This is a genomic window from Mycolicibacterium setense, from assembly GCF_000805385.1.
Taxonomy (GTDB): Bacteria; Actinomycetota; Actinomycetes; order Mycobacteriales; family Mycobacteriaceae; genus Mycobacterium; species Mycobacterium setense.
Window position 1 is genome coordinate 115343 of the sequence record NZ_JTJW01000008.1, and the last position, 55543, is coordinate 170885.

Consider the following 55543-nt stretch of genomic DNA (forward strand, 5'->3'; position numbering starts at 1 on the left):
CACAGCACCACGGCATGGCCTTCGACATCGATGCCGCGGCGCCCGGCCCGGCCGGTCAGCTGGGTGTACTCCCCCGGCGTCAACGGAACATGCTGCTCGCCGTTGAACTTCACCAGCCGTTCGAGGACCACGGTGCGGGCCGGCATGTTGATGCCGAGGGCCAGCGTCTCGGTGGCGAACACCGCCTTGACCAACCCGGCGGTGAACAGTTCCTCCACGGTGTGCCGGAAGACCGGCAGCATGCCGGCGTGGTGAGCGGCCAGGCCGCGCAGCAGGCCTTCGCGCCACTGGTGGTAATCGAGCACGATGAGGTCGGATTCGGCCAGGTCGGCGCAGCGGCGGTCCACGATCGCCGCGATCCGGCCGCGTTCCTCGTCGGTGGTCAGCCGCAGCGGTGCGCGTAGGCACTGCTGGACTGCCGCGTCGCATCCGGCGCGGGAGAACACGAACGTGATCGCGGGTAGCAGTCCCGCGCCGTCCAGCGTGGCGATCACGTCGGGCCGGCTGGGCGGCCGGTACAGCTGGGGACGGCCGCCGCCGCGGCCACGCCCGCGTGGCTGCCAGTCCGCCAGCCGGTCGGCCTCACGCCGATGGTTGATGTGGCGCAACAGATCCGGGTCCACCAAGGCCGAGGTCGATGCGGGGGCGGCTCCGCCCGCGCTTCCGCTGTGCTCGAACAGGTCGAACAGCCGCCTGCCGACAAGCATGTGCTGCGACAGCGGGACCGGCCGGTGTTCGTCGACGACGACGGTGGTGTCGCCCCGGACGGTCTGGATCCAGCCACCGAACTCCTCGGCGTTGCTGACCGTCGCGGACAGGCTGACCAGCAGCACCTCCTCGGGCAGGTGCAGGATCACCTCCTCCCACACCGCACCGCGCATCCGGTCGGCCAGGAAATGCACCTCGTCCATGACGACGTAGGAAAGCCCTTGCAGTGCAGGCGAATTCGCATACAGCATGTTGCGCAGCACTTCAGTGGTCATCACCACGATGTCGGCGTCACCGTTGATGGACTGATCACCGGTGAGCAATCCGATCTTGTCCGCGCCGTAGCGGGCCACCAGATCGTTGTGTTTCTGGTTGCTCAGGGCCTTGATCGGCGTGGTGTAGAAGCATTTGCCGCCCACCGCCAGCGCCAGGTGCACGGCGAACTCGCCGACCACCGTCTTGCCGGCCCCCGTTGGTGCGCACACCAGCACGCCGTGCCCGCGTTCGAGGGCGCGGCAGCCGCGGAGCTGAAAATCGTCGAGAGCGAACGGATATTCGGTGGTGAACTTGGTCAGCTCACCACCGTTTGGGGAATCGATGTCAGGTGGCATCTTCGTCGATGCCGATTCCCGCCGACCCCGAATGCCGCTCTGCCACCGGTTCCGGTCTCGGAACCGGTTCCACTGTCGGTATCGGCGCGGCCTCGTCCTCGGGCACCTCAAGCGCTTCCCGACGGGCCTTGCGTCTGTCGTTGAGTCTGGCGATCTGGATGGCGAATTCCAGCAGCACGGTCAGCGCGCAGGCCAGTGCCAGCATCGTGAACGGATCCGAGCCGGGTGTGGCGAACGCCGCGAACACGAACAACCCGAAGATCAATCCGCGCCGCCACGCCTTGAGCCGCTCGTAGGTGAGCATGCCGATCAGGTTGAGCATGATGATCAGCAGCGGGAATTCGAAACTGATGCCGAACACCAGCAGCAGGTTGATCAGGAAGCCGAAGTACTTGTCACCGGACAGCGCTGTCACCTGGACATCGCTGCCCACGGTCAGCAGGAAACCGAGCGCGGTCGCCAGCACCACATAGGCCAGCACCGCACCGGCGATGAACAGCACCGCACCGATGCCCACGAACGCCATCGCGAACCGGCGTTCCTTCTTGTACAGGCCGGGCGTGATGAACGCCCACAGCTGATACAGCCACACCGGGCAGGCCAGCACGATGCCGGCGGCCAGCGCCACCTTCAGTCGCAACATGAACTGATCGAAGGGCGCCGTCGCGAGCAGACGGCAACCACCGTCGGGGGTGATCTCGGCGCGCGCGGACGCGGGCAGCGCGCAGTACGGACCGCGCAGCCATTCACCGAGGCTGTGGAAGCCGAATATGCCGTGGGTGTACCAGAGGAACCCGAAGATCGTCGTAACCACAACTGCGGCGACGGCAATCAGCAGCCGGGTGCGAAGTTCGTGGAGGTGGTCGACGAGCGACATCGTCCCGTCGGGGTTGACCCGCGAACGACGACGGCGAGGATCGAGCTTTTTGATGAATCCGGAGGTCACTGGCGTGTTCTACAGGCCTGGTCGTAGACGCGAAGCGGCACCGCGGGGCGATGGCCGCGATCGTTGCCGGACCGGTCAGGCCGTGTGGCGGTCCGGGGACTGCTCGGGCGCCGGAGCGTCGACCCGTTCGGAGGCAATCGGCTTGGCCGGCGGGGTGTCAGCCGCCGGGGAGGCCCCGGAATCCGACTGCATCTCCTTGATCTCCGACTTGAAGATGCGCATCGACTTGCCGAGCGACCGCGCCGCATCCGGCAGCTTCTTGGCGCCGAAAAGCAGCACGAACACCGCGATGACAATGATCCAGTGCCAGGGTTGTAGACCACCCAATTTGGTTACCTCCAGACGTCCGTGCCGAGTCTACCCGCGTGCGTCGTCGGCGTCGTAGACACGCAGTGCCTCGGCAGCCGCATCCCGCACCCGCTGCGCCAACGACTCCGGGGCCAGCACAGTGACGGCCGAGCCGAAACCGAGCACGAACCGCGCCATCCACTCGTCGGAGGCGTAGGTCATCGCGGCCTCGCAGGCACCCCCGGGCAGTTCGTTGACCACCCGCAACGGGTAGTAGTCGAACACCCACGACGCGGTCGCGTCGACCAGCAGGGTGGCCGACGGTAAGGCCGGATCCGCATCGAACAGCGACGTGTCCGGGCCGGCCTGCACCGCCGGCGGCGGCGGCGAAGATGCCTCGTCGAGCACCTGCGCGTCGACGATGCGATCGAAGCGAAACAGCCGGACCGCCTCGGCGGTGCGGCACCACGCCTCCAGGTAACTGTTGTCTCCGACCAGTGCCACCCGGATCGGGTCGACGGTGCGACGGCTCAACGAATCCCGCGACGCCGAGTAGTACTCCAACGTCACCGCCCGGCCGTCGCGCACCGCCGCCCGCACGGCCGCGGCGGCGACACTCTCGGTCTGCGCGGGCTCGTCGACGGCCGCCAGCTTGCTGCCTGCGGCGGATTCGATCTTGGCGATCGCGCTGCGCGCGGCTTCCGGATCGACCATGCCGGGCACGTCGACCAATGCCCGCAGCGCCACCAGGATGCCGGTCGCTTCGGTCGAGGTGAGTCGCAGCGGCCGGTCGACGCCGGCGCTGAACGTGACTTCAACCGTGTCACCTTCGAAATCGAAGTCGATGAGATCGCCGGGGCTGTACCCGGGCAGACCGCACATCCACAGCTGCCGAAGGTCGTCATCGAGCTGCTTACGGGTGACTCCCAGCACGCTGGCCGCCTCGGCCCGGGTGACCTTGGGGTTGGCCTGGAAGTACGGCACCATGTTCAGCATCCGGACCAGCCGGTTGGAAACGTGGCTCATGAGCGCACCGCCTGCGCCCGCAACCGCACCAACACATCGTCGCGCAGCGCTTGCGGCGACAGTGCCACCGCGTCGGCCCCGTAACTCGCGATCTCCCTGGCCAATCTGTCGTACCCGCCGATGTCGACGGTGATCTCCTCACCGGCGCGGCCTGCCAGCGTGCGCGGCACGGTCGCGATGGCCTGCCGGCGCAAGGCGGTCGCCCGGCCGTCTGCCACCCACACTTGTGCCTGTTCCCCGGTCGGGGATTCGGCGACGACGCGCTGCACCACCTCACGAAGGTTGACGCCATCGGGCTTGTGCACGGCGCCGGGATCTCCGATCGCGGTGACCGTGTCACCGAGGCGGGACAGCCGGAAGGTCCGGGTGTCATCGCGCAGACGGTCATGGCCGACGAGGTACCAACGGCCCCGGTGCGTCACCACACCCCACGGCTCGACCGTGCGGGTGGTGTACGGGTCGCTGCGCGAATACCGGTGTTCGAACTGCACCACCCGGCCGCTGTCGATGGCCGACAACAGCGTTCCCAGAACCTTCTCCGAACCCCGGATGCCGGGCAGCGCGGCCGTGGAGGTGATCGCGACGGACGGATCGCCGCCTTCGACGTCGACACCGGCTGCCCGCAACTTGAGCAACGCGCCCTGGGTCGCGGTGATCAACTCCGGCGACTGCCACAGCTGGGTGGCCACCGCGACGGCAGCGGCCTCGTCGGTGGTCAACTCGACGGCCGGCAGTGCATAGGCCTCACGGTTGATCCGATAGCCCTCGGCGGGATCGAACTTCGACACCCGGCCGGTCTCCAGCGGGATTCCCAGATCGCGCAACTCGTTCTTGTCGCGCTCGAACATGCGCGAGAACGCCTCGTCGCTGGCGCTGTCCTCGTAGCCCTGAACGATTTTGCGGATCTTCTCCGCCGGCAGAAAACGATCGGTCGAGAGCAGGGCGATGACAAGGTTCATCAACCGCTCGACTTTGGATACCGCCACGAGATGAGAGCTTAGAGCTCACATGCTGGCGATCAGGCGCTTGACCCGCTCATCGACCGACCGGAATGGATCCTTGCAGAGCACGGTGCGCTGCGCCTGGTCGTTGAGCTTGAGGTGCACCCAGTCGACGGTGAAGTCGCGACCCGCCTCCTGTGCAGCGCTGATGAACTCGCCGCGCAGCTTGGCCCGGGTGGTTTGTGGCGGGGTGTTGACCGCGGCGTCGATCTCCTCGTCGGTGGTGATCCGGGCCGCGAGCCCTTTGCGCTGCAACAGGTCGAACACTCCACGGCCACGCTTGATGTCGTGGTAGGCGAGATCGAGCTGGCTGATCTTGGGGTCGGACAGCTCCATGCTGTAGCGGTCCTGGTAGCGCTGGAACAGCTTGCGCTTGATCACCCAGTCGATCTCGGTGTCGACCTTCGCGAAATCCTGGGACTCGACCGCGTCGAGTTGGCGGCCCCACAGATCGACCACCTGCTCGATCTGCGTGCTCGGTTCGCGGGTCTGCAGATACTCCACGGCCCGCGCGTAGTACTCGCGCTGGATGTCCAGAGCGCTGGCCTGCCGCCCACCGGCCAGCCGCACCGGGCGCCGCCCGGTCAGGTCGTGGCTGACCTCGCGGATGGCCCGGATCGGGTTGTCCAGGGAGAAGTCGCGGAACGGGACGCCGGCTTCGATCATCTCCAGCACCAGCGAGGCGGTGCCCACCTTGAGCATCGTGGTGGACTCGCACATGTTGGAGTCACCGACGATGACGTGCAGCCTGCGGTACTTCTCGGCATCGGCGTGCGGCTCGTCGCGGGTGTTGATGATCGGGCGCGACCGCGTCGTCGCGCTGGAGACGCCCTCCCAGATGTGCTCGGCGCGCTGGCTCAGGCAGAAGGTCGCCGCCTTCGGCGTCTGCAGCACCTTGCCCGCACCGCAGATGAGCTGGCGGGTCACCAGGAACGGCAGGAGCACGTCGGAGATCCGGGAGAATTCCCCGGCCCGCACGATCAGGTAGTTCTCGTGGCAGCCGTAAGAGTTGCCCGCCGAGTCGGTGTTGTTCTTGAACAGGTAGATGTCGCCGCCGATGCCCTCGTCGGCGAGCCGCTGCTCGGCATCGATCAACAGATCTTCCAGGACGCGCTCGCCGGCGCGGTCGTGGGTGACCAGCTGGGTCAGGTTGTCGCATTCGGCAGTCGCGTATTCGGGGTGACTGCCCACGTCAAGATACAACCGGGCGCCATTGCGTAGGAACACGTTGGAACTGCGTCCCCACGACACCACCCGCCGGAACAGGTAGCGCGCCACCTCATCGGGTGACAACCTGCGATGCCCGTGAAAGGTGCAGGTCACACCGAATTCTGTCTCGATGCCCATGATTCGCCGCTGCACGAGATCGAGCTTACGGGTTCGGGCAGAACATGGGCGGCAACCACCCCGATCCGTTTGCGGCCGTGGTCATCCACGGCCGCCGGTCGTCGCTGTCCGGCGGGGCCGAGGTGAGCTGCGGTTCGGTCGGCATGATCACTGCCGGCACGGCGCGGGCTGCTGCTGGGTGATGCAGTGAATGCCTCCGCCGCGCGCGAACAACGGGCGGGCGTCGACGCTGACGACACGGCGGCCCGGATACTGTTCGGCCAGGATCGCCGCCGCGTCGGCGTCGCGTGGGTCGCCGAAAGCGCAAGCGATCACTCCGCCGTTGACCACCAGGTGATTGATGTAGCTGTAGTCCACGAAACCATCGGCGTCGGTCAACTGGCCGGGCGCCGGAAGGTCGACGATCTCCCACGGCCGTCCCGCGACGTCGCCGGTCTGCTCGATCGCTGCACGAATTTCCTTGCACACCAAGTGATCTGGGTGATTTTCGGCCGGCTGCGCATGCAGCATCAGCCGTCCGGGCGACGGTATCGCCGCGACGATGTCGACGTGACCGCGCGTGCCGAAGCGCTGCGAGTCACGGGTCAGCCCACGCGGCAACCAGACCGCGTGATCGGCACCGATGGTGCGAGCCAGCTCGGCTTCGACGTCAGCCTTGGTGGCGCCGGGGTTGCGGCCGGGGTCCAGTTGCACGGTCTCGGTGACCAGCGCGGTCCCCAGCCCGTCGACCTGGATACCGCCGCCCTCGTTCACCAGCTTCGAATCGACCACCGGAACACCGGACCAATCAGCAACAGCAGCAGCGATTTTCGAGTCGAGGTCCCACTGCGCCCAGTCTTGCGCGCCCCAACCGTTGAACACCCAGTCCACCGCGGCCACCGAACCGTCCTCGGCATGGACGAAGGTGGGGCCGATGTCGCGCATCCAGGCGTCGTCGAGCGGCGCCTCGACGATGTCGACGGCGCCGGACAGATAGCGCCGCGCCGCAGGCATTTCGGCGGGGTCCACCACCATCGTCACCGGTTCGAACTCCAACACCGCGTGCGCCACCGCCGCCCAGGTGGTACGTGCTTCGTGGTGTTCTTCCGCGGTGTCTCCCAGCGAATAACCGGCGGACGGGAATGCCATCCAGACGCGATCCTGCGGTGCGCCCTCGGCCGGCATTCGGTAGGCGGTCATTTCACCACTGCGGTGGCTTGGTGGCCGACCCCGTACGGGTGCGCCACATCGACCGGCGCGGTCAGGGCGGCGTAGGTGTCGGGCCGCCGGGTCAGCAGGAACGGGAAGAGCTCCAGCCAGTCCCGGCGCTGATCCAGGTCGAGGTCCGCGACCAGCACGGCTTCTTCGTCCCGAGGTGCCTGCACCAGTACCCGGCCGAACGGGTCGGAGATGAACGACGAACCGTAGAAGGTGACCTTGCCCTCGTCACCGATCCGGTTCGGCACCACCATGAACAGCCCACTGTTGATGCCGTTGGCGACGATCACCTGCTGCCACAGCGGTTGAGTGTCGAAGGCCGGGAACACCGGCTCAGAGCCGATCGCCGTCGGATAGACCAGGATCTCGGCGCCACCGAGTGCGTAGCTGCGCGACACTTCGGGGAACCATTCGTCCCAGCAGGTCGGCAGGCCGACGCGGGCGCCCAGGCCCTCGGGGTTGTACACCGGATACGGATCGCTTTCGGCCGACGGCCCCGGGCCGGGCCGGAAATAGGTGTCCTCGTAGTAACCCGCCGAAATCGGGATGTGCAGCTTGCGAGTGTAGCCGGCCAACTCCCCGGACGGGGCCACCAGGATTGCCGTATTGAAGCCCAATCCATCTGCGGCCGGAGCTTTTTCGTACAGCGAGGCGTGCACGAAGATGCCGTTGGCCCGGGCCGCGCTCGCGGCCAGGGCGAAGGTCGGTCCCCCGGTGAGATCCTCTGCCGACGCGCCAGGGTTGGGCCCGGCCGGGGTGTCCGCGGGGTAGCGCAGCAACGTGATCTCGGGCAGGCAGACCAGGGTGGCCCCGGCACCGGCGGCCCGGTCCACACCGTCCCGCAACACCGTGGCCAGTTCGGCCGCGTCGGGCCGCCAACGATGCTGGACCAACCCGACCCGCAGCCGCAGGCGCGTCGACTCGACGCTGCGGGACAACGACTCTGGCGCGCTGGCGGTCAGGGTGATCATCGGCCGTCTCCTAAAACGAATCAAATTCGTTTTATTGTGAACCCGTCGACACCCGTTGTAAAGAGCCGGTACGGGCACCGCGGCAAAACTACGATTCGCCCTGAGTCGACCGCAGCGAGTCCGGGGGTGCACCCAGGATGCGTTCGAACGCCTGCAGATAGGCGCCAACGACCTTCTGCGCATGGGGCCCGCTGATGTCGCTGCCCACTGCCCCGTCGGCCTCGATGGCGTCGATGAAGGCGTCGGCCAGGTGCAGCCCCATCCCGGTGATGATCCCTGCGGCCTCATGCGGGTAGTCGGTGTCGAAGACCCCCTCGGCGCACCCCTGCCGGATGATCGCTTCGAGCATGGGCGCCGTCGTGCGCATCGAACCCTGGGTCATCTTCTGTCGCAACAGCGCGTTGTTCTCGTCGTGCCACAGCCGGATCAGCGTCGCCACCTCGGTCGGGCTGTCCGATTTCCAGGCCCTGGACGCATCCAGGTAGGCGTTCAGTTTGTCCAGCGCACCGCGGTCGGGGTCGTCGACGATGCCGGCCAAATGCGCGCTCGCGCTTTCGCCCATCTGCTCGATGACGCCTTCCAGCAGGGCCTTCTTCGAGCGAAAATAGTGGTACAGAGCCCCTTTTGAGACCTGCAACTCGGCCAGCAGATCGTCGATCGTCATGGCTTCATAGCCCTTGTCATGCATCAGCCGGAGCGCTGCGGCCAGGATCTCGCGCCGCCGGGCGGCGTGTTCGGACGAGTTCACCTGCCGGGCCACGAATCCTCCATTGACGTTCGACGCTTGCCGAGCTTAGCCTAAAAATAGACCGACGGTCGGTTTATTAATCAGGAGGGTTCCATGCCCCAGCCAACGCCACTGGCCCAGCAACGCACCCGCGCGTTCGCCCGGGTCCTCGGCCCCTTCGTCGCCGTCGCCACCGTGATCATCGCGGTCCGGCTGCCCGGCCTGGGCGACCTGCTGAGCGACCTGTTCACCAGCGGAACCCTGCCCTGGATCCTCGGTGCGGCGATGCTCATGATGGGCCTGGTGGTGATCGCGTTCCACCAGTACTGGTACAGCGTCACCGCGGTACTGATCTCTGTGTTCGGCTGGTTCGTCGCGCTACGCGGGGCAGCCATGATGGCCTTCCCATCGGCCATCCAGACCGGCGCCGACGCCACGGTGACCAGCCCCGCGTTGCTGATCGCCGCGCGCGGCTTCTTCCTGCTACTGACCGCGATGGGGCTGTGGTTGACCTACGTCGGCTGGCGCCCCGAGCACACCGACGCGCGCTGATGCGGCGGGACCCTTGAGCCCGTCCAACACGAAAGCCAGGTGACGTCGCCATACGGCATCGTCACCGTCGGCCATCGCGATCACCTTCGACATCGCCCACATCAACGTTGCGAGGTCGTCGGCACCGAAGTCGGCTCGTAGCGCTCCGGCGCTACGAGCCTGTTCGACGACGACCTCCAGCAGCCCGCCGGCACGGCCACACTCCCCCGCAACATCGACGGCACCGACCGGATTGCGCGCCACCGCGTCGTTGATGCTGCGGTCGGAGGCCTGCATCGCGAACAGGCTGTCCAGGAATTCCGTGAACCCCCGCCATGGGTCGGCATCGGCGAGCGCCTGCTGCGCCAACCGGTCGATGACGGCCAACCGGTCCGACAGCACCACATCCAGGAGTGCGCCACGGTTCGGAAAGTGGTTGTAGAGCGTGCCGATACTCACGCCCGCCTTTCGGGCGACCTCCTCGAGAGGTACGTCGACCCCGCGTTCGGTGAAGAGTTCGGCGGCCGCTGCCACCAGGCGGTCCCGGTTACGGACAGCATCCGCGCGCATCGCCGACATGGCGTTCATCCTAGCGAAGTTGAGGGACCACTCAACTTGTGATACTAAGTTGAGCATGACCTCAACTTCTGCTCCCGTCCTGGTGGTTCTCGGCGTCGGCCCCGGTCTCGGCCTGTCGGTCGCACACAGATTCGGCACCGCGGGATACCGCGTGGCCCTGATTTCACGTTCACCACAACGACATTCGAGTTATCTGGCGTCATTGGGCGACAAGGGCATCGAGGCGGCCGCGTTTGTCGCCGACGCGTCCCGGCCCGATCAGCTGCGGACGGCCATCGACGCGGTGCGCGCCCGGTTCGGCCGCATCGACGTCGGCTACTACGGTCCGGCCGCCTTCGAAACGGCGCCGACGGACGACATCGCCGATCTCGACGCCGCAGGCGCGAAGTCGGCGCTCGACACCGTCGTGCCCGCGGTCGACTTCGCCTCCCAGCTGCTACCCGAGATGCGGCAGCGCGGCAGCGGAGGACTGCTGTTCGCCGGCGGGCTGAGCAGTGTGGTGCCGATGCCCGCGCTCGGTGGGCTGGCACTGGCCGCCGCCGCTCTGCGCAACTATGCACTCACCCTGCATGCCGCACTCGCCCCCGCCGGGATCTACGCCGGCACCCTCACGATCGGCGGCCTGATCGAGCGCGGCGACATCCATCGCGCGATGGCCGATTCGGAGCAGTTCGCCGGCATCGCGATCCACACGCTGAATCCAGACGACCTGGCCGAGCGGGTCTGGCAGCTCTACACCGACCGCACGGACGCGGAGGCAGTCGTCAACGTCATCGCCTAGCTGTGCCTGCCCGCCACGGAATTCCGAATCTGGCCGGCACGCCGTCGCTGAACATGACATGAACCGGCTGCCCGGCGCACACGTCGCCGAGTCCGACCGACCCGAACAGTCCCGACTCCTCGAAGCCGATCAGTTCCGCGGACCGCAACGACCAGGCCGGATGCTCGTTGGGCACATACCAGGTGCGCCCGCCATGAGCGACGTGCAGGCCCCACCGCGCAGAAAGGAAATGCTCGAGCGGCCCGGGCACCAGAATGTCGCCGGCTCGGACCTCGATCCGGCTGGACGCCCGGGTTCGAGGCCAGCGCACGGCGGTCGTGTAGGTATGCCGATCCCCCGTCCGGCCGTACGACATCCTGGCCCACCGGTACCGGATTCCCAGCGCCGCGCGGGCGGCGAGCACGACATCGAGCCGCGGAGTGTCCAAGCTCAGAAACACCACTCCACGACGCCCGGTGCGGTCGGCCGAATACAAGCGGACATTGGTCTCCAGGAAACTGCCGAGCACGCCAGGGCCGTATCCGAACCCGGTGCCGGTCATCCGGAAGGCGACCAGGCCCACGTAGGTGAGACCGTCGAACGTATCGGGCTCAGTGCCGTCGGGAAACAGGTGTGCGATGCGTCCGGGATCGACCGGCCAATGCAAAAAGGCCAGATCGACCCAGTTCTGACGCAGGATCCGAGCACCGGTCAGTCCTGGCGCTTCGGGACTGACCGGCTCGGACACAGCGGCTACTCAGACGCTTTGGCATCCGAATCTGAAGCCGAATCCGCTTCGGGCAGAAGCGCTTCCAGCGCCGTGCCGGTGATCCGTCGGAAGCAGCGGCGCGGCCGCGTGGCATCGAGGACCGCCACCTCGAGGGTGGCGGGGCCCAATGCGCGCGGCTCGGAGCCGTTGGCGCTCGCGCTCAGCGCCTCCACCGCGATCTTGACCGCGGCGGCGAGGTCCGCATTCTCGGCATACGACTCGTTCAGCGCGGCGATGATCGGCTCGGTGGTGCCGCCCATCACCACGAAGTGCGGCTCATCGGCGATCGAACCGTCATAGGTGATCCGGTACAGCTCAGGCGGTTTGGTCTCGCCGTGATGCGCCACCTCCGCCACGCACAGCTCAACCTCGAACGGTTTGGCCTGCTCGGTGAAGATGGTCCCCAGGGCCTGCGCGTAGACGTTTGCCAGCTGGCGGCCGGTGACGTCGCGACGGTCGTAGGCATAGCCACGGGTGTCCGCGTACTGGATTCCGGCCACCCGCAGCTTGTCGAACTCGTTGAACCGGCCGACGGCGGCGAAACCGACCCGGTCGTAGAGCTCACTGACCTTCTGCAGGGACCGCGACGGGTTCTCGGCGACGAACAGCACGCCGCCGTCGTAGGCAAGTGCCACCACGCTGCGCCCGCGGGCGATGCCCTTGCGCGCCAGCTCGGAGCGCTCCCGCATCGCCTGTTCAGGCGAGATGAAGTACGGGAAGCTCATCAGCCTTCACCGCCTGTCCGGGTGCGGCGCGCGATGACTTCGCGAGCGAGTTCGGCGATGCGCTCCTCGGCGATCTCCACGGCCCCCTCGGCACCGATGGTGACCGCGGTCGGGTAGATGCCGCGCACCAAGTCCGGGCCGCCGGTGGCGGAGTCGTCGTCGGCGGCATCGTAGAGCGCCTCGATGGCCACCTTCAAAGCCGAATCCGCATCAACCGCTTGCGAATACAGCTTCTTGATCGAGGACTTGGCGAAGATCGAGCCCGAGCCCACCGACTGGTAACCCTCTTCCTCGATGTTCCACCCGCCTGCGGCGTCGAACGAGACGATGCGGCCCGCGTGTTGCGGATCTCCGGCATCAACATCAAAACCCACCAGCAGGGGCAGCGCCACAAAGCCCTGCAGTGCCGCGCCCAGATTGCCGCGCACCATGATGGCCAGCCGGTTCACCTTGCCGCGGAACGTCAGCGGCACGCCTTCGACCTTCTCGTAGTGCTCCAGTTCGACGGCGTAGAGCCGGGCGAACTCGACCGCGATGGCGGCCGTGCCCGCGATGCCCGTCGCCGTGTAGTCGTCGGTGATGTACACCTTCTGCACGTCGCGACCGGCGATCATGTTGCCCTGGGTGGAGCGGCGGTCACCGGCGATCAGCACCCCGCCCGGGTACTTGATCGCGACGATGGTCGTACCGTGCGGCACCGCGTTGGTCGGGTTGATCGCTCCGCCGTCGATACGGTTGACCGGCAACAGTTCGGGGGCCTGTCGACGCAGAAGATCAGAGAACGACGACAGATCCATGGCAACAGACGGTGTACCGGAGAGTGGTTGGGAAGAGGACAGGTTATCGCGCCAGATCACTGGCCGCCCTTTTGGACGTACGCACGCACGAAGTCTTCCGCGTTCTCTTCCAGCACGTCGTCGATCTCATCGAGCAGATCGTCAGTCTCCTCGGCCAGTTTCTCGCGACGCTCCTGGCCGGCGGCAGATGCACCCGGGAGGTCGTCATCCTCGCCGCCGCCACCGCCACGCTTGGTCTGCTCTTGAGCCATCGCTGCCTCCTGCAATTGTCATCGGCCGGGCTAACCGCCCAACCGGTCCTTCCACAGTACCGGTCGGCACCCGGATTGCCCGGGATAGCTCACCGCCGGAGATGGTCAGTTGGTGAGTTGCTCGACGAGTTCGGCGGCGCTGTCCACAGAGTCCAGCAGGGCGCCCACATGCGCCTTACTGCCACGTAGCGGCTCCAACGTCGGAATCCGGACGAGCGAATCGCCGCCGAGATCGAAGATGACCGAGTCCCAGCTGGCCGCGGCGATGTCGGAACCGAATCGGCGCAGGCATTCACCGCGGAAATAGGCCCGGGTGTCGGTCGGCGGGTTGTCGACCGCGTCGATCACCTGCTGCTCGGTGACCAGCCGCTTCATCGAACCGCGCGCCACCAGTCGGTTGTACAGGCCCTTGTCCAGCCGGACATCGGAGTACTGCAGATCGACCAGGTGGAGCCGGGGCGCCTGCCAGCTGAGGTTCTCGCGCTGACGGAACCCCTCCAGCAACCGCAACTTCGCCGGCCAGTCCAGGATGTCGGCGCATTCCATGGGATCGCGTTCCAGCAGGTCCAGAACATGGGCCCAGGTCTCGACGACGTGGGAGGCCCGCGGGTCGGCGTCCTTGATGTCGACCAGTTTGGCCACCCGCTCCAGATACACCCGTTGCAGCGCCAGCGCGGTCATCTCACGGCCGTCGGCGAGCGCGACCGTGGCCCGCAGCGACGGATCGCGGCTGATCACGTGCACCGCGTGCACCGGCCGGGCCAACGCGAGATCGGACAGATCCAGCCCGAACTGCGGGCCCTCCTCGATCAGGTCGAGCACCAGCGAGCTGGTGCCGACCTTGAGGTAGGTCGACGTCTCGGCCAGGTTGGCGTCGCCGATGATGACGTGCAGCCTGCGGTACTTGTCGGCGTCGGCGTGCGGCTCGTCCCGGGTGTTGATGATGCCGCGCTTGAGGGTGGTCTCCAGACCCACCTCGACCTCGATGTAGTCGGCGCGTTGCGAGAGCTGGAAGCCGGGATCGTCGCCTGACGGTCCGATGCCGACCCGGCCGGAACCCGTCACCACCTGCCGGGACACCAGGAACGGCGTGAACCCGGCGATCACCGCGGAGAACGGGGTCTGACGGCTCATCAGGTAGTTCTCGTGCGAACCGTAGGACGCACCCTTGTTGTCGATGTTGTTCTTGTAGAGCTGGAGCTTGGCGGCGCCGGGCACGCTGGCGACGTGCCGGGCCGCGGCCTCCATCACGCGCTCACCAGCCTTGTCCCAGATCACCGCATCCATCGGATCGGTGCACTCGGGCGCCGAGTACTCCGGGTGGGCATGGTCCACATACAGCCGGGCGCCGTTGGTGAGGATCATGTTGGCCGCACCCACCTCGTCGGCATCGACGATCGGAGCCGGCCCCGAAGCCCGCGACAGGTCGAATCCGCGAGCGTCGCGCAGCGGGCTCTCGACCTCGTAATCCCACCGCGTGCGCTTTCCACGCTGGATGCCGGCGGCAGCCGCGTACGCCAGCACCGCCTGAGTCGAGGTCAAGATCGGATTGGCGGTCGGATCGGACGGCGATGAGATGCCGTATTCGACCTCTGTTCCGATAATCCGTTGCATGGGGCCAGCCTAGGCGACGGCCTGCGCACCCCGAGCCGCAAGGTATTCGGGCCGTGGCCGCGGGGCGGCGAACGGCTCGGTCAGTGCGTTCTCGACCGAGTTGAACACCAGGAAGACATTCGACCTCGGCAGCGGCGTGATGTTGGACCCCGACCCGTGCAGCAGGTTCGCGTCGAACCACAGCGCGGTCCCGGGCGGACCGGTGAACTGGTGGATGTCGTGCTCGTCGACGGCCTTGGTCAGTGTCGTCTGATCGGGCACACCCACGCTCTGGGCGACCAGGGAGGTGTCGTGGTTGTCCTCGGGCGTGGCGCCGACGCACGGATAGAACGTCTGGTGCGAGCCGGGGATCACCATCAGCGACCCGTTGTAGGGGTAGTTCTCGGTCAGGGCGATCGAGCACGAGACGGCGCGGATGGCCGGCATGCCGTCCTCGGCATGCCAGGTCTCGAAGTCCGAATGCCAGTAGAACCCCGTCCCGGTGAAACCGGGCATGAGGTTGATCCGGGCCTGGTGGATGTAGACGTCGCCGCCGAGCAACTGCCGCGCGACCGGCAGCACCGTGTCCAGCCGGACCACCTGAGCCACCAGATCGCTCAGCAGATGAGGCTCGAAGATCGACCGGATCGTGCCGCCCGGCTCACGGATCACACGCGGATCGTCCTTCTCCAGATCCACTGCCACCCGGTCGATTTCGTGCCGCAACAACGGCAGCCAATCATCGGACACCGTCTCGGGCGCAACCAGGTAGCCGTACTCGGAGAAGCCGTCGAGGTGGTGCTGGCTCAGCGGCCCGTCGGCCACACCGCCCCACACCACGGGCTCCTGGCGCGGTATCGGATCGATCGCGTGGTCGAGTCGGGTCGGGTAACGATCCTCGACAGCGGCCGACTCCGCGCGCGGTCCGCCCACGGGTTCTCGCTGGACTGCCGTCATGCGACCGACTGCGGCGCCGGGTAGACACCGTTCTCGTCGTGGACCTCCCGCCCGGTCACCGGCGGATTGAACACGCACAACATCCGGAGTTGCTCGTCGCACGTAACCCGGTGGCGGTCATGGTTGTTGAGGACATACATGGTCCCGTCGGCGAGCGGGTACTGCTGACCGGTCTGCAGATCCGTCAGCGTGCCCGTGCCCTCGATGACCCAGACCGCCTCGATGTGGTGCTGGTAGTGGAACTCGTTGACCGACCCGGCCTCGATGGTGGTCTCGTGGAACGAGAAGCCGACACCGTCGCCGGCCAGGAGGATGCGCTTGGATCGCCAGGTTCCGTCGGCCACATCGCGGTCTGTTCCGGTGATCTCAGCTGTGGTGCGAACGATCATGTGTCAAGCCTCCTCAGGCCAACGTGACTGCGACGGACTCGGCGAGAATGTCGAGCCCCTCGGACAATTCGGTCGGAAGGGTGGTCAACGGCGGCAGCAGTTTGACCACCTCGTCGGACGGACCGCTGGTTTCCATCAGCGCACCGCGGTCGAAGGCGGCCCGGCAGACCTTTCCGGCCATGTCCGCCTCGTCGAATTTGAGTCCCTGGGCCATTCCGCGACCACGGGCCGTCACGCCTTCATGGGCAGCGGCGATCTCCTCCAGCCGGTTCCGGATCAACTCACCCTTGGCCACCGTCTCGGCGCTGAATTGGTCATTCTGCCAATAATTCTCGATGGCCGCGGTGGCGGTGATGAAGGCGGGGTTGTGCCCACGGAAGGTGCCGTTGTGCTCGCCGGGCGTCCACATGTCGAGCTCACGACGGAAGAGGGTGAGCGCCATCGGCAGGCCGTAGCCGCTGACCGACTTGGATATCGTGACGATATCGGGCACGATGCCGGCGGCCTCGAAGCTGAAGAACGGCCCGGTCCGGCCGCACCCCATCTGGACGTCGTCGACGATCAGGAGGATGTCACGCTCGCTGCACAAGTCGGCCAGCGCGCGCAGCCATTCGATCCGCGCGACGTTGAGACCGCCCTCACCCTGGACGGTTTCGACGATCACTGCGGCGGGGCGGTTGAGTCCGCTGCCCGAATCATCGAGCACGCGAGCGAACCACTGGAAGTCTTCGGTGACTCCGCCGAAGTAGTTGTCGTAAGGCATCGGGGTGGCGTGCACCAACGGGATACCCGCCCCGGCCCGCTTCATAGAGTTGCCGGTGACCGACAGCGCACCCAGCGTCATGCCGTGGAATGCATTGGTGAAGCTGATAACCGACTCGCGCCCGGTCACCTTCCTGGCCAGCTTGAGTGCCGACTCCACCGAGTTGGCGCCCGTCGGCCCGGGAAACTGCACCTTGTAGTCCAGCCCGCGCGGCTTCAGGATGAGCCGCTCGAAGCTCTCCAGGAACCGCTGCTTGGCCGCGGTGGCCATGTCGAGCGAGTGCACGATCCCATCGGAGGCAAGGTATTCGAGCAACGGCTCCTTCAAGGCGGCGTTGTTGTGGCCGTAGTTCAGCGCCCCTGCCCCGGCGAAGAAGTCGATGTAGGTACGCCCCGCGGTGTCGGTCACCCAGGAGCCTGCGGCACTGTTCATGACAGTGGGCCAGCCGCGGCAATAACTGCGCACCTCGGACTCGACCGTGCTGAACACGTCGGGAAGGTCAGATTCGGACAACGGCGCTGTCGTAGCGAGCAGCAAGGGACAATCCTTCCAAATTAATCAAACTGGTTATCAGATAACTGATTTCAGCGAGAGAGCGGTGTGGCGATGGGCCCCATCCGCAGAATCGGCTCGTCTTCGTGTCCCCCGTCGGCGTCGAGGAGGTGGCACTCGAAGTGCGGGTCCTCGACGAGTGGGACGCCGTGACGGCGCGCGAAGGCGCCGAAGAATGCGCGTGAGGCGGCATTGCCGGGCGAGACCGTGGCTTCCACGGTCACCGGGCGCCCGTCGCGCTGCGCCCGCACCCGGTGCACGAGCGCGTCGAGCATGGTGCTGGCCAGTCCCCCGCCCTGCGCCGACGGCGCCACGGCGACCTGCCAGACGAACAGGACATCCGGTCGCGGCGGCGGGTGGTAACCCGTGATGAATCCGTGCAGGTCACCGTTGCGTTCCGCCACTATTGACGTGGCAGCAAAATCGGTCGCCAGCAACAGATAGGCGTACGTGGAATTCACATCGAGCACGCCGGTGGCTTCCGCAAGGTCGCGGATGCCAATCGCGTCGGTACTTCGTGGAGGACGCAGGAATTCTTCCCGGGAATGGCGTCCCGGGACGCTTTCTAAAACACGCATATCGAGTTAAAAGTCACCACCGAACTTCTCAGCGATCATCATCAGTTTCAAGCCATCGGTGCCCTCGACGTAAGCACACCGCCCTGCCGTGATCAAGCCGCGCCACCGCCCGGGAAGGTGCGATACGTCGGCCGTCACCGCCTTTGACCTGCAACAACTCCGCGAATCGTCAATCTCAGAAAAGTGTTAGCGTCGTTATCGAATCGTTACATTGGCGCGCGGGTACCAACCTCGGGATCGTTTCCCCTCCGCCGGCGTCCGATCTGTCACGGCGCGACGGAGCCCGGCCCGCCCGGATGGCCCACTCAGACACCACCGCGGAAATTCCAATCAAAATCTAATAATCACCGGTGCGTTCAATCCTCAAATGGCGTTCGAATAGGCTCGGTTCTCCGAATGTCGTCACCGTCGCAGACCCACCGGGGCACATGCGGGCAACTCCACTGCATCCGTAGCCACGGGTGGCCTGCACCCCGCGGGCCGTACGTCACCGCCGGCACGAGGGGGTGTCAGCAACGCCCGACCCCAGCCGGTTCCGGCGATCACCAGTGCGGCTCCGGCGACGCCGGCGACGGTGACCGGATCGCCCGCCACGGCGACACCGAAGATGGCTGCCCACAGCGGTTCGGTCCCCACCAGCAGGCTGACCCGGGCCGGACTGGTGGTACCCAGTGCCCGCAACTGCACCCAGAACGCGAACACCGTGCAGGCCACCGCGAGATACGCGATGAGCAGCCAGTCAGTGAGCCCGTAGGCCGCCGCCACCGCCGGTGCGGACTGGCCCGATATCCCACACAGCGCGAGCGCCGCTACGGCGACCGTCAGCAATTGCACCAAAGTGGTTCGCGCGGAGTCGATCCCGTGCGTCTCTGACATCCGCGCCACAACGGTGACATGGACGGCGCGCACCAGAGCGGCGATCACCATCACGATGTCCCCATACCGCGGGGCGGTCAGTCCGCCGGATTGGGTCAACAACACGCAACCGATCACCGCCAGCGCGGCCGTGAGGTAGAAGCGACGACCGACCCGGTGACGTTGGATCATGGGTGTGACCACGATGGTCAGCGCCATGATCAGGCCGGCATTGGAGGCCGATGTCATTGTCACACCGTAGGTTTCGGCAATGCAGACCGCGGCCAGGAGAATCCCCCCGACCACCCCGGCAGCCGCCTCTGCGCGGGTCAATCCCGTCAACCGCCGAAGCATGACGGCAGCGAGCACCGCCGCCGCCACGGCGAACCGCACCACCAGTAGGGCGAAGACCGTGCCGGACGCGGCGATCTCCTTAGTGGCCAGGTAGCTCGAACCCCAGACCACGGCGACGGCGAGCAGACAGAGATCGGCGGAGCGTCGGGGCATACGACCAGCGTGTGGCCCCGCCGATAATTCAGTCAAGCTAATGTTATTTCACATTATATGTAGCATTACTTCATGGATGCCGGGCGCCTGCGGATGCTGCGCGAGCTCGCCGACCACGGCACGGTCGCCGCGGTGGCTCAAGTGCTGTCGATGACACCTTCGGCCGTCTCCCAGCAGTTGAAGATCCTGCAACGCGAGGCCGGCGTGCCATTGATCGAACCGGACGGCAGACGGGTGCGGCTGACCGATGCCGGCCAGGTGCTGGTCGGCCACGCCGACGCCGTATTGGCGGCATTGGACCGCGCCCGCACCGAGATGGACGCCTACCGCAACACACCCCGCGGCACGGTCAGTGTGTCGTTCTTCCCCTCCGGCGCGGCAATGCTGTTGGCCCCGTTGATTATTCGTGCTGCAGAACACGGAGTACAGGTTCTCGGCCGCGATATCGACGTTCCGGCATCCCGGGCACCGGCGCAGCTCGCCGACTTCGATGTCGTCGTGGTACATCGCGACGAACGCGACCCGCTCTCTCGGGGCCCACGCTTCGAATCCACCGAACTGTTGCGGGAACCTCTGGATGTCGTCCTCCCGCCCGAGCATCGACTCGCCGGCCGCGACCGGGTGCGGCTGACGGACCTGGCCGACGAACCCTGGATCGGTGTCGAAGGCGGCTTGATGGTTGACGACGTGCTGAACTCGATCGCGATCCTGTCCGGCATCCAACCGCGAATCACCCAACGGATCAACGACTTCCGCGTGGTCGAGGAGCTGGTCCACGCGGGCACCGGCATCGCCCTGATGCCCCGCCATGTGCGGCTCGCGCGGGAGCTGGTGCGGTTGCCGATCATCGATATCTCGATGGCCCGGCGGGTAGAGGCAGTCACCCGCGCGGGCGCGAGCACCCGGCCCGCTGTGGCTGCCGTCCTGGAGCACTTGCGCACGATCGCGGCGGGTATCAGCTCAGCAACCGCCGAACGTGCTCCCGGGCGATCCGCTCGGCCAGCAGTGGACTGACCCGGTCCGGCTCGACGGCCACCGAGCAGGCCAGTCCGTCCAACAGAGCCAGCAACTCGACGGCGGCCGAATCGGCGTCCACACCAGGGGCAGCAGCGGTGATCAGATCCGCCAGCCACCGTGACATCCGGCTCCAGTCCTGCCGATGCCGAATCGCGGTCTGCTCGTCGACCGCGGCGCGGGCCAGCCGCAGGAGCCAGGCCACACTGATGTCGCGATCGCCGGGTTCCGGGCACACCAGGGCCACCGCCAATGTCTCCAACCGCTGCGCGGCGGACATCTCCGCGGTCAGGCACTCCCCCAACCGGGCCAGGAACCGAGCCGAGGCGCGGTCCATCGCACCGGCCAGCATCGCATCCTTGGTCGGAAAGTGATGTTGCACCGCACCGATCGAAACCTCGGCCAGGGCGGCGACCTTGCGCACCGAGACGCCTTCGAAACCTTCGGCCACCAACACGCGCAGCACCGCGTCGGCCGTCCGGTCATAGGGCGTGTCCACGGCTTCAGCATAGGCGACCAATACGTCCGTATGGTAGCGTCCGCGAGCATGTCCTCGACACGGCTGCAGTCCCTGGACGTCCTGCGCGGCATCGCCATCCTCGGCACGTTGGGCACCAACGTCTGGATCTTCACCAATCCGGCGGGGCTGATCGGCTACTTCAACGGCCCACCGGACTCGCCTTGGCGGCCCGTCGAGATCGCGCTGCAGGTACTCGCCCAGGGCAAGTTCCTGGGCCTACTCACCGTGATGTTCGGGATCGGTCTTGCCCTGCAACAACGTTCAGCACTGCGCGCCGGTCTCCGGTGGCCCGGCAGCTACCCGTGGCGGGCATTGTTGCTGCTCGTCGACGGCATCGTGCATTTCGTATTGTTCACCGAGTTCGACGTTCTGACGGGCTATGCCATCACCGGCTGGATCGTGTCCTACCTGCTGGTCACCAGCCCGCGCGCGCAACGCCGGATCATCGGGTGCGCCGCGGTCGTGCACATCGCGATGCTGAGCGCCATCACGGTCGCCCTGCTCGGCGCGGCCGGTGACACCGGTTCGTCGCGGCCGCTCGACCCCAATCCCTATGCGGACGGTTCGTTCTGGGATCTGGTGCTGTTCCGCCTCGACCATGTTCTGCTGTTCCGGCTGGAGACCCTGCTGATCTTCCCGATGTCGATCGCCTTGTTCCTGTTGGGCGCCAGGCTGTTTCATGCCGGCGTGCTGGAGGCACGTGGCACCATGTTGCGGCGGCGATTGATCTGGCTGGGGTTCGCGGTGGCCGCGCCCCTCGACATCGCGCTGGAGGTCGCCGGTGGCGGCCCCGGATTGATCCTCGCCCGCTACGGCGTCGCACCGTTCGTATCGATGGGCATCCTGGCGTTGGTGGCCGAGTTCTATACCCGACGCCCGGCGCCCGGATGGACCGGACGCCGGCTGGCCGAGGTCGGCCGGATGGCGTTGTCCAGCTATGTGTTACAGAATGTTCTGGCATCGGCGATCTGTTACGGCTGGGGCTTCGGATTGGCCGCAGCAACGCCGGCGGCGCAGCGAGTACCGGCCACCGTGGCGGTCTACCTGTTAGTCGTCGCAGTCGTGATGTGCTTCGCCAACCTGTGGCTGCGCCGGTTCCGTCGGGGCCCGGTCGAGTGGCTGTGGAACAGCAGCTACCGCGCCTTGGCGGACCGCACGCGTGGCCCGCGACCGGTCCCACACCCACAAAACGGAACCTTGACCGGTCAGAGCTTGTAGCCGATCGCCCGCAACAGCTCCCGCCGTGCCGTCTCATCCTCATCCGATTCGACGCCCAGCGGCGGCTGCCCGTCGATCACTCCGGCGATGCCACGCCCCAGTGGGGTGACGGCAACGACGACGTCGACCCGATTGGCGGTGGCGCAGTAGATCGAACAGACCTCCGGAACACCTTTGACCGGGTTGAGGACGTTCACCGGAAATCCCTCGCGCAGGAAGATCACGAACACATGCCCTGCGCCGATCGCCAGCGCGTTGCGCACCGCCAACTCGACCAGGTCGGGGTCGTTACCGCTGCGGCGCACCAGCCGAGGACCGGACGCCTCGCAGAATGCCAACCCGAAGCGCAGCGACGGGCTGACGCCGATCATCGCCTCGTGCAGGTCGTCGGCGGTCTTGATGAAGTGTGCCTGCCCGATGACGACGTTGAGCTCGTCGGGATTGTCGACGGGCACCACGTCCCACGACAGCGCCGGTGTGGTCACAGCTCCATGCTGCCACCGGCGCCGCCGTCACGGGTGCCGATTGAGCCGAGGGCTTACAGGTACTGCCCCAGGTTGGATTCGGTATCGATAGCTCGGCTGGCCGACGAACTCTTGCCGGTGACGAGCGTGCGGATGTAGACGATCCGCTCGCCCTTCTTGCCCGAGATCCGCGCCCAGTCATCGGGATTGGTGGTGTTGGGCAGGTCCTCGTTCTCGGCGAACTCGTCGACGATCGAATCCAGCAGATGCTGGATGCGCAGACCGGGCTGACCGGTCTCCAGCACGCTCTTGATGGCGTTCTTCTTCGCCCGGTCGACGACGTTCTGGATCATGGCGCCGGAGTTGAAGTCCTTGAAGTACATGACTTCCTTGTCACCGTTGGCGTAGGTGACCTCCAGGAACCGGTTGTCGTCGATCTCGGCGTACATCCGGTCCACGACCTTCTCGATCATCGTCTTGATCGTGAGCGAACGGTCTCCGCCGAACTCGGCCAGATCGTCGGCGTGCACCGGCAGCGCTTCGGTCAGGTACTTGGAGAAGATGTCCTGTGCCGATTCGGCGTCGGGCCGCTCGATCTTGATCTTGACGTCGAGGCGGCCGGGCCGCAGGATCGCCGGGTCGATCATGTCCTCGCGGTTGGAGGCGCCGATGACGATGACGTTCTCCAGGCCCTCCACGCCGTCGATCTCCGAAAGGAGCTGCGGCACAACGGTTGTCTCAACATCAGAGCTGACACCGGTGCCGCGGGTGCGGAAGATCGAGTCCATCTCGTCGAAGAACACGATCACCGGCGTGCCCTCGGAAGCCTTCTCACGGGCCCGCTGGAAGATCAGCCGGATGTGGCGCTCGGTCTCACCGACGAACTTGTTGAGCAGCTCGGGGCCCTTGATGTTGAGGAAGTAGCTCTTCGCCTCACGGGCATCGTCGCCACGAACCTCGGCCATCTTCTTGGCCAGCGAGTTCGCCACGGCCTTGGCGATGAGCGTCTTACCGCAACCGGGCGGACCGTAGAGCAGCACGCCCTTGGGCGGGCGAAGCGAATACTCGCGATAGAGCTCCTTGTGCAGGAAGGGCAGCTCCACCGCGTCCCGGATCTGCTCGATCTGGCGACCGAGGCCACCGATGTCGCTGTAGCTGACGTCGGGCACCTCTTCGAGGACGAGATCCTCGACCTCGGCCTTGGGGATGCGCTCGAAGGCATAGCCGGCCTTGGTGTCGACCAGCAGCGAGTCACCCGGCCGCAATCTGCGGGGCCGGTCGTCGTCCTGCCTGGCGTCGGGAAGATCGGGCAGATCCTCGGCCGCGATCAGGGGTTCGGCCAGCCAGACGATGCGTTCCTCGTCGGCGTGCCCGACCACCAGGGCCCGGTGCCCGTCGGACAGGATCTCGCGCAGGGTGCTGATCTCGCCGACTGATTCGAAGTTACCGGCCTCGACCACGGTGAGCGCCTCGTTGAGCCGGACCGTCTGGCCCTGCTTCAGCGATGCGGTCTCGATGTTCGGCGAGCAGGTGAGGCGCATCTTGCGGCCCGAGGTGAACACGTCGACGGTGTCGTCCTCGTGGGTACCCAGCAGCACGCCGTAGCCGCTCGGTGGCTGTCCCAGCCGGTCGACCTCCTCGCGCAGGGCGAGCAGTTGCTGGCGTGCCTCTTTGAGGGTGTCCATGAGCTTGGCGTTGCGCGAGGCGAGCGAGTCGATCCGCGCCTCGAGCTGGTGGACGTCGCGAGCGCTGCGCAGCCCGCTCTGGGGGCCTACCGCATTCTCCAGTTGCTCCCGCAGAACCGCGGCCTCACGACGCAGCGATTCCAGCTCGGCGGCCTCATCGCTGGACATGGGCTGCGAGTGGCCGGCCGATAAGCTCTCGGCAGAGCCGTCCGAACGCTCTGACTCACTCATATTGCGCTCCCTCCCGCACCGCAAGTTGGTGCAGTAACAACTTCAACGCTACCGGCGATTCAGCCATTGTGTGCGCTCTAGGAACTAGACACACCAGCACCACTGTTAGCCTCTAAGTTCAGTTGGTCCGATCGAAAGGACAGTCGTGACCCCGAAAACCCTCGTTACCGGCTTTATCACCGCAGCTGCAGCCGCCGCCGTGGTGGGCGGAGCAGCGGCGGGTGTGACTTCTATTGCATCCAACGGCATGTCGACAACCCCGGCAATCCAGCCGGTCGTGTTCGGCGCGCCGCTGCCGGCTACGCCCGCACCCGACCTGGCGTCGCCACTGGTGCAGACCCTGCAGGCGCTCGCCAGCGGTGGCTCGTTCAGCGGCAAGGCCCCCTACATCCAGGGCGGCATCGGCCGTATCGAGAGCATCGCCGCGGACCGCGCCTACAACAGGGCCGCGGCTGAGGGGAAGTTCCCGCTGACCTTCAACATCGCCAACATCGACGACCAGGGCGGCGTGGCATATGCCGATGTCACCGCCACCTCGGCCACCGGCGGCACCGCGACCCAGAACATCCAGTTCGTTGCGGGCCCGAGCCCGACCGGCTGGCAGATCTCCAAGGGATCGGCCATGGCGTTGCTGTCCTCCGTCGGCTGAGTAGGTCATTGAACCGCACCCGCATCACAGTCCTGAGTGCCGCCACGATCGTGGCGGCACTTGGGCTCTGTGGGTGCGGCAGCGGAGATCACCCGGCGAAGAGCTCACACCCGACCACGAGCCTCCAGGCCACCACACCGCAGGCACCGCCTGCCGCGCCGCTGCCCGCCCCGGAAGCACTGACCGGCGTGCTGGACCGGCTGGCCGATGTCAATGTGCCCGGCGCCGACAAGGTCGGCCTGGTCGAACAGGGCACGGCCGATGACGCCGCCGCGCTGGACAAGTTCGGCCGAGCTCTGGCCGACAACGGATTCACCCCGCTGAGCTTCGAGGCCACCGATCTCGCGTGGTCTCAGACCGAGCCGGCCAACGTGGTGGCGACCGTCAAGGTCACCGCGGGCGGCGATGGTTCGGCACAGGACTTCAGTTTTCCGATGGAATTCACCCCGCACGGCGACGGTTGGCAGCTGACCCGGCACACCGCCGATCTGCTGCTGGTGATGGGCGCCGGTGCCGGAACGTCTGCTCCGCCTCCGACACCGCCCCGCTGAGCTGCCATGTGGATCGGATGGTTGGAATTCGACCTGCTGCTCGGTGATGTCCACTCGCTCAAGCAGAAACGTTCGGTGATCCGGCCGGTGATCGCCGAGCTGCACCGCAAGCTCGCGGTGTCGGCGGCCGAAACGGGTGCCCATGATCTGCACCGCCGCGCCGGCGTCGGCGTCGCCCTCGTCGGTGCCGACCGGGCCCATGTGGTCGACGTGCTCGATGCCGCCGAACGGATGGTCGCGGGCCGCCCCGAACTCGAACTGCTCTCCGCCCGAAGGGGCCTGCACCACAGCGACGACTAGCTGGGGGCGCTGCTGCCAGGAACCTCAGGGCCGCCGTTTTCGACCGGAGGGCAACGATCGCCGCCGAGGCGCAACCCTGCTGCGGAAAGCGACGGCGGCCGACGGGCCGTCAGGCGCCCGGCTCGGACTCGACGGCGATCTGGCGTTTCTTGCGCAGCGGAACCGGTGCCACGGCGCCCGGTGCCAATTTTCGCGCGCTGATCAGAAATGCGGTGTGGCCGCGCATGTTGTGTTCCGGGCGGACCGCCAGGCCCACCACGTGCCAGCCGCGCTGCATGCTTTCCCAGGCCCGCGGTTCGGTCCAGCACTGCTGCTCGCGCAGGGCCTCCACGACTCGCGACAGCTGGGTGACGGTGGCGACGTAGACCATCAGCACGCCACCGGCGACGAGGGCCTTGGAGACCGCGGGCAGCACCTCCCAGGGGGCGAGCATGTCCAGCACCACGCGGTCCATCTCGGGGCCGTCGTAGTCGGCCAGGTCGGCGATCACCAGGTCCCAATTGTCCGGGCGCTCACCGAAAAATGTCGTGACGTTGCGCTCGGCGGTCGGGGCGTGATCGTCGCGGATCTCGTATGAGGTGACCCGTCCCTCGGGTCCGACGGCCCGCAGCAGCGAGCAGGTCAGCGCACCGGATCCGGCGCCGGCTTCCAATACCCGGGCGCCCGGAAAGATATCGCCTTCGTGCACGATCTGTGCGGCGTCTTTCGGGTAGATCACCTGGGCGCCGCGCGGCATCGACATCACATAGTCGACCAGCAGCGGTCGCAGCACCAGGAACTGATCGCCGTTGGTGGATCTGACCACGCTGCCTTCGGGCAGCCCGATCACGTTGTCGAAGGCGATGATGCCGCGGTGGGTGTGGAACTCACCGCCGGGGTTGAGCACCATCGTGTAGCGCCGGCCCTTGGCGTCGGTGAGTTGCACCCGGTCGCCAACGGCAAACGGTCCGGTCGGTCTCTTCCCTGCCACGGACGTCCAGCCTGCCAGTACCCGCACCCGCAGGGGCGCCCGGGGTTCCGCAACTTTGTCGGGGCCCGGTCTTAGGCTTCTGGGTGTGAGCGAAGAACCGGCCCCGGCACCGCGCCGCCCGGCGCTGTCACCATCGCGGGCGGGTGATTTCAAACAGTGCCCGCTGCTCTACCGGTTCCGCGCCATAGATCGGCTCCCCGAGCCGCGGTCCCCTGCCCAGCTGCGTGGTTCGCTGGTGCACGCCGCTCTGGAGCAGCTCTATGGCCTCCCTGCGGCCGAGCGGGTGCACGACACGGCGCTGACGCTGGTCGAGCCGGCGTGGGAGCAGGTGGTGGCCGCCGAGCCGGAGCTGGCCGACACCGAATATCCGGCCACGCTGCTCGCCGAGGCCAGGGCGCTGTTGTCGGGGTACTACCGCCTGGAGGATCCGACCCGGTTCGACCCGCAGTGTTGCGAGCACCGGCTCGAGGTCGAACTCGCCGACGGCACGCTGCTGCGCGGATTCGTCGACCGGATCGACGTCGCACCGTCGGGCGAGTTGCGTGTCGTGGATTACAAGACCGGCAAGGCCCCGCCCGAGGCGCGGGCGCAGGCGGAGTTCAAGGCGATGTTCCAGATGAAGTTCTATGCCGTGGCGCTGCTGCGGTCGCGGGGCGTGATGCCGTCGCGGCTTCGGCTGTTGTATCTGGCCGACGGTCAGGTGCTCGACTACTCCCCCGCACACGACGAGCTGTTGCGGTTCGAGCGGACACTGATGGCGATCTGGAAAGCCATTCAGGCCGCCGGGGCAACAGGCGACTTCCGGCCGAACCCGTCGCGGTTGTGTTCGTGGTGTGCGCATCAGAGTTTGTGTCCGGCGTTCGGTGGCACCCCGCCGCCGTATCCCGGATGGCCAGAATCAGGAGTTGCATGATCGGGTGTCACTACCATCGGCGGGGTTCCGATGGTGAGTACCAACTGTTCGAATCCACCGCCGACACCCGCAGCAACTGGGATCCGGCCATCCAGCACGGCTCGCCGCCGCTGGCGCTGTTGACCAAGGCGATCGAGGAGTTGACGGCGGACTCCGGCCTGCGGGTGGGACGTTTGACGCTTGACATCCTGGGTGCGATTCCCGTTGCACCGGTTCGCGTTCGGGCCTGGGTGGACCGGCCGGGATCCCGCATCTCGATGGTCGCCGCGGAGATGGAGGCGGCCCGGCCCGACGGCACGTGGCGGGCGGTGGCGCGGGTGACGGCCTGGCTGCTGGCACCCAGCGACACCAGTGACGTGGTCACCGACCGTTTCGCACCGCTGGTCGAGGGCGAGGCCGACGACGTGGCACACAACTGGGAAGGTGCGCCGGGCTATCTGGAGAGCGTGTCGTGGCGACGGCAACGCACCGCCGACGGTGAGGCCGCGGTGGCGTGGATGAGTCCGCTGACGCCGGTGGTCGACGATGAGGAGACGACGGCGCTGCAGCGCCTGGCGCTTGTCGTCGATTCGGCCAATGGCATTGGTGCAGCGCTGGATCCAACTAAGTTCGTCTTCATGAACACCGATACCTCTGTTCATCTGCACCGGCTTCCGGAGGGCTCGGACTTCGCGTTGCGCGCCCGCGGCTCGATCGGACCGGACGGCGTCGGCGCGACGACCGCGGAAATATTTGACCGCCAAGGATTTATCGGCACCTCGGCTCAGACCCTGCTGGTGATGCGCGCACCGTGAACAGCCCGTTGCGCCGCCAGTTCGACGTCGCCTGGGCGCTGGCCGACCTGCACCTGTCGGCACTGTCCGGCGCCGATCACCTGTGGGAACCCGGTCCGCTGGTGTGGACGGTGCACGAGGATTCGGCGGGCCGGTGGTGGCCGGACTTCGCGGACGTCGAGCCCGACCCGGTGCCGGTTCCGACCATCGGCTGGCTGACGTGGCACATGATCTTCTGGTGGTCCACCGCCCTGGCCCACCTCGAAGGCCGGCCGCCGACGCCGCGCGCCGAGATCGACTGGCCGGGTCCGACCGACGCCGTCCGACGGATCAGAGTGCTCCACGAACGGTGGAGCCGGCTGTTGGGCACGTTGACCGACGCCGATCTGCTTGCTCCTGCGACATTTCCGTGGGGCCCCGACTCTGGCCGGACACTGGCGGACATGGTGTTGTGGTTGAACGTCGAACTGACGAAGAATGCGGCGGAGATCGGCCAACTTCGCCTGCTGCGCGCGGCGTCCGGGGAGGCCGGCAGATCTGCCGAACCGACGTGACGGACGGAGCGCCGAACTCGGCGTGTTCGATGGCCTGTGACGGGATGTTCAGCTACTGAGCGAGTTGTGCCGGGCGATGGCCGGACGAACCTTGTTACAGTGTCGGAAGGAAATCACGTGCGTTGCAGTTTCGGGACGGTCCCTCGCGGGAGCTGGTAAATCGTCCCGGGGTCGTGGAACGTGGTTGTTGTGGATCAAAGTTTCTCCCACACGTCATCGCCTACCAGCGAAGATACGGTGGTATTGACGTCCAGCCGGGAGTGTTGCACCGGGCTTTCCTGAGCAAACAACGCGAGCACACTGCCCAAAAGACGATTCCCAGGGGGAGCCTATGCAGAGGGATCTGACAGACGCCGAGTTTCTCGACGAACTCGAGCATGTCGCCGAGGAAAATCTCAACCACCACTTGGCGGTCGCCAAGGAGTGGCACCCGCACGATTATGTGCCGTGGGACCGAGGCCGCAACTTCGCGGCGCTCGGCGGCGACGACTGGGATCCCGAGCAGTCACAGCTGAGCGAGGTGGCGAAGGTGGCGATGGTCACCAACCTGCTCACCGAAGACAATCTGCCGTCGTACCACCGCGGCGCGGCCCAGCATTTCTCCCTGGACCGCGCGTGGGGCCATTGGGTCAACCGCTGGACGGCGGAGGAAAACCGCCACGGCATCGTCATCCGCGACTACCTCGTCGTCACTCGCGGTGTCGATCCGGTCGCCCTCGAGCGGGCCCGCATGGAGCACATGCAGAACGGCTACGACCCCAGCGAAGAAGAGCGCAAGATCCACGAGCCCGGCCCGCTGATGATCTCGGCCTACGCCACGCTGCAGGAGCTCGCGACCCGGGTCAGCCACCGCAACACCGGCAAGATCTGTGACGATCCGATCGCCGAGGCGATGCTGGCGCGGGTGGCCACTGACGAGAACCTGCACATGGTGTTCTACCGCAACGTTTTCAGCGCCGGATTCGACCTCGCGCCCGATCAGGCCATGGAAGCGGCCTGTGCCATCATCGAAGGCTTTCAGATGCCCGGCCGTGGCATGCCGAACTGGCGGCGCAACAGCGTGATCATGGCCAAGAACGGCATCTACGACCTGCGCCAGCACCTTGAAGAAGTGGTGATGCCCAGCGTCAGGAAGTGGCGGATCTTCGAACGCACCGACGTGAGCGCACGCGGCGAGAAGCGTCGTGAGCAATTGGCGACCTACCTTGAGGACCTGCAGAAGCAGGTCCTCAAGTTCGAGGAGCAGCGCGACCGCATGCTTGCCCGCGAGGCCGCCAAGGCCGAGCGGAATGCCGAAAAGGCAGCTGCCGCTTCGTAGCTCAGATAGTCCCGTCGGCGTCGGCAACTGAAACCGACACCGACGGGATTTTTCGGAGCCATATATTTGCTTGCGTCTATATAGATGTCATGCGATACTCAAGGTATGGACGTGTTCGAGGCAGTCGCCGAACCCAGCAGGCGCGCGTTGCTCGATGCCCTCGTCGAAGGCGAACGCACCGCGGGTGAACTGGTCGCCACCCTTCCGGGGCTGACCCAGCCCACCGTGTCACGACACCTACGGGTGTTACGAGAGGTCGGCCTGGTCGAGGTGCGGCCCGACGCGCAGCGTCGCATTTACGCCCTGCGCGCCGACGGCCTCATGCAGATCGACGAGTGGATCGAGAGGTACCGCCGCTACTGGTCCGATCACCTCGACGCCCTGGAAAGTCATCTCAAAGCGACCCACAAGGAGACGAAATGACAAGCCGCGAAGGAAAACTCACTGTCGAGGGAGACCGGGCCGCGCTGCACTTCGAACGACGCCTGCCTTATCCCGTCGACGCGGTGTGGGCCGCCATCACCGACCCCGGACAGCGCGGCGAATGGATGGGCGAAACCACGATCGATGCCCGCGAGGGCGGCACGATCGAGATGATTCCGCATGCACCGCCGGTCCCGCCGCAACAGAAGAAGATGACCGGACGGATCCGAGTCTGGGACCCGCCAAGGGTTTTCGAACACGAGTGGAATCAGGCCGTGCTGTCCGCCCCCGAATCCGGCATCGTGCGTTACGAACTCATCCCGGACGGCGACGGCACCTTGCTTCGTTTCACCCACCGCGGCCTGACGGTCTCTGACGGTCAGGGATTCCACCCCGGCACCCACGCCTACCTGGACCGGTTGGAGGCGCATCTCGGCGGGCAGCCCCTGCCCGACTGGGCCCAGCGTTATCAACAAGTCGCTCAGACCCTCGAAACCCAATGGACCGCAGAGACAGGAAACTGACATGGCGCACAACGGAACTGACATCGCCGCACCCACTGTCGCGGTGGTCTACCACTCCGGCTTCGGTCATACCTCGACCCTCGCCGACGCGGTCGGTGCCGGCGCCCGTGACGCCGGAGCCGACGTCACCGTCATGCACGTCGAGCGCATGACGGACCAGGATTGGGGCGTGCTGGACGACGTCGATGCGATGATCTTCGGCAGCCCCACTTTCATGGGTAACGTATCGGCGGGATTTCAGGCCTTCGCCGAAAAGACCGGCCGACGGTGCATGGAAGGCAGGTGGCGGGACAAGGTCGCGGCCGGATTCACAAACTCAGGAGCCAAGAGCGGCGACAAGCTCGCCACGTTGAACTCGTTGGCGGTCTTCGCCGCCCAGCACCACATGCATTGGGTGAACCTCGGTTTGGGCGCCGGCTGGAACAGCGCGGCAGGCAGCGAACACGACCTGAACCGGCTCGGCTTCTGGCTCGGCGCCGCGGCCGCCACCGATGTCGATGCCGGACCCGACCAGGTGCACCCGGCCGATGTCCAGACCTGCCGTCACCTCGGGCATCGTGTCGCATTGGTGACGCGTCAGCTCAACATCGGCCGCACGCTCAGTCCAGCGGCTTCAGTTCCTGCAGCATCGTAGGCACCAGCTCACTGACCGTCGGGTGGATGTGCATGGTGCGCGATATCGCGGTGTACGGCAGTTTCGCGGTCATGACGTCGAGGATGGAATGCACCACCTCATCCCCGCCGACTCCGAGGATGGCCACGCCGAGAATCTGCTCGGTCTCGGCATCGACCACCACCTTCATGAAGCCCTGCGTCTCGCCTTTCTCGACCGCACGCCCGACCCTGGTCATCGGACGCTTGCCCACCAACGCTTTTCGACCGGATTTCCGCACCTGATCGACGGTCATGCCGGCCCGTCCCAGCGGCGGGTCGATGTAGAGCGCGTAGGTGGTGATGCGGTCGCTCACCCGGCGCGGATCATCGTCGAGCAGATTGGCCGCCACGATCTCGAAGTCGTTGTAGGACGTGTGGGTGAACGCGCCCTTGCCGTTGCAGTCCCCCATCGCCCAGATGTGCTCGGCCGTGGTGCGCAACTGGTCGTCGACCACGACGTAGCCACGCCCGTCGAGGTCCACGCCGGCGTTCTCCAACCCGAGGTCGTCGGTGTTGGGCATACGTCCCACAGCGAGCAGCAGGTGCGTTCCCGCGATCGGATCGGCACCCTCACGCGGTGTCACCTCGAAACCGCTGCCGCGCTTGGCAAACCGAATGTCGGTGGCGTCGAGCACCACCTCGATCCCCTCGGCCCGCAGGATCTCGGCGATGGTGGCCGAGACGTCCTCATCCTCGCGCGAGGTCAGCCGCGGTCCCTTCTCGATCACCGTCACCCGGGCACCGAAGCGCCGGTACATCTGTGCGAACTCCAGCGCGATGTAGCTGCCGCCCACGATGACCAGGTGCTCGGGTACTTGGTCGAGGTCGAGGATGCCGACGTTGGTGAGGTAGTCGATACCGTCCAGCCCGGGGAACACGGGAATCACGGCTCGCCCACCGACATTGAGGAAAATCCGGTCGGCGCGCAGCAGTTCGCCGTCGACGTCGATGGTGTGCGGGTCGACGAACCGGGCGTGGCCGCGCAACAGCACCGCCCCGTTCATGGCCTCGAGCCAATCCTCGACGCCGTGGCGGTCGGCCAGCATGATCGCATCCTTGCGGGCCTTGACCTTCGCCATGTCGATGTCGACATCGCCTGTGCCGACTCCGAAATCAGCGCCGCGCCGCGCGAGATGGGCGGCATGTGCACTGGCCACAAGGGTTTTGGTGGGGATGCAGCCGTAGTTGACGCAGGTTCCGCCGACCAGCTTGCGTTCGATCACCGCGACGCTCTGTCCCGCTGAGGTCAACCGGCCGGCCAACGGTGGCCCGGCCTGACCCGCGCCGATGACGATTGCGTCGAAACTCCGCGCGGGCGCCATCGTCTACACGATCGAGGTCAGGGCAGCGACCGCGAAACCTCCGAGTACGGCGACCGCATCCTCGAACAGTGCGACGGGCAGGTCGTGGCCGTCATTGCGGGCGACCAGACGCTTGCGTGCCTCGTAGCCGCCGAGGGTACCGATGACCGCACCCACCAGGGCCCCACCGAGCGCGGTGAAGGTGTAGCCCCATGCGGTACCGATCACCGCACCGGCGAACGCACCGGTGATGAGCCGGGCGATGAACTGCACCGGCGTCTTGCGACTCGGGGTCTTCGGCAGTTGGTCGGTGACCAACTCCACCACGGCGAGAATGGTCAGTACGGTCACCGTGATCGGGTGTGCCAACCACTCGACCCACGTCCCGTCGAGGTTGATCCAGTTCAATGCCGCGGCCCAGGCGACGGCGGCGGGTGCGGTGAACGCCCGCAGTCCGGCCACCACCCCGATGAACAACGCCAACAACAGAACCAGAAAATGCGTCATGGCAACCCTCCGCGGCGTGAAATTGTCACCCGGACGCTAACACGCAAGCAGGCGCAGCACGCGCCGATCAGAAACGGCGGTGTCCGCCGATCAGAAACGGCAGAACCGAATATCCGATGCCAGTATCGCTTTGGCGCCGATCGCGGCGATCTCATCCATGATGGCGTTGACATCGCGGCGCGGTACCAGCGCCCGCACAGCCACCCAGTCCGGATCCGCCAGCGGCGCAATGGTCGGTGATTCCAGACCCGGGGTCACCGCGGTGGCCTGGTCCAAAACCGCACGGGGGCAGTCGTAATCCAGCATCAGATATTGCTGGCCGAACACCACGCCCTGCACACGCGCCACCAGCTGATCGCGCGCAGACGCGTTGTCGTCGCCGTCGGAACCGGCACGTTCGATCAGTACCGCCTCCGACTCGCACAGCGGCGCACCGAATGCCACCAGGCCGTGCAGTCCCAGGGTCCGGCCCGAACCGACCACGTCGGCGATCACGTCGGCGACGCCGAGCTGAATCGAGATCTCCACGGCGCCGTCCAGCCGGATCACCGAGGCCTCGATCCCCTGCGCCGCAAGGTCCTTGCGGACCAGGTTCGGGAACGAGGTGGCGATCCGCTTGCCCGCCAGATCCTGCGGGCTCCACTCCCGGCCGGCCGGCCCGGCGTAGCGGAAGGTGGAGTTGCCGAAGCCCAGTGCCAGGCGCTCGCGCACCGGAGCGTCGGAATCGGCGGCGAGGTCGCGTCCGGTGATCCCGAGGTCGAGCTGACCCGAACCCACGTAGATCGCGATGTCCTTGGGCCGCAGGAAGAAGAATTCGACGTTGTTGACCGGATCGACGACGGTCAGATCCTTGGGGTCACGTCGACGCCGGTATCCGGCCTCGGCGAGGATCTCGGCAGCCGCTTCACTCAGCGAGCCCTTGTTGGGCACCGCGACGCGCAACATCTGATCGGCCACGGCTCACAACTTCCGGTAGACGTCGTCGAGGGTCAGCCCCCGGGAGATCATCAGCACCTGGGTCCAGTACAGCAACTGGCTGACCTCCTCGGCCAGCGACTCGTCGCTCTCGTGCTCGGCGGCCAGCCACACCTCGCCGGCCTCCTCCAGGATCTTCTTGCCGAGCCCATGGACGCCGGCGTCAAGTGCGGCGACCGTGCCGCTACCGGCAGGTCTGGTGCGCGCTTTGTCGCTGAGTTCGGCGAACAGGGCCTCGAAGGTCTTCACAGGCACGAATTGTTTCATGCTCGGCGGGGGTCGATTTGTGGGGTTCCATAGAGGAGTGAGCGAATCAGTCGGCGACAACCTGCCGACCTACACTGCCCGGGTCACGGCGATCCGCGCGATCCTGTCCAAACACGTGACGGTCGACGGCCTGGTCCAGAACAATCGCCTCGCCAACCCCATTCTTCCGCTCGATTGCCTGGCCGCGTCCTGGGGCGCCGACATGGCGGCGACTCCGACGCTCACCGTGGCGATCCACCCGGTGGACGATTTCGCCGGCGAGGTCGAAGAACTGCGCTACGGCGCCGGCCTCACCCGGGGAACCTACGAAGTAGAGCGCACCGAACCCGACGAATTCGTCCTGGTACAGGGGCAACTTTCCAGTGTCCGGGTGGTCGTCGGGCATTGTGAGGCCTATCTGTCGCACCGCGACGGCTCGCCGGAGAAACTGGTCGAGGCAGCGGTCGAGATCGCTCGCACCGTCGGCTACGCGCCGTACATCGACGACTACGAGCCGCCGCCTGAGCGGCGCTAAGCGCGCATCGCCTCGACGTGCATGTCCTCGAGGTGTTTGCCCTTGGTTTCCTGGACCCACTTCCAGACGAACAGCAGCGACAGCAACGCACACAGCGCGTAGAAGCCGTACGCCACGCCCAGCATGTTCCGCAGTTCGGGGAAAGAAACGGTGATGAGCCAGTTGGCCACCCACTGACCCGCTGCCGCCAGGCCCAGCGCGGCGGCTCGGATGCGGTTGGGGAACATCTCCCCCAGCAATACCCACACCACCGGGCCCCACGACATGCCGAAGGCCACCACGAAGAGGTTGGCCGCGACCAACGCGATCGGCCCGGCCGCACCGCTCAGCTGGGGTTGTCCATCGACCTGCGGTGCGGTCCCGAAGATTACGGCCATGGTGCCCAGGGTGATCGCCATACCGGTGGACCCGATCAGCAGCAGCGGTTTGCGCCCGATCTTGTCGATCAGCGCGATCGCGATCAACGTGGTGACGATGTTGGTCACAGAGGTGATCACGGTGATGGTGAACGCCTGACTCTCCTCGAAACCGACGGCCTCCCACAACACATTCGAGTAGTAGAAGATCACGTTGATACCGACGAACTGCTGGAAGATGGACAACCCCAATCCAACCCAGACGATGCCGTACAGCCCGCTGACAATGGCCACCCCGATGCCGAGCGCGCCGAAGACCACCGCCAGGATCCACAATCCGGCCGAAACCGACGCCACGGCCAGGACGATGAACAACAGCAGCAGCCACCACACGTACCGCCGCACCCACGCGGTGAACCCGCCTGCCGATACGCCGGGAAGTCGCGGCTTGAGCAGATCCTGCCAGGACGGCGGCTTCTCGGACTTCAGCGAGTCCTCGATCCGGTGGATGGTGATCTCCAGGTTCTTCTCGCCGAGCAGCATGGACAGGACCTTGCGTGCCTCGGGAATCCGGAACTTGGCGACCAGATACCGGGGTGACTCCGGAATCGTGTAGGCCAGCAGGCCGTACACCAACGCCGGGACGGCCATCACCAGGAACATCCAGCGCCAGGCCGCCAGCCCGAACCACAACTCTTCGCGGGAGCCGCCGGCAAGATGGGCCAGTAGATAGTCGACCGACAGGGACAAGAAGATTCCGGTCACGATCGCCAGCTGCTGCAGAGAACCCAGGCGGCCGCGGATGCGCGGTGGCGCCGTCTCGGCGATGTAGGTCGGTGCGATGACGGAGGCCACCCCGACGCCGAGGCCGCCGATGATGCGGAAGATCACGACCAACCAGATGTGGGTGGCAACGGCCGTACCGAGCGCACTGATCAAGAACAGCAACGCCGCGAGCTTCATCACCGACCGCCTGCCGATCCGATCGGCCAACTGACCGGCGGTCAACGCGCCGACCGCGGCTCCCAACAGGGCCGAGGCCACAGCGGAGCCCAGAACGACGTTGTTGATCTGGAATTCGTCCTGAAGGGCGGCGACCGCGCCGTTGATGACCGCGCTGTCATAGCCGAAGAGCAAGCCGCCCAACGCCGCCACCGACGCGATGCGGATCACCTTGCCGCTGTGCTCGGACTCCTCGTAATCGAGGTCCGATGCGGGATCGTCGACCGGTCCGTGAGTCATGGGACGCCCTTCCGCAGCAACGCGTGATCAGGCTCACATTGAATCACACGGGCCGGATCAGGCGGTGCGTTCTCCGGCTTGCGAATTCAGCGTCTGGTACACGGCCCGCAGATCCTCGACACCCAGTGCTGCCAGCGAATCCGCGTGCCACCGGCCGGGGCCTTCCGGGACCTCGATGTCATTGGGCACCACCAGAACGGGGCACCCGGCCGCTTCGGCCGACGCCGTTCCGGTGATCGAATCCTCCACGGCCAGACAGTGTTCTGCCGGCAGTCCGAGCAGGTGAGCGGCGGTCAGGTAGGGGTCGGGGGCGGGCTTGGCCCGGTCCACCTCGTCACCGCACACGCTCACGGTGAAGTAATGGCTGCCAATGCTTTTCAGAGCCCGCTCGGTGAGCCCGCGGCGAGTGTTGGTCACCAGCGCCATCGGGACGCCGTCAGCGGTCAGCGCGTCGAGCATCTCCTTGGCGCCGGGCCGCCAGGGTAATCCCTGCTCGAACAGCTCACCGGTGTAGTCGTGCAGCCAATCCGCCGATTCGGCCATCGCGGCCGGGTCCGGCTCGAGGCCCAGATCGTCGTAGACGATGCGCATCACGGTCTCGGCCGAGCCGCCGACCGTGGATTCGCGTACCTCGGCGGTGAGCGCTCCGCCCATGTTCGCATACAGCGCGTGCATGGCGATGTCCCAAAGCTTTTCGGAGTCGACGAGCGTGCCATCCATGTCCCACAGCACCGCACGCATGCCCGGATTCTGTCACGGCAACGCCGCCGCAGTCACATCAGCAAACATGTCATACCCCTCACCTACGGTGGATTCCGTGACGATTCTTGTGACCGGCGCCACCGGAAACATCGGCAGGCGCATCGTGGACCATCTGATCAGCTTGGGCGCAAACGACATCCGGGCGCTCACCAAGAATCCCGCCAGGGCGCAGCTGCCGTCCGGTGTGAGCGTTGTCACCGGCTATCTCGGTGACGTCGAATCCTTGGACGGGGTGTTCGACGGCGTCGAGCGCATGTATCTGGCTCCGTATCCGCCGACGCTGAACGCCACGCTCGAGCGCATCAAGCAGGCCGGTGTCAGCTACGTGGTGGCGCTCTCGGGCGGTGCGCACTGGACCGACCATGCCGATACCGTGCGTGCGTCCGGCCTCCCCCACACCCAACTCGGACCGGGCGAATTCACCGACAACTTCGCCATCTGGGCCGACCAGATCAAGCGGACGAACACCGTTCGCGAGCCCTACCCGACGGTGGTGGAGGCCCCGATCGCGATGGACGACATCGCCCGCGTCGCCGCGCGCCTGCTGATCGAGCCCGCACACCACGGGCAGATGCTGGACCTCACCGGGCCCGAGGCGTTGACCCGCGCCGAGATCGCGCGCCAGATCGGCGTCGGCATCGGCCGGGACGTCACGTTCGAGCAGTGCAGCCGCGCCGAGGCCGAAGAGGCACTGCGGCCGATCATGGGCGACGAGGCGACCTGGTACCTGGACGTGCTGGCCGACGGCGAGCCGCAACGCGCCAACCAGCTCGTCGCCGACCTGACCGGCACCCCGGCGATGTCGGTCGCGGAGTGGGCGGCACAGAATGCCGAGCTGTTCGGCTAGGGCTCAGTCCTCCGGGTTGTAACCCAGGTTGGGGGCAAGCCAGCGCTCGGCTTCCTTGAGGGTCCACCCCTTGCGCTTGGCGTAGTCGGCGACCTGGTCCTGGGCGATTCTGCCGACCACGAAGTACTGCGACTGTGGGTGCGAGAAATACCAGCCGCTGACGGCGGCCCCGGGCCACATCGCCATCGAATCGGTCAGCTCGATGCCGGTCCGCTCCTTGACGTCCATCAGCGTCCACAGCGTCGCCTTCTCGGTGTGCTCCGGGCAGGCCGGGTAACCGGGGGCGGGGCGGATTCCCCGGTACTTCTCACCGATGAGTGCCTCGTTGTCGAGCTGCTCGTCAGGCTGGTATCCCCAGAACTCCTTGCGGACCCGTTCGTGCATCCGCTCGGCGAAGGCCTCGGCCAGCCGGTCGGCGAGCGACTCCAGCAGGATGGCGCTGTAATCGTCGAGGGCGGCCTTGAACTCCATGATCTTGTCCTGGCTACCCAGCCCGGCGGTGACCGCGAACGCGCCGACGTAGTCGGACAGACCGGTGTCTTTGGGCGCGATGTAATCGCCAAGCGACCGGTTCGGGATGCCGTCGCGATGCTCGCCCTGCTGGCGCAGGTTGTGCAACGTGGTCAGCACCTCGGTGCGGGACTCGTCGGTGTAAACCTCGATGTCGTCACCGACCGCATTGGCCGGGAAGAACCCGATGATCCCGTTGGCGGTCAGCCACTTCTCCTTGATCAGGGTGTCGAGCATCTCCTGCGCGTCGTCGTACAGCTTGCGCGCGGTCTCCCCGGACGCCGGGTTGTTGAGGATGTCCGGGAACCTGCCCTTGAGCTCCCAGGCGTTGAAGAACGGCTGCCAGTCGATGTACTCACGCAGCTCGGCGAGGTCGTAATCATGAAAATCCCGCACACCAACGCCTTGGGCGGGCACCGGCGGCGTGTAGCCCTGCCACTCGATCGGCGTCCGGTTCGCGCGCGCCTTCTCGAGTGTCAGCATCGGCCGTTCGTTCTTCTGGGCGTGCCGTTCGCGCAGGGATGCGTAATCCTTCTCGGTGGCCTCCAGCAGCGCCGGCCGCTGCTTGTCGTCCAGCAGCGCGGCCGCCACCGGCACCGAGCGCGACGCATCCTTGACCCACACCACCGGACCGCTGCGGCGCGGCGCCACCTTGACGGCCGTGTGGGCGCGTGAGGTGGTCGCGCCACCGATCAGCAGTGGGATCTCCAGTCCTTCGCGTTCCATCTCGACGGCGAAGTTGACCATCTCGTCCAGGGACGGCGTGATCAGGCCGGACAGGCCGATGATGTCGGCGTTGTGCTCCTTGGCGGCGTCCAGGATCTTCTGCGCAGGAACCATCACCCCGAGGTCGATCACCTCGAAGTTGTTGCACTGCAGGACGACCCCGACGATGTTCTTGCCGATGTCGTGGACGTCGCCCTTGACCGTCGCCATGATGATCGTGCCGTTGGTGTCCTTGGTGGCAGCGGCACCGGACTCGACCTTCTCCGCCTCGATGTACGGCAGCAGGTACGCGACGGCCTTCTTCATCACCCGGGCCGACTTCACCACCTGGGGAAGGAACATCTTTCCCGAACCGAAGAGGTCACCGACGACGTTCATGCCGTCCATCAGCGGGCCCTCGATCACCTCGATCGGGCGGCCGCCCGCGGCTGCGATCTCGGCCCGCAGTTCCTCGGTGTCGGCGTCGACGTGGGCATCGATGCCCTTGACCAGAGCGTGGGTGATCCGCTCACGGACCGGGAGAGATCGCCACTCCGCAACGTCCGAGTTCCCGGCGCCTTCCCCCGACTTGTTGAACCGTTCGGCGATCTCCAGCAGCCGTTCGGCCGCGTCCTCCCGACGGTTCAGCACGACGTCCTCGATGCGGTCCCGCAGCTCGGGGTCGATCGAGTCGTACGGCACCAGCGCACCGGCGTTGACGATGCCCATGTCGAGGCCGGCCTTGATGGCGTGGAACAGGAACACCGCGTGGATCGCCTCACGCACGGGGTTGTTGCCCCGGAACGAGAACGACACATTCGAGATGCCGCCGGAGATGTGCACCCCCGGAAGGTTCTCCTTGATCCAGGCGCAGGCCTCGATGAAGTCGATGCCGTAGGTGGCGTGCTCCTCGATACCGGTCGCCAGCGCGAAGCAGTTCGGGTCGAAGATGATGTCCTCGGCCGGGAAGCCGACCTCTTCGGTCAGGATCCGGTAGGCGCGTCCGCAGATCTCCTTGCGGCGCTGCAGGTTATCGGCCTGCCCCTGTTCGTCGAAGGCCATCACGACCACGGCGGCGCCGTACTTGCGGCACAACCGTGCCTCGCGGATGAACTTCTCCTCGCCCTCCTTCATGGAGATCGAGTTGACGATCGGCTTGCCCTGCACGTTCTTCAGGCCCGCCTCGATCACCTCGAACTTGGAGGAGTCGATCATCACCGGGACGCGGCTGATGTCGGGTTCGGACGCGATCAGCTTGGTGAACCGGTCCATCGCGGCGACGCCGTCGATCATGCCCTCGTCCATGTTGATGTCGATGACCTGCGCACCGACCTCGACCTGTTGCAGGGCCACCGACAGCGCGGTGTCGTAGTCCTCGGCCTTGATCAGGTTGCGGAACCGCGCGGAGCCGGTGATGTTGGTGCGCTCACCGATGTTCACGAACAGTGAGTCCTCGGTGATGTTGAGTGGCTCCAGCCCGGCCAGCCGCGTGGCGATCTCGATCTCCGGCACCTTGCGCGGCGGCACGCCCTCGACGACCTTGGCGATCTCGGCGATGTGTGCCGGTGCCGTTCCGCAGCAACCGCCGACCAGGTTGACCAGACCGGCCTCAGCGAAGTCGGCGACGTAACCTGCCTGCCGCTTCGGGGACTCGTCGTATTCGCCGAAGGCATTGGGCAGGCCGGCGTTCGGATAGCAGGAGACGAAGGTGTCCGCGATCCGCGCCATCTCGGCGATGTAGGGACGCATCTCCGGCGCGCCGAGGGCGCAGTTGAGGCCCACAGCGAGCGGCTTGGCGTGCCGGATCGAATTCCAGAATGCTTCGGTGACCTGACCGGACAATGTGCGCCCGGAAGCATCGGTGATGGTGCCCGAGATGATCACCGGCCAGCGGCGCCCCCGCTCCTCGAACAGCGTCTCGATGGCGAACACCGCGGCCTTGGCGTTCAGCGTGTCGAAGATGGTCTCGACGATCAGGATGTCGGAGCCACCGTCGACGAGGCCGTTGGCGGCTTCGAGGTAGGCGGCGACCAATTGGTCGTAGGAGACGTTGCGGGCTCCGGGGTCGTTGACGTCCGGTGAGATGGACGCGGTGCGCGTGGTGGGCCCGAGCGCCCCGGCGACGTAGCGCGGCTGCTCCTCCGTGCTGAACTCGTCGCAGGCTTTGCGGGCCAGGGCGGCGCCTGCATAGTTCAGCTCGTAGCCGAGCTCGGACATGTCGTAGTCGGAGAGCGACACCGCGTTCGCGTTGAACGTGTTGGTCTCCAGGATGTCGGCGCCCGCCTCGAGGTACTCGCGGTGGATTTCCTCGATGATCTGCGGCTGCGTCAGGTTGAGCAGGTCGTTGTTGCCCTGAACGGGGCTCGGCCAGTCCTTGAACCGCTCGCCGCGATAGCCCGCCTCGTCCGGCCGGTCCCGCTGGATCGCCGTGCCCATCGCGCCGTCGATCACCATGATGCGCCTGTGCAGAGCTGCGGTCAGTTCTTCGGTGCAGTCCGGGCGGATGTTCGGCGCAAATGTCGTCGACTCGACGGATTTCGACTGAACAGCGCTCACGTGCACTCCTTCCGTAGCGGAAGGCGTCCTTGACTCTGCCGAGCGTGGCGGATACGGGCGAAAACCCGGAACCGTTGCAACGCCTCTCGACCAGAAGAGTCTACGTCGTCACCTGACAGACGTATGGACGCCCAACTCGTCGCTGCGATCGATCCCGGCCCGCGTGGCGATCGCGGTGCCCTTGAGCAGCGGCTCACCGATCTTGTCAGCAATGTCGTAGTTACCAAGGCTAACCAGATTGCAGCTGAACATATTTCGTCTCGACGGCACCGTCACCCGGCACTACCGGCATCGACGTGGTGTCGAGCAGGTCGGCCCTGTAGTCAGATTTGTGAGCGGCAGCCACATCAACAGGGTAGTCGGTCTATCAAACACCGCTGTTCGGCGTGGCGGCGACCCGCCCGCACAACGGGCTCATCGGCACCCGGCAAGGCTTACGCTGAGGGTGTGACACCGTCGTATCCGAACGCCGGCCGGCCGATGAACCTGCCCGAACTGAAGGACGCCACCATCGTGGTCGCCTTCGAGGGCTGGAATGACGCCGGCGACGCGGCCAGTGACGCGCTGGACCACCTGGATGCGATCTGGGAGGCCCAACCGATCGTCGAGATCGACGACGAGTCGTACTACGACTACCAGGTGAATCGGCCGGTGATCCGCCAGGTCGACGGCGTCACGCGGGAGCTGGAGTGGCCCTCGATGCGGATCTCGTACTGTCGCCCTCCCGGCAGCAACCGCGACGTGGTGTTGATGCACGGCGTCGAACCCAACATGCGCTGGCGCACCTTCTGCGCCGAGTTGCTGGCCATCGCCGACAAACTCAACGTGCAGACCGTGGTGATCCTGGGCGCTCTGCTGGCCGACACCCCACACACGCGGCCCGTACCCGTGTCGGGTTCGGCGTATTCGGCCGATTCGGCGAAGTTGTTCGGTTTGGAAGAGACGCGCTACGAAGGTCCGACCGGCATTGCCGGGGTGTTCCAGGACGCCTGCGTGCAGGCCGGCATCCCGGCGGTGACCTTCTGGGCCGCGGTTCCGCACTACGTCTCACAGCCTCCCAGCCCGAAGGCCACCGTGGCGCTGCTGCGCAGGGTCGAGGATGTGCTGGACGTCGAGGTGCCGTTGGCCGACCTGCCGGCGGCAGCCGAAGAGTGGGAACAGGCCGTCACCGAGATGACCTCAGAGGACGAGGAGATCGCCGAGTACGTCGCCTCGTTGGAACAGCGCGGCGACGCCGAGGTCGACATGCACGAGGCACTCGGCAAGATCGACGGCGACGCGCTGGCCGCGGAGTTCGAGCGCTACCTGCGTCGCCGAGGCCGGTAGCGGCCGACAGACGATACCGAGGCCGGTAGCGGCCGACAGACGGTACCGAGGCCGGTAGCGGCCGACAGACGGTACCGAGGGCGCTAAGCCTCCGGCTTCTCCAGCTCCGGCTTCTCCAGCGCCTCGATGCGCGCGCTGGTCGAACGACCCAGTGCCGCCGCCTCGGCGTCGAGTTTCGGCAGCAGCGTCGGGGTGAACTTGCGGATGTCACGCTCGGCCAGCGGCGTGGTCACGAACGGCCGGATCCAGCGGAAGGCGCCGACCCAACCGGGGCTGTAGATGCGTTTCTTGCGGCCCTCGATGCCCTTGACGAAAGCGTCGCCACAGGCGTCGACGGTCGTGGTCCGGTTCAGTGGCGGCGGCAGCTTGGACAGCATCTCCCGGAACGCCGACAGATCCGACTTGGCGTCCTGCACCAGCGGGGTGTCGATCCAACTCATGTGTGCCGAGCCGACTTCGACGCCGAGGTGGGCCACCTCGAGGCGCAACGTATTGGCAAAGTACTCGGCGCCGGCCTTGGAGGCGTGATAGGCGGCCAGACCCGGCGCCGAGGTGAACGCCGCCAGCGAGGACACCACGAGCACGTAGCCCTGGCGCGCGATGACCGACGGCAGCGTGGCGCGCACGGTGTTGAACACGCCGACCACGTTGATGTCGACGACCCGCTTGAACGCCTCGGGATCCACCTGCATGACCGAACCGAAGCTGGCGATGCCGGCGTTGGCCATCACGATGTCGATGCCGCCGAACCGCTCGACGGCGGCGTCGGCGGCCCGCTGCATGGCGGCCAGATCGCGCACATCGGCCAAAGCCGTCAGCACGTGCTCCTCGCCCAGTTCGGCGGCCAACGCGCTCAGCGGCGCCGCATCGAGGTCGGTGAGCACCAGTTTGGCGCCCCGGCGCCGCAGCCTGCGGGCCACCTCGGCACCGATACCGCGCGCACCGCCGGTGATGAAGACGACTTTCCCGTTGACAGAAACCATGGCGGCAACGTACCCCACCGCGGCGCCGCCGACGAGATCTAGAGCTGGACTCCCAACAACGCGTCCACGGTATCGGCGACCTGCCGTGGAGCAGTCGTGTCGTGGCCACCGTAGGCCAGCGCATCAGTACACCAACCATCCAGCGCGGCAAGGGCTTTGGGCGTGTCAAGGTCGTCGGCGAGGTACTGGCGTACTCGGGCCACCACATCGGCGGCGTCGGGCCCGGCGGGCAGCGCGGTGGCGCTGCGCCAGTGCTTGAGCCGGGCGTTGGCCTGCTCCAGCACGGCGTCGCTCCAGAACCGGTCACTGCGGTAGTGCTCGGCGAACAGCCCGAGCCGCACCGCCGACGGGTCCACTCCCTGCGCGCGCAGCCGCGACACCAGAACCAGGTTCCCGCGGCTCTTGCTCATCTTGTGCCCGTCCCAGCCGATCATTCCGCCGTGCACGTAGTGACGCGCGAAACGCCGCTCCCCCGTGACGGATTCGGCGTGCGCGGCGGAGAACTCGTGGTGCGGGAAGATCAGATCGCTTCCGCCGCCCTGGATATCCAGACCCGTGCCGATGCGCGTGAGCGCGATCGCCGAGCACTCGACATGCCAACCGGGCCGGCCCGCACCGAAGGGCGAAGGCCAGCTGGGTTCGCCGGGCCGCTGAGCCCGCCACAGCAGAGCGTCGAGTTCGTCGCCCTTGCCGGCGCGGTCGGGATCACCGCCCCGCTCGGCGAACAATCGCAGCATGGTGTCGCGGTCGTAGCCCGACTCGTAGCCGAACTGCACCGTGGCATCGGCGCGGTAATACACGTCGGGGTACTCGGCGTCCTCGACGACGTAGGCCGCACCCGAGGCCAGCATCTTCTCCACCAACTCGACAACCTCGGCGATCGCGTCGGTGGCGGCCACATAGTCCTGCGGGGGCAGCACGCGCAGGGCGCTCATGTCCTGGCGGAACAGCTCGGTTTCACGGTCGCCGAGTTCGCGCCAGCCGATGCCGTCGCGGTCGGCCCGTTCGAACAGCGGATCGTCCACATCGGTGACGTTCTGCACGTAGTGCACGGTGTGCCCGGCATCCAGCCACAGCCGGTGCACGAGGTCAAAGGTCAGGTAGGTCGCGGCATGCCCCAGATGTGTGGCGTCATAGGGCGTGATGCCGCACACATACATGGTGGCCGTCGGCCCCGGGGTCACCGGACGCACCTGACGGTCGGCGCTGTCGTACAGCCGCAGCTGCGGACCACGCCCCTCCAGCACCGGAATTGACGGCGCCGACCACGATCGCATGGTCTCGACTCTAAGGTGCTCGCTCAGGACGGCCTCCCGCCGGTCGGTCCCGCACAGTTCTCCCAAGTCAGACAACCGCGTGGGCGATTCCATTCCCGAACCGCTCACCGCGCCGCCCCGATCGCCTCGAGCAGGATCGGCGCCAGCTCCTTGCGGCACATGACGAAGTCCGGCAGGTACGGGTCGGCCCGGTTGTAGCGCAGCTCTGAGCCGTCCAGCCGGGACGCATGCAGGCCGGCGGCCAGCACGACCCCGGCCGGCGCGGCCGAATCCCACTCCCACTGGCCGCCGGCATGGATATAGGCGTCGACGTCACCCCGCACCACGGCCATCGCCTTGGCGCCGGCCGAACCGATGCGCACCATCCGGAAGTCGAGATGCTCACGGATCCGCCACAGCACCGCCGGCGGCCGGTTCGAGCTCGCGGTGATCAACAACGGCCCGTCACGCCGCGGCCCGGGCGGGCTCACGGTGTCGCTGCGGTACACCTCGCCGCGGGCGGGCAATGCGACCACGGCATCCGACAGTCCCCCGTCGACGCCGACCGAACGCTGCCACAGAGCGATGTGCACCGCCCAGTCCTCGCGCCCCGGCAACGAGAACTCATGGGTGCCGTCCACCGGATCGACGATCCAGACGCGGTCTGCATCGACACGGGTGAGGTCGTCGACCGCCTCCTCGCTGAGCACCGAATCACCGGGGCGAGCCTGGGCCAGGCGGTCCAGGATCAGTGCGTTGGATCGCCGGTCCCCCTCGTCGCCGAGGTAGTACGGATCGTAGAAACCGATCTCCTCGCGCACGGCCAACAACAACTCACCGGCCTCCTCGGCCACTGCGGCGGCCAGGTCGGCGTCGGTCGAGTGCACCCGGTAAGTATCGACGGTCGACAGAACCGGCGCCGGATCGGGGCTGCCAAGGCATCGAACGTCGATCACCGGGCAAACTCAGATCCTCACTTTGCCGCTAGGATTCGTCCAGTGACCGAGCAGACCCCGAGCATCTCGTTGTCCCCCGCCTGGCAGAAGCGGTTCGATTTCTTCAACGCCTATGGCCTCCCCAACTCCACACCTGAGTCCAAGGCCGCCTACCGGAACCTGCCGTTCGGCACCAAGTTGCGCATCGGCTCCAACTTTCCCGCGTTCTTCTTCGGACCGATCTACTTCTTCGTAAAAGGTATGTGGCGCAAGGGCCTTACCCTGCTCGGGATCGCGCTGGCGGTATCGGTGCTGCTGTTCGTCCTCGACCTGCCCGATTCCATCGGCCGCGGCGCCGGGATCGCGGTGGCCGCGATTGCGATGAGCACCGCCAACTACGCCTACTACCTCCACGCGGTCGGGCGCAGCCAATCCTGGAACCTGTTCGAGGGTTTCGGCCGCAGACGGTAGCCGTACGGCCCGCTAGAAGGCCGGCCACGGGATCGGCCGGTGCCGGTCAGGCGTCGGCATCACCGGGTTGTTCAGTAGGTCAACAACTCTGGTCCGCAGCGCGGCGATCTCGGCTGCGGTGATGTGGGCGCACAGCTGCTCGGCCAGGCCGCCGAACCCGTCGCGCAGTGCCGCGACATCGGCCAGCGTTTCGTCGTCGACGGGCTTGCCGGCCCACCCCCACAACACGGTCCGCAACTTGTCCTCGACGTGCAGGCTCACCCCGTGGTCCACGCCGTACACCGCCCCGTCGAGTCCGGCCAGGATGTGCCCACCCTTGCGGTCGGCATTGTTGATCAGCACGTCGAACACCGCCATCCGGAACAGCCGGCGATCATCGGCGTGCACCAGCGTCACCTCGTCGCCGGCGTAGTCGTAGGCCTGCAGGATCGGCAGGAATCCCGGCGGGAGGTGCCCGGTGGGCAGCAGGTCCACCAGATCGGGCCCCGAACCTGGCTCGTCCCCGACCTGGTCACCGGGCTGATCCACCCACAGCTGCAGCATGCCCGGACCGGCGGGCCCGTCACGAATAATGGTGCGCGGCACGATATTCCAGCCCAATGCGGCCGACACCAGATAGGCACTGCGCTCGCGGCCGGCCAACGTGCCGTCCGGGAAGTCCCACAGCGGCGCCTCCCCCCGGATCGGCTTGTACACGCAGTGCACCTGCCGCTCACCGGAGATCGCCTCACACAGGAAGGTGGCGTTGCTGGCCGACCGGATCCGGCCGATCACCGTCAATTCACCGTCGGCCAGAACTGCGCCGTCATCGGGATCGGTGCTAGATGTCTGCGTCATCTTCGGACCCGGCCACCTCACCGCGGCGGTAGCCGTTGGTACGCACACAGATGTGACCGTCGGGATCGAGCGGCTCATCGCACAACGGGCACGGCGGGCGCCCGGCCGAGATCACCCGATTGGAGCGGGTGGCGAACTCCCGGGCCGACTCCGGCGTCAGAAACACCCGCACCGCGTCGGGCCCGTCCTCGGCGTCGTCGAGCACCACCGAGGCATCGAACTCACCTTCAGAGACCGCGAGCAACTCGACCACGACGGTCTGGGCCTCCGAATCCCAGCCCAGGCCCATCGTCCCGACCCGGAACTCGGCGTCCACCGGGGTGACAAGCGGCAACAAGTCGCCCACCTCACCGGTGTCCGGCGGGATCGGCGTGCCGAAGCGGCGGTTGATCTCCGTCAACAGTGCGGCGATCCGTTCGGCGAGCACGGCGACCTGCTGCTTCTCCAGGATCACCGAGATCACCCGTTTGTCGTGGACCGCCTGTAGGTAGAAAGTCCGGTTACCGGGTTGGCCGACAGTCCCGGCCACAAATCGGTCGGGAGTGCGGAAAACGTGAATTGCGCGGGCCATGGCACCTTCCAAAATACCGGTATCGCCTACCGCGGGTCAGTTGGTGGACCCACCCACCACGGCATCCGTGGTGGGTTTCGCGGCCAGACCGGCGCTCAATTGCGCACCTGTGTGGTTGACGTGCATCACGAATGGCCGGACGTCGGTGTAGCGGATCACGCTCATCGAGGCCGGGTCGGCCGTGATGCGCTGGAACCCATCCAGGTGCACACCCAGGGCGTCGGCCAGCACCGCCTTGATCACATCGCCGTGAGTGCAGGCCACCCAGATCACGTCGGCCCCGTGCTGGGCCGCCAACGCACGGTCACGCTCCCGCACCGCGGCGACGGCACGCACCTGCACCTCGGCCAGACCCTCCCCGTCGGGGAACACCGCGGCGCTGGGCTGCTGCTGTACCACCGCCCACAACGGCTCCTTGACGAGCTCGCCGATGGCCCGGCCGGTCCAGCTGCCGTAGTCCACCTCGGTGAGCCGCTCGTCGACGACCGGATCCAGCCCCAACGCCTCGGCCAGCGGTGCCACCGTGCGTTCGCAGCGCAACAGCGGCGAGCGCACGATCGCTGTCACTGGAAGTTCTCCGATGCGCGCCACCAGGGCGGCGGCCTGTTCGGCGCCGCGCTCATCGAGGTCGACGCCATCGCTGCGGCCGGCCAGCGTGTGCGCGGTGTTGGAGGTGGAACGGCCGTGACGGAGCAGGATAACGGTCATCTCGGCTCCTCGCGCAAGCGCTCGTCGGTCATTTCGGCTCCTCGCGCAAGCGCTCGTCGGTCATTTCGGCTCCTCGCTCATCGACATCATTGCGCTGCCACCACACCACTACCCAGCAGTGCCAGCACCACCACGCCGAGAACCACCCGGTAGCCGACGAACCAGTACATGCTGTGCGACACCAGGAATTTGAGGAACCAGGCGATGGCGGCGAAGCCGACGACGAACGCGATCACTGTGGACACCAGAAGCTGCACACCGGTGGCGCTCATCCCCTCTCCGACCGGATGGAACGCATCAGGCAAGGAAAACAGTCCCGAGGCGAACACCGCCGGAATCGCCAGGAGAAAGCCGAAGCGGGCCGCCAGTTCGCGCTCAAGGCCCAGGAAGAGCCCGGCGCTGATCGTCGCCCCGGAACGCGAGACGCCCGGCACCAGCGCCAGGCACTGGGCCAGGCCCACCACGATGCTGTCGCGCCAGGTCAGCTGCTCGACCCGACGGGTCTGCCTGCCGTAGTACTCGGCCGCGGCGATCACCGCCGAGAACACGATCAGTGCCGTGGCCACCAGCCACAAATTCCTTGCGCCAGTACGGATTTCATCCTTGAACAACAGCCCGAACACGCCGATCGGAATGCTGCCGATGATCACCCACCAGCCCAGCCAGTAGTCGGCGGACCGGCGCGTCGCATCGAACAGTCCGGCGAACCAAGCCTTGATGATGCGGCCGATGTCCCGGGCGAAGTACACCAGCACCGCGAGTTCGGTCCCCAGCTGAGTGACCGCTGTGAAAGACGCGCCCGCATCGTCGTCGAAGAACACCCGCGAGGTGATCGCGAGGTGTCCCGATGACGAGACAGGCAGAAACTCGGTGAGCCCCTGGACAATCGACAACACCACAACTTGCAGCCAGGACATGGCACCGACGTCGGTCACGACGACGACCGTACCGTGGCGCCGGCGCCGGGATGCTCAGCGAGCGGTACGTGAAACCGGCTGCGCGCCGGCGACGGCGTCGCGGACCGTTGCCGACAGGCTCCGTTCATCAGTCAGGTCGATATCGGTCAGTTTGCGGGTGGCCACGGCCACCACGTCGTCTTCGATCGGAACCGGGCCGGACAGCCGGGGACGGTAGATCTCGATCATGAGCTGCTGACGTTCGATGTGGAAAGAAAAACTCCGGCCATCGCCAACTTGGCCAAACCCACTGGCGTGTACACCAGTGGAAATATCCTCCATAGCAAACTCTCGGCTGCCCAGTTCCCGGTCTGCGGCGAGGGTCATGATCGAACCATACCTCGACTTATGCCGCGTTGGTCGCAGACGCGACCATTTCTGGCCAATGGCCATGCCTAGACTGGATTCCTGCACGTCACCGATATCCATTGCCGATCGAGAGCCATCCGTTGCGCCCAATCCTCGCAGGTCAGCCAGTTCGCGCCGGCCTCTTCGCGCTGGCCCTGCTGCTCACCGCGGGCTGCACGTCCAACCCTTCCGATGCCCCGCCACCCACCATCGAGCCCGCTCAGGCCGCCGTTTCGCCCCCGGTCACGGCCACCCCGGACGGAGACATCCGCGAGTTGCGCGGGCGCGCTGTGAGCACGGTGTTCGAACCAGCAACCAGCACACTGGCCGTCCTGACTCCAGGACCAGAGGGCCAGTCGACCCTGAGCCTGCTGACCGGCAACCGGGCCCGGCGCGACGTGACACTGATGCCGGCGGCCACGGCGCTCAGCGTGGACGGCAAGGGCGACATCCTGGCATCCACCCGGGGCGGATACTTCCGGGTGGACGCGGCCGACCCCAAGGCCGGCAAAATCGACGTGGACGGCGCCCAGGACGTGGAGTTCACCGCGATCGCGCTGCGCGCCGACGGCAACCCGGTGCTGGGCACCTCTGACGGAGCGGTCTACACCTTGGCCGGCGACCGCGCCGTCGCCGCTCGCCTGAAGATCTTCGCCCGAGTGGATGCTCTTGTCACACAAGGCAATACCGCGGTCGTACTGGATCGTGGGCAGACCTCGGTGACGGCCGTCAACGCCAGCGGTACCAGCGCCGCGCAGGCACTGCGCGCCGGTGAAGGTGCCACCACCATGGCCGCCGATGCGCGCGGGCGGGTGCTCGTGGCCGACACCCGCGGCGACGAGCTAATGGTGTTCGGCACCGATCCGCTGATCATGCGGCAGCGCTACCCCGTGCCCGCCGCACCCTACGGCCTGGCCGGATCGCCCCAGCTGGCCTGGGTGTCGCAGACCGCGACCAATACCGTGATTGGTTACGATCTCTCCACCGGCATACCGGTGGAAAAGGTGCGTTATCGAACCGTGCAGCAACCGAACTCCCTGGCCTACGACGACAAGACCGACACCCTCTACGTGGTGTCCGGCTCGGGAGCCGGTGTGCAGGTGATCCGCACCGCATCGGGTCGCCGATGACCACGATCCAGCAGGGCCGCATGCCGCCGGGATGGGACAAGGTCGTCGCCGAAGACCAGTCCGAGGAATACGACTGGATACCGCTGCGGCTACCGCCGGATGTCACCAGGATCAGCGCCTCGATCCGCTTGTCGATCGAGGCCGAGTACCGCGGCTGGGAACTGGCCCGGGTGCGGGCCTACACAGATGGGAGCCGACGGGTGCTGTTGCGCCGCAAGAAAACCGCGTCATCCATGCCGGGCACACCCCAGGCGCCTTCGCTGTGATCTATGCCGCGCTGCGGCGGGCGCTGTTCCTGATGCCGCCGGAACGTATCCACCAGTGGGTGTTCGCCCTCCTGCGCACCGTCACCGGCCCGGCGATGCTGCGTCGCGCACTGGAACGACGGCTGGCACCCACCGATCCTGTACTGGCCGGCACGGTGTTCGGGGTGCGATTCGGTGGCCCGATGGGCCTGGCCGCCGGGTTCGACAAGGACGGTCGCGGGCTGGGCACCTGGGGTGCGCTGGGCTTCGGGTATGCCGAGATCGGCACCGTCACGGCGCAACCGCAGCCGGGAAACCCCGAGCCGCGGCTGTTCCGCCTGCCCGAAGACCACGCGCTGCTCAACCGGATGGGATTCAACAACGACGGTGCCGGTGCCCTGGCGATCCGGCTGGCCCGGCACACGCCCGACGTGCCGATCGGCGTGAACATCGGCAAGACCAAGGTGACCCCACCCGAGGATGCGGTGGCCGACTACGCCGAGAGCACCCGGTTGCTGAGCGCACTGGCCGCCTACGTCGTGGTCAACGTCAGCTCGCCCAACACTCCTGGGCTGCGGGATCTGCAGGCCGTGGAGTCACTGCGGCCGATCCTGGCCGCGGTCAAGGCCGAGACGAACAAGCCTGTGCTGGTCAAGATCGCCCCCGATCTCTCCGATTCCGATGTTGACGAAATCGCCGATCTGGCAGTCGAATTGGGGTTGGCCGGAATCGTCGCGACCAACACCACCGTGTCACGGGACGGTCTGGCCACACCTGGCGTCGATACCTTGGGCAGCGGCGGCGTCTCGGGGCGCCCGGTGGCGCGCCGGTCGCTGGAGGTGTTGCGCCGGTTGTACGGCCGCGTGGGCGACAAGCTCGTGCTGATCAGCGTCGGCGGGATCGAAACGGCCGACGACGCGTGGGAACGGATCATCTCCGGAGCCACCCTGCTGCAGGGCTACACGGGGTTCATCTACGGCGGCGGGTTGTGGGCCAAGCAGATTCACGACGGCATCGCCGAGCGGCTGCACGCCGGCGGGTTCGCGTCGCTGGCCGACGCGGTGGGTTCAGCGGCACGCTGACCCACCGCGATCACGACTACTTCTGCTCGTAGGTGCCGTGGATGACGGCGCGGGCGATGGCCTGACCGAACAGGTTGAAGCCCAGGTAGGCCGGGGTGGCGCCGTCGGGCAGACCCAGTGACTCCACCGGCAGTGCATGCACCGCGATGTAGTAGCGGTGCGGGCCGTGACCGGCCGGCGGTGCCGCGCCGATGTAGCGCTTGGCACTCGCGTCGTTGGCCAGCGTGACCGCCCCACCGGGCAGGTCGCTGCCGTCACCGGCACCGGCAGGCAACTCCGTCACCGAGACCGGCAGATCGGCGACCGCCCAGTGCCAGAAGCCCGATGCCGTCGGGGCGTCGGGGTCATAGACCGTGACGGCGAAGCTCTTGGTCTCGGCCGGGAAACCCGACCAGCTCAGCTGCGGCGAGACATCCGAACCGCCGGCACCCATGATCCCGCTGACCTGGTCATTGGCCAGCGGCTGCCCGTCGGTGACCGATTCGGAGGTCAGGGTGAACGTCGGCAGCTTCGGCAGGCTGTCGTACGGAGATGTGCTCATGGTTCCCTCTCGTCGTTGACTCGTGCGGTCAGCAGTTCCGCAAAAAGTGTTCCAGAACGCCCGCACCGAATTGCAGTGCGTCCACGGGTACCCGCTCGTCGACGCCGTGGAACAGCGCCGCGAAGTCCAGCTCCGGCGGCAACCGCAGCGGCGCGAATCCGAAGCATCGAATCCCCAACCGCTGGAACGACTTCGCGTCCGTCCCTCCGGACATCATGTAGGGCACGGTGCGGGCCTCGGGATCAAGCGCCAGGATCGCCGCGTTCATGGCGTCCACCAGATCACCGTCGAAAGTCGTCTCGTACGACGGCAGATCGCGCTCCCAGCTGCGCGTCACATCGGGGCCGATCAGCTCGTCGACCTCGCGTTCGAACGCCTCCTTACGGCCCGGCAGCACGCGGCAGTCGATCACGGCCTCCGCCGAGGCGGGAATGACGTTGGCCTTGTAGCCGGCCTTGAGCATGGTCGGATTGGCCGTGTCGCGCAGCGTGGCCGAGACGATCCGGGCCACGCCGCCGAGTTTGGCGATGGTGCCGTCCAGGTCCGGTGAGTTCACGTCGAAGTCGTAGCCGGTCTCCTCGGCCACCACGGTGAGAAACTGCTCCACCGCCGGATTGAGCACCAGCGGGAACTGGTGACGGCCCAACCGGTCTACGGCGCCGGCGATGGCCGTCACCGCGTTGTCGTCATGCACCATGGAGCCGTGCCCGGCCCGGCCCCGGGCCGTCAGCCGCATCCAGGACACGGTCTTTTCGGCGGTCTCGATCAAGTAGAGCCGACGCTCCCCGCCGTCCTTGCGCGGCACTGTCAGGGAGAACCCACCGACCTCGCCGATCGCCTCGGTCACGCCCTCGAACAGGTCGGGCCGGTTGTCGACGAGCCACTGCGCGCCGTAGGTGCCGCCGTGCTCCTCATCGGAGACGAACGCGAACACCAGGTCGCGGGGCGGGACGATGCCGGACCGCTTGAAATGGCGGGCCACCGCGATGGACATCCCGACCATGTCCTTCATGTCGACCGCGCCGCGGCCCCAGACATAGCCGTCCTTGACCGCTCCGGAGAACGGGTGCACGCTCCAGTCGGCGGGCTCGGCCGGAACGACGTCGAGGTGCCCGTGGATCATCAGGGCGCCGCGCGAGGGGTCGGCGCCGCGCAACCGGGCGAAGACATTGCCCCGACCGGGCGCCCCGGCCTCGACGTATTCGGTCTCGTACCCGACCTCCTGCAGTTGCTCGGCCACCCACTGGGCGCACTCGGCCTCACCCTTCGTGGTCGCCGGGTCACCTGTGTTGGAGGTGTCGAATCTGATGAGCGCACTGACGAGATCGACTACCTCGTCCGCGCTGGAGGCGGGGACCGTCACAGAGTCCATTGGTACCACCGATTCGGTCCGGGACACCGGTTTGGGTCTTGGGCACCCGAT

Annotated in this window: 63 protein-coding genes (1 of these 63 only partly in view); 21 read left to right on the forward strand and 42 right to left on the reverse strand. The window is 66.6% G+C overall.

Annotated features, from left to right (window positions below):
• From QQ25_RS18890 to QQ25_RS29790, 9 genes are all read right to left on the reverse strand, one after another.
• On the reverse strand, nt 1–1319 hold the 5' end (the start) of the coding sequence (locus tag QQ25_RS18890) for a DEAD/DEAH box helicase (RefSeq protein ID WP_039380434.1). It extends 1543 nt beyond the left edge of the window; only the first 1319 of its 2862 coding nucleotides appear in the window; it begins with the start codon at nt 1317–1319; the stop codon falls past the left edge of the window.
• On the reverse strand, nt 1309–2265 hold the full coding sequence (gene tatC / locus QQ25_RS18895; protein WP_039380436.1) for a twin-arginine translocase subunit TatC: 957 nt from the start codon (nt 2263–2265) through the stop codon (nt 1309–1311). Before tatC ends, QQ25_RS18890 begins: the two co-directional genes overlap by 11 nt.
• A 75-nt stretch (nt 2266–2340) precedes the next feature.
• On the reverse strand, nt 2341–2592 hold the full coding sequence (gene tatA / locus QQ25_RS18900; protein WP_039321411.1) for a Sec-independent protein translocase subunit TatA: 252 nt from the start codon (nt 2590–2592) through the stop codon (nt 2341–2343).
• A 30-nt stretch (nt 2593–2622) separates the two neighbouring features.
• On the reverse strand, nt 2623–3579 hold the full coding sequence (locus QQ25_RS18905; protein ID WP_039380438.1) for a helix-turn-helix transcriptional regulator: 957 nt from the start codon (nt 3577–3579) through the stop codon (nt 2623–2625).
• Nucleotides 3576–4565, reverse strand: a complete 990-nt coding sequence (locus QQ25_RS18910) for a helix-turn-helix transcriptional regulator (RefSeq protein ID WP_039380440.1) — start codon at nt 4563–4565, stop codon at nt 3576–3578. Before QQ25_RS18910 ends, QQ25_RS18905 begins: the two co-directional genes overlap by 4 nt.
• Before the next feature lie 18 nt (nt 4566–4583).
• Nucleotides 4584–5942: a Pup--protein ligase gene (gene pafA, locus QQ25_RS18915; protein ID WP_029108862.1), complete on the reverse strand. Its 1359-nt coding sequence runs from the start codon at nt 5940–5942 to the stop codon at nt 4584–4586.
• A 132-nt stretch (nt 5943–6074) separates the two neighbouring features.
• Nucleotides 6075–7106 (reverse strand): agmatine deiminase family protein, encoded by a 1032-nt coding sequence (locus QQ25_RS18920; RefSeq protein ID WP_039380442.1) that lies wholly within the window; start codon nt 7104–7106, stop codon nt 6075–6077.
• Nucleotides 7103–8095 (reverse strand): nitrilase-related carbon-nitrogen hydrolase, encoded by a 993-nt coding sequence (locus QQ25_RS18925; RefSeq protein WP_039380444.1) that lies wholly within the window; start codon nt 8093–8095, stop codon nt 7103–7105. The genes QQ25_RS18920 and QQ25_RS18925 overlap by 4 nt, the downstream gene beginning before the upstream one ends.
• Before the next feature lie 88 nt (nt 8096–8183).
• Entirely contained in the window at nt 8184–8855 is a 672-nt protein-coding gene (locus QQ25_RS29790) for a TetR/AcrR family transcriptional regulator (protein WP_052235918.1), read from the reverse strand.
• An 81-nt stretch (nt 8856–8936) separates the two neighbouring features.
• Between QQ25_RS29790 and QQ25_RS18935 the strand changes: the two genes are divergently transcribed.
• The gene (locus QQ25_RS18935) at nt 8937–9374 is read left to right on the forward strand and encodes a hypothetical protein (protein ID WP_039321416.1); all 438 of its coding nucleotides are present in this window, start codon (nt 8937–8939) and stop codon (nt 9372–9374) included.
• Here the strand turns inward: QQ25_RS18935 and QQ25_RS18940 are convergent.
• A complete protein-coding gene (locus QQ25_RS18940) occupies nt 9306–9932 on the reverse strand; it encodes a TetR/AcrR family transcriptional regulator (protein WP_039321619.1) in 627 nt (208 codons plus the stop codon). The genes QQ25_RS18935 and QQ25_RS18940 overlap by 69 nt on opposite strands.
• Before the next feature lie 55 nt (nt 9933–9987).
• On the opposite strand from QQ25_RS18940, the gene QQ25_RS18945 reads away from it, so the two are divergent.
• Nucleotides 9988–10713 (forward strand): SDR family NAD(P)-dependent oxidoreductase, encoded by a 726-nt coding sequence (locus QQ25_RS18945; protein ID WP_039321417.1) that lies wholly within the window; start codon nt 9988–9990, stop codon nt 10711–10713.
• Here QQ25_RS18945 and QQ25_RS18950 read toward each other — a convergent pair.
• The 10 genes from QQ25_RS18950 to QQ25_RS18995 all read right to left on the reverse strand — a co-directional run bounded on the left by QQ25_RS18950 (nt 10703) and on the right by QQ25_RS18995 (nt 19428).
• Nucleotides 10703–11440, reverse strand: coding sequence for a YqjF family protein (locus tag QQ25_RS18950; protein ID WP_039321418.1), 738 nt, complete (start codon nt 11438–11440; stop codon nt 10703–10705). The genes QQ25_RS18945 and QQ25_RS18950 overlap by 11 nt on opposite strands.
• Before the next feature lie 5 nt (nt 11441–11445).
• Nucleotides 11446–12186 (reverse strand): proteasome subunit alpha, encoded by a 741-nt coding sequence (gene prcA, locus QQ25_RS18955; protein ID WP_039321419.1) that lies wholly within the window; start codon nt 12184–12186, stop codon nt 11446–11448.
• A complete protein-coding gene (gene prcB / locus QQ25_RS18960) occupies nt 12186–13043 on the reverse strand; it encodes a proteasome subunit beta (protein ID WP_039380446.1) in 858 nt (285 codons plus the stop codon). Before prcB ends, prcA begins: the two co-directional genes overlap by 1 nt.
• On the reverse strand, nt 13040–13234 hold the full coding sequence (locus QQ25_RS18965) for a ubiquitin-like protein Pup (protein WP_003880265.1): 195 nt from the start codon (nt 13232–13234) through the stop codon (nt 13040–13042). Before QQ25_RS18965 ends, prcB begins: the two co-directional genes overlap by 4 nt.
• Nucleotides 13235–13339: 105 nt before the next feature.
• On the reverse strand, nt 13340–14848 hold the full coding sequence (gene dop, locus QQ25_RS18970) for a depupylase/deamidase Dop (RefSeq protein WP_039321421.1): 1509 nt from the start codon (nt 14846–14848) through the stop codon (nt 13340–13342).
• A 9-nt stretch (nt 14849–14857) separates the two neighbouring features.
• On the reverse strand, nt 14858–15784 hold the full coding sequence (thpD, locus tag QQ25_RS18975; RefSeq protein WP_039380448.1) for an ectoine hydroxylase: 927 nt from the start codon (nt 15782–15784) through the stop codon (nt 14858–14860).
• Entirely contained in the window at nt 15781–16173 is a 393-nt protein-coding gene (locus QQ25_RS18980; protein WP_029108854.1) for an ectoine synthase, read from the reverse strand. Before QQ25_RS18980 ends, thpD begins: the two co-directional genes overlap by 4 nt.
• Before the next feature lie 13 nt (nt 16174–16186).
• Entirely contained in the window at nt 16187–17473 is a 1287-nt protein-coding gene (gene ectB, locus QQ25_RS18985; protein ID WP_039321425.1) for a diaminobutyrate--2-oxoglutarate transaminase, read from the reverse strand.
• A 47-nt stretch (nt 17474–17520) separates the two neighbouring features.
• Nucleotides 17521–18066 (reverse strand): diaminobutyrate acetyltransferase, encoded by a 546-nt coding sequence (gene ectA, locus QQ25_RS18990; RefSeq protein WP_039321428.1) that lies wholly within the window; start codon nt 18064–18066, stop codon nt 17521–17523.
• A gap of 402 nt (nt 18067–18468) precedes the next feature.
• A complete protein-coding gene (locus tag QQ25_RS18995; RefSeq protein WP_082017605.1) occupies nt 18469–19428 on the reverse strand; it encodes a DMT family transporter in 960 nt (319 codons plus the stop codon).
• Nucleotides 19429–19500: 72 nt separating this feature from the next.
• Here QQ25_RS18995 and QQ25_RS19000 point away from each other — a divergent pair, with 72 nt between their 5' ends.
• Complete coding sequence (locus QQ25_RS19000) at nt 19501–20442, forward strand: LysR family transcriptional regulator (protein ID WP_039380449.1); 942 nt, start codon at nt 19501–19503, stop codon at nt 20440–20442.
• Here the strand turns inward: QQ25_RS19000 and QQ25_RS19005 are convergent.
• Nucleotides 20384–20941: a TetR/AcrR family transcriptional regulator gene (locus QQ25_RS19005; RefSeq protein WP_039380451.1), complete on the reverse strand. Its 558-nt coding sequence runs from the start codon at nt 20939–20941 to the stop codon at nt 20384–20386. The two genes, QQ25_RS19000 and QQ25_RS19005, sit on opposite strands and share 59 nt — an antisense overlap.
• Before the next feature lie 48 nt (nt 20942–20989).
• Between QQ25_RS19005 and QQ25_RS19010 the strand changes: the two genes are divergently transcribed.
• Nucleotides 20990–22180 (forward strand): DUF418 domain-containing protein, encoded by a 1191-nt coding sequence (locus QQ25_RS19010; RefSeq protein WP_039321433.1) that lies wholly within the window; start codon nt 20990–20992, stop codon nt 22178–22180.
• Here QQ25_RS19010 and QQ25_RS19015 read toward each other — a convergent pair.
• A complete protein-coding gene (locus tag QQ25_RS19015; protein ID WP_039321436.1) occupies nt 22168–22665 on the reverse strand; it encodes an adenosine-specific kinase in 498 nt (165 codons plus the stop codon). The two genes, QQ25_RS19010 and QQ25_RS19015, sit on opposite strands and share 13 nt — an antisense overlap.
• A 53-nt stretch (nt 22666–22718) precedes the next feature.
• A complete protein-coding gene (arc, locus tag QQ25_RS19020) occupies nt 22719–24560 on the reverse strand; it encodes a proteasome ATPase (RefSeq protein ID WP_039321437.1) in 1842 nt (613 codons plus the stop codon).
• 145 nt (nt 24561–24705) lie between these two features.
• On the opposite strand from arc, the gene QQ25_RS19025 reads away from it, so the two are divergent.
• Genes QQ25_RS19025 through QQ25_RS19035 form a run of 3 tightly spaced genes read left to right on the forward strand, consistent with a single transcriptional unit; the run spans nt 24706 to nt 26060 of the window.
• Nucleotides 24706–25209: an MTB12 family secreted protein gene (locus QQ25_RS19025; protein ID WP_039321440.1), complete on the forward strand. Its 504-nt coding sequence runs from the start codon at nt 24706–24708 to the stop codon at nt 25207–25209.
• A gap of 8 nt (nt 25210–25217) precedes the next feature.
• Complete coding sequence (locus tag QQ25_RS19030; protein ID WP_039321442.1) at nt 25218–25760, forward strand: lipoprotein LppK; 543 nt, start codon at nt 25218–25220, stop codon at nt 25758–25760.
• Nucleotides 25761–25766: 6 nt separating this feature from the next.
• Nucleotides 25767–26060 carry a DUF503 domain-containing protein gene (locus QQ25_RS19035; RefSeq protein WP_039321444.1) on the forward strand — a complete coding sequence of 98 codons (294 nt, stop codon included), beginning with the start codon at nt 25767–25769 and terminating at the stop codon, nt 26058–26060.
• 109 nt (nt 26061–26169) lie between these two features.
• Here QQ25_RS19035 and QQ25_RS19040 read toward each other — a convergent pair whose 3' ends face one another.
• Nucleotides 26170–27030: a tRNA (adenine-N1)-methyltransferase gene (locus QQ25_RS19040; RefSeq protein ID WP_039381076.1), complete on the reverse strand. Its 861-nt coding sequence runs from the start codon at nt 27028–27030 to the stop codon at nt 26170–26172.
• Nucleotides 27031–27115: 85 nt separating this feature from the next.
• Between QQ25_RS19040 and QQ25_RS19045 the strand changes: the two genes are divergently transcribed.
• The 7 genes from QQ25_RS19045 to QQ25_RS19075 all read left to right on the forward strand — a co-directional run bounded on the left by QQ25_RS19045 (nt 27116) and on the right by QQ25_RS19075 (nt 32169).
• A complete protein-coding gene (locus QQ25_RS19045; protein WP_039380453.1) occupies nt 27116–27943 on the forward strand; it encodes a RecB family exonuclease in 828 nt (275 codons plus the stop codon).
• On the forward strand, nt 27940–28737 hold the full coding sequence (locus QQ25_RS19050; RefSeq protein ID WP_039321450.1) for a thioesterase family protein: 798 nt from the start codon (nt 27940–27942) through the stop codon (nt 28735–28737). The genes QQ25_RS19045 and QQ25_RS19050 overlap by 4 nt, the downstream gene beginning before the upstream one ends.
• Nucleotides 28734–29270 (forward strand): DinB family protein, encoded by a 537-nt coding sequence (locus tag QQ25_RS19055; protein ID WP_039380455.1) that lies wholly within the window; start codon nt 28734–28736, stop codon nt 29268–29270. The genes QQ25_RS19050 and QQ25_RS19055 overlap by 4 nt, the downstream gene beginning before the upstream one ends.
• A gap of 331 nt (nt 29271–29601) precedes the next feature.
• Nucleotides 29602–30588, forward strand: coding sequence for an acyl-ACP desaturase (locus QQ25_RS19060; protein WP_039321454.1), 987 nt, complete (start codon nt 29602–29604; stop codon nt 30586–30588).
• A gap of 105 nt (nt 30589–30693) precedes the next feature.
• Complete coding sequence (locus QQ25_RS19065; RefSeq protein ID WP_039321456.1) at nt 30694–31011, forward strand: ArsR/SmtB family transcription factor; 318 nt, start codon at nt 30694–30696, stop codon at nt 31009–31011.
• Nucleotides 31008–31535, forward strand: coding sequence for an SRPBCC family protein (locus QQ25_RS19070; protein ID WP_039321458.1), 528 nt, complete (start codon nt 31008–31010; stop codon nt 31533–31535). The genes QQ25_RS19065 and QQ25_RS19070 overlap by 4 nt, the downstream gene beginning before the upstream one ends.
• 1 nt (nt 31536) lies before the next feature.
• Nucleotides 31537–32169: a flavodoxin family protein gene (locus tag QQ25_RS19075; protein ID WP_198530823.1), complete on the forward strand. Its 633-nt coding sequence runs from the start codon at nt 31537–31539 to the stop codon at nt 32167–32169.
• Here the strand turns inward: QQ25_RS19075 and QQ25_RS19080 are convergent.
• From QQ25_RS19080 to QQ25_RS19095, 4 genes are all read right to left on the reverse strand, one after another.
• Nucleotides 32135–33511 (reverse strand): FAD-containing oxidoreductase, encoded by a 1377-nt coding sequence (locus tag QQ25_RS19080; RefSeq protein ID WP_039380457.1) that lies wholly within the window; start codon nt 33509–33511, stop codon nt 32135–32137. The two genes, QQ25_RS19075 and QQ25_RS19080, sit on opposite strands and share 35 nt — an antisense overlap.
• A 3-nt stretch (nt 33512–33514) precedes the next feature.
• Nucleotides 33515–33997: a DUF4126 family protein gene (locus QQ25_RS19085; protein WP_039321461.1), complete on the reverse strand. Its 483-nt coding sequence runs from the start codon at nt 33995–33997 to the stop codon at nt 33515–33517.
• Nucleotides 33998–34087: 90 nt separating this feature from the next.
• Nucleotides 34088–34942, reverse strand: a complete 855-nt coding sequence (gene hisG, locus QQ25_RS19090) for an ATP phosphoribosyltransferase (RefSeq protein ID WP_039321625.1) — start codon at nt 34940–34942, stop codon at nt 34088–34090.
• A gap of 15 nt (nt 34943–34957) precedes the next feature.
• Entirely contained in the window at nt 34958–35239 is a 282-nt protein-coding gene (locus tag QQ25_RS19095; RefSeq protein ID WP_039321463.1) for a phosphoribosyl-ATP diphosphatase, read from the reverse strand.
• A gap of 37 nt (nt 35240–35276) precedes the next feature.
• Between QQ25_RS19095 and QQ25_RS19100 the strand changes: the two genes are divergently transcribed.
• A complete protein-coding gene (locus tag QQ25_RS19100) occupies nt 35277–35753 on the forward strand; it encodes a DUF7956 family protein (RefSeq protein ID WP_039321465.1) in 477 nt (158 codons plus the stop codon).
• Here QQ25_RS19100 and QQ25_RS19105 read toward each other — a convergent pair.
• Both QQ25_RS19105 and QQ25_RS19110 read right to left on the reverse strand, forming a co-directional pair.
• Nucleotides 35750–37351, reverse strand: coding sequence for a sugar porter family MFS transporter (locus tag QQ25_RS19105; RefSeq protein ID WP_039380459.1), 1602 nt, complete (start codon nt 37349–37351; stop codon nt 35750–35752). The genes QQ25_RS19100 and QQ25_RS19105 overlap by 4 nt on opposite strands.
• A 57-nt stretch (nt 37352–37408) precedes the next feature.
• Nucleotides 37409–38092, reverse strand: coding sequence for an HAD family hydrolase (locus QQ25_RS19110; RefSeq protein WP_039321469.1), 684 nt, complete (start codon nt 38090–38092; stop codon nt 37409–37411).
• 76 nt (nt 38093–38168) lie between these two features.
• Between QQ25_RS19110 and QQ25_RS19115 the strand changes: the two genes are divergently transcribed.
• Complete coding sequence (locus tag QQ25_RS19115; protein ID WP_039381078.1) at nt 38169–38960, forward strand: SDR family oxidoreductase; 792 nt, start codon at nt 38169–38171, stop codon at nt 38958–38960.
• Between the two features lie 3 nt (nt 38961–38963).
• Here QQ25_RS19115 and metH read toward each other — a convergent pair whose 3' ends face one another.
• Nucleotides 38964–42731 carry a methionine synthase gene (metH, locus tag QQ25_RS19120; RefSeq protein WP_039381079.1) on the reverse strand — a complete coding sequence of 1256 codons (3768 nt, stop codon included), beginning with the start codon at nt 42729–42731 and terminating at the stop codon, nt 38964–38966.
• Between the two features lie 108 nt (nt 42732–42839).
• On the reverse strand, nt 42840–43007 hold the full coding sequence (locus tag QQ25_RS30985) for a hypothetical protein (RefSeq protein WP_157847834.1): 168 nt from the start codon (nt 43005–43007) through the stop codon (nt 42840–42842).
• Between the two features lie 204 nt (nt 43008–43211).
• Between QQ25_RS30985 and QQ25_RS19125 the strand changes: the two genes are divergently transcribed.
• A complete protein-coding gene (locus QQ25_RS19125; RefSeq protein WP_276015149.1) occupies nt 43212–44057 on the forward strand; it encodes a PAC2 family protein in 846 nt (281 codons plus the stop codon).
• Nucleotides 44058–44140: 83 nt separating this feature from the next.
• On the opposite strand, the gene QQ25_RS19130 is transcribed toward QQ25_RS19125, so the two are convergent.
• The 3 genes from QQ25_RS19130 to QQ25_RS19140 all read right to left on the reverse strand — a co-directional run bounded on the left by QQ25_RS19130 (nt 44141) and on the right by QQ25_RS19140 (nt 47183).
• Nucleotides 44141–45040 carry an SDR family oxidoreductase gene (locus QQ25_RS19130; RefSeq protein ID WP_039321474.1) on the reverse strand — a complete coding sequence of 300 codons (900 nt, stop codon included), beginning with the start codon at nt 45038–45040 and terminating at the stop codon, nt 44141–44143.
• Between the two features lie 38 nt (nt 45041–45078).
• Nucleotides 45079–46317, reverse strand: coding sequence for a cysteine--1-D-myo-inosityl 2-amino-2-deoxy-alpha-D-glucopyranoside ligase (mshC, locus tag QQ25_RS19135; RefSeq protein ID WP_039321475.1), 1239 nt, complete (start codon nt 46315–46317; stop codon nt 45079–45081).
• Nucleotides 46318–46421: 104 nt separating this feature from the next.
• Nucleotides 46422–47183 (reverse strand): 3'(2'),5'-bisphosphate nucleotidase CysQ, encoded by a 762-nt coding sequence (locus QQ25_RS19140; protein WP_039321629.1) that lies wholly within the window; start codon nt 47181–47183, stop codon nt 46422–46424.
• A gap of 111 nt (nt 47184–47294) precedes the next feature.
• Here QQ25_RS19140 and QQ25_RS19145 point away from each other — a divergent pair, with 111 nt between their 5' ends.
• Nucleotides 47295–47702, forward strand: coding sequence for a DUF2628 domain-containing protein (locus tag QQ25_RS19145; protein ID WP_039321477.1), 408 nt, complete (start codon nt 47295–47297; stop codon nt 47700–47702).
• Between the two features lie 12 nt (nt 47703–47714).
• Here QQ25_RS19145 and QQ25_RS19150 read toward each other — a convergent pair whose 3' ends face one another.
• The 5 genes from QQ25_RS19150 to QQ25_RS19170 all read right to left on the reverse strand — a co-directional run bounded on the left by QQ25_RS19150 (nt 47715) and on the right by QQ25_RS19170 (nt 51101).
• Nucleotides 47715–48539 carry an Rv2133c family protein gene (locus tag QQ25_RS19150; protein ID WP_039321479.1) on the reverse strand — a complete coding sequence of 275 codons (825 nt, stop codon included), beginning with the start codon at nt 48537–48539 and terminating at the stop codon, nt 47715–47717.
• Nucleotides 48523–49110, reverse strand: a complete 588-nt coding sequence (locus QQ25_RS19155; RefSeq protein ID WP_039321481.1) for an Rv2134c family protein — start codon at nt 49108–49110, stop codon at nt 48523–48525. Before QQ25_RS19155 ends, QQ25_RS19150 begins: the two co-directional genes overlap by 17 nt.
• Nucleotides 49111–49146: 36 nt before the next feature.
• Nucleotides 49147–49818 (reverse strand): histidine phosphatase family protein, encoded by a 672-nt coding sequence (locus tag QQ25_RS19160; protein WP_039321484.1) that lies wholly within the window; start codon nt 49816–49818, stop codon nt 49147–49149.
• Nucleotides 49819–49904: 86 nt separating this feature from the next.
• Nucleotides 49905–50735: an undecaprenyl-diphosphate phosphatase gene (locus tag QQ25_RS19165; RefSeq protein WP_039381081.1), complete on the reverse strand. Its 831-nt coding sequence runs from the start codon at nt 50733–50735 to the stop codon at nt 49905–49907.
• A 54-nt stretch (nt 50736–50789) separates the two neighbouring features.
• On the reverse strand, nt 50790–51101 hold the full coding sequence (locus QQ25_RS19170; RefSeq protein ID WP_039321486.1) for a hypothetical protein: 312 nt from the start codon (nt 51099–51101) through the stop codon (nt 50790–50792).
• A gap of 101 nt (nt 51102–51202) precedes the next feature.
• Here QQ25_RS19170 and QQ25_RS19175 point away from each other — a divergent pair, with 101 nt between their 5' ends.
• From QQ25_RS19175 to QQ25_RS19185, 3 genes are read left to right on the forward strand one after another with little or no spacing between them, the layout of a single operon-like run.
• Nucleotides 51203–52252: a YncE family protein gene (locus QQ25_RS19175; RefSeq protein ID WP_409370995.1), complete on the forward strand. Its 1050-nt coding sequence runs from the start codon at nt 51203–51205 to the stop codon at nt 52250–52252.
• A complete protein-coding gene (locus QQ25_RS19180) occupies nt 52249–52518 on the forward strand; it encodes a DUF5703 family protein (protein ID WP_039321488.1) in 270 nt (89 codons plus the stop codon). The genes QQ25_RS19175 and QQ25_RS19180 overlap by 4 nt, the downstream gene beginning before the upstream one ends.
• Nucleotides 52518–53579 (forward strand): quinone-dependent dihydroorotate dehydrogenase, encoded by a 1062-nt coding sequence (locus QQ25_RS19185; RefSeq protein WP_039321635.1) that lies wholly within the window; start codon nt 52518–52520, stop codon nt 53577–53579. The genes QQ25_RS19180 and QQ25_RS19185 overlap by 1 nt, the downstream gene beginning before the upstream one ends.
• A 16-nt stretch (nt 53580–53595) precedes the next feature.
• Here the strand turns inward: QQ25_RS19185 and QQ25_RS19190 are convergent, their stop codons facing one another.
• The gene (locus QQ25_RS19190; protein ID WP_039380461.1) at nt 53596–54120 is read right to left on the reverse strand and encodes a YbhB/YbcL family Raf kinase inhibitor-like protein; all 525 of its coding nucleotides are present in this window, start codon (nt 54118–54120) and stop codon (nt 53596–53598) included.
• A 28-nt stretch (nt 54121–54148) separates the two neighbouring features.
• Entirely contained in the window at nt 54149–55492 is a 1344-nt protein-coding gene (locus QQ25_RS19195) for a M20/M25/M40 family metallo-hydrolase (RefSeq protein ID WP_039380463.1), read from the reverse strand.
• Nucleotides 55493–55543: the final 51 nt, after the last annotated feature.

Coding starts and splice junctions, on each gene's coding strand:
- QQ25_RS18905 (WP_039380438.1), bottom strand. CDS start 3,579: ATGAGCCACGTTTCCAACCGGCTGGTCCGGATGCTGAACATGGTGCCG.
- QQ25_RS18920 (WP_039380442.1), bottom strand. CDS start 7,106: ATGACCGCCTACCGAATGCCGGCCGAGGGCGCACCGCAGGATCGCGTC.
- QQ25_RS18925 (WP_039380444.1), bottom strand. CDS start 8,095: ATGATCACCCTGACCGCCAGCGCGCCAGAGTCGTTGTCCCGCAGCGTC.
- QQ25_RS18935 (WP_039321416.1), top strand. CDS start 8,937: ATGCCCCAGCCAACGCCACTGGCCCAGCAACGCACCCGCGCGTTCGCC.
- QQ25_RS18940 (WP_039321619.1), bottom strand. CDS start 9,932: ATGTCGGCGATGCGCGCGGATGCTGTCCGTAACCGGGACCGCCTGGTG.
- QQ25_RS18945 (WP_039321417.1), top strand. CDS start 9,988: ATGACCTCAACTTCTGCTCCCGTCCTGGTGGTTCTCGGCGTCGGCCCC.
- prcA (WP_039321419.1), bottom strand. CDS start 12,186: ATGAGCTTCCCGTACTTCATCTCGCCTGAACAGGCGATGCGGGAGCGC.
- QQ25_RS18965 (WP_003880265.1), bottom strand. CDS start 13,234: ATGGCTCAAGAGCAGACCAAGCGTGGCGGTGGCGGCGGCGAGGATGAC.
- dop (WP_039321421.1), bottom strand. CDS start 14,848: ATGCAACGGATTATCGGAACAGAGGTCGAATACGGCATCTCATCGCCG.
- thpD (WP_039380448.1), bottom strand. CDS start 15,784: ATGACGGCAGTCCAGCGAGAACCCGTGGGCGGACCGCGCGCGGAGTCG.
- QQ25_RS18980 (WP_029108854.1), bottom strand. CDS start 16,173: ATGATCGTTCGCACCACAGCTGAGATCACCGGAACAGACCGCGATGTG.
- ectA (WP_039321428.1), bottom strand. CDS start 18,066: ATGCGTGTTTTAGAAAGCGTCCCGGGACGCCATTCCCGGGAAGAATTC.
- QQ25_RS18995 (WP_082017605.1), bottom strand. CDS start 19,428: ATGCCCCGACGCTCCGCCGATCTCTGTCTGCTCGCCGTCGCCGTGGTC.
- QQ25_RS19000 (WP_039380449.1), top strand. CDS start 19,501: ATGGATGCCGGGCGCCTGCGGATGCTGCGCGAGCTCGCCGACCACGGC.
- QQ25_RS19010 (WP_039321433.1), top strand. CDS start 20,990: ATGTCCTCGACACGGCTGCAGTCCCTGGACGTCCTGCGCGGCATCGCC.
- arc (WP_039321437.1), bottom strand. CDS start 24,560: ATGAGTGAGTCAGAGCGTTCGGACGGCTCTGCCGAGAGCTTATCGGCC.
- QQ25_RS19035 (WP_039321444.1), top strand. CDS start 25,767: ATGTGGATCGGATGGTTGGAATTCGACCTGCTGCTCGGTGATGTCCAC.
- QQ25_RS19050 (WP_039321450.1), top strand. CDS start 27,940: ATGATCGGGTGTCACTACCATCGGCGGGGTTCCGATGGTGAGTACCAA.
- QQ25_RS19060 (WP_039321454.1), top strand. CDS start 29,602: ATGCAGAGGGATCTGACAGACGCCGAGTTTCTCGACGAACTCGAGCAT.
- QQ25_RS19065 (WP_039321456.1), top strand. CDS start 30,694: ATGGACGTGTTCGAGGCAGTCGCCGAACCCAGCAGGCGCGCGTTGCTC.
- QQ25_RS19070 (WP_039321458.1), top strand. CDS start 31,008: ATGACAAGCCGCGAAGGAAAACTCACTGTCGAGGGAGACCGGGCCGCG.
- QQ25_RS19075 (WP_198530823.1), top strand. CDS start 31,537: ATGGCGCACAACGGAACTGACATCGCCGCACCCACTGTCGCGGTGGTC.
- QQ25_RS19080 (WP_039380457.1), bottom strand. CDS start 33,511: ATGGCGCCCGCGCGGAGTTTCGACGCAATCGTCATCGGCGCGGGTCAG.
- QQ25_RS19085 (WP_039321461.1), bottom strand. CDS start 33,997: ATGACGCATTTTCTGGTTCTGTTGTTGGCGTTGTTCATCGGGGTGGTG.
- hisG (WP_039321625.1), bottom strand. CDS start 34,942: ATGTTGCGCGTCGCGGTGCCCAACAAGGGCTCGCTGAGTGAAGCGGCT.
- QQ25_RS19095 (WP_039321463.1), bottom strand. CDS start 35,239: ATGAAACAATTCGTGCCTGTGAAGACCTTCGAGGCCCTGTTCGCCGAA.
- QQ25_RS19105 (WP_039380459.1), bottom strand. CDS start 37,351: ATGACTCACGGACCGGTCGACGATCCCGCATCGGACCTCGATTACGAG.
- QQ25_RS19110 (WP_039321469.1), bottom strand. CDS start 38,092: ATGCGTGCGGTGCTGTGGGACATGGATGGCACGCTCGTCGACTCCGAA.
- QQ25_RS19125 (WP_276015149.1), top strand. CDS start 43,212: ATGAACCTGCCCGAACTGAAGGACGCCACCATCGTGGTCGCCTTCGAG.
- QQ25_RS19130 (WP_039321474.1), bottom strand. CDS start 45,040: ATGGTTTCTGTCAACGGGAAAGTCGTCTTCATCACCGGCGGTGCGCGC.
- mshC (WP_039321475.1), bottom strand. CDS start 46,317: ATGCGATCGTGGTCGGCGCCGTCAATTCCGGTGCTGGAGGGGCGTGGT.
- QQ25_RS19150 (WP_039321479.1), bottom strand. CDS start 48,539: ATGACGCAGACATCTAGCACCGATCCCGATGACGGCGCAGTTCTGGCC.
- QQ25_RS19155 (WP_039321481.1), bottom strand. CDS start 49,110: ATGGCCCGCGCAATTCACGTTTTCCGCACTCCCGACCGATTTGTGGCC.
- QQ25_RS19160 (WP_039321484.1), bottom strand. CDS start 49,818: ATGACCGTTATCCTGCTCCGTCACGGCCGTTCCACCTCCAACACCGCG.
- QQ25_RS19165 (WP_039381081.1), bottom strand. CDS start 50,735: ATGTCCTGGCTGCAAGTTGTGGTGTTGTCGATTGTCCAGGGGCTCACC.
- QQ25_RS19170 (WP_039321486.1), bottom strand. CDS start 51,101: ATGACCCTCGCCGCAGACCGGGAACTGGGCAGCCGAGAGTTTGCTATG.
- QQ25_RS19180 (WP_039321488.1), top strand. CDS start 52,249: ATGACCACGATCCAGCAGGGCCGCATGCCGCCGGGATGGGACAAGGTC.
- QQ25_RS19190 (WP_039380461.1), bottom strand. CDS start 54,120: ATGAGCACATCTCCGTACGACAGCCTGCCGAAGCTGCCGACGTTCACC.
- QQ25_RS19195 (WP_039380463.1), bottom strand. CDS start 55,492: ATGGACTCTGTGACGGTCCCCGCCTCCAGCGCGGACGAGGTAGTCGAT.